General features: G+C 54.1%; 63 protein-coding genes (2 of these 63 running past the window's edge). 35 read left to right on the top strand and 28 right to left on the bottom strand.

Features of this window, described 5'->3' with window-relative positions:
• On the top strand, positions 1 to 923 hold the end of the coding sequence (locus tag Q8A57_RS04830) for an FdhF/YdeP family oxidoreductase (protein ID WP_305169854.1). 1,273 nt of this gene lie to the left of the window's left edge; only the last 923 of its 2,196 coding nucleotides appear in the window; the start codon falls outside the window, past its left edge; it ends in the stop codon at positions 921 to 923.
• Between the two features lie 46 nt (positions 924 to 969).
• On the opposite strand, the gene Q8A57_RS04825 is transcribed toward Q8A57_RS04830, so the two are convergent.
• Together Q8A57_RS04825 and Q8A57_RS04820 are read right to left on the bottom strand one after the other, a co-directional pair.
• Positions 970 to 1,305, bottom strand: coding sequence for an antibiotic biosynthesis monooxygenase family protein (locus Q8A57_RS04825; protein WP_305169853.1), 336 nt, complete (start codon positions 1,303 to 1,305; stop codon positions 970 to 972).
• 28 nt (positions 1,306 to 1,333) lie between these two features.
• Positions 1,334 to 2,233 carry a patatin-like phospholipase family protein gene (locus Q8A57_RS04820; RefSeq protein WP_305169852.1) on the bottom strand — a complete coding sequence of 300 codons (900 nt, stop codon included), beginning with the start codon at positions 2,231 to 2,233 and terminating at the stop codon, positions 1,334 to 1,336.
• A 303-nt stretch (positions 2,234 to 2,536) separates the two neighbouring features.
• Between Q8A57_RS04820 and Q8A57_RS04815 the strand changes: the two genes are divergently transcribed.
• The 4 genes from Q8A57_RS04815 (at position 2,537) to Q8A57_RS04800 (ending at position 4,894) form a co-directional block, all read left to right on the top strand.
• Entirely contained in the window at positions 2,537 to 2,716 is a 180-nt protein-coding gene (locus tag Q8A57_RS04815; protein ID WP_305169851.1) for a DUF6435 family protein, read from the top strand.
• Positions 2,717 to 2,966: 250 nt separating this feature from the next.
• The gene (locus Q8A57_RS04810) at positions 2,967 to 3,173 is read left to right on the top strand and encodes a DUF2905 domain-containing protein (RefSeq protein WP_305169850.1); all 207 of its coding nucleotides are present in this window, start codon (positions 2,967 to 2,969) and stop codon (positions 3,171 to 3,173) included.
• Positions 3,174 to 3,221: 48 nt separating this feature from the next.
• Complete coding sequence (locus tag Q8A57_RS04805; RefSeq protein ID WP_305169849.1) at positions 3,222 to 3,656, top strand: LexA family protein; 435 nt, start codon at positions 3,222 to 3,224, stop codon at positions 3,654 to 3,656.
• Positions 3,641 to 4,894, top strand: coding sequence for a Y-family DNA polymerase (locus Q8A57_RS04800; RefSeq protein WP_305169848.1), 1,254 nt, complete (start codon positions 3,641 to 3,643; stop codon positions 4,892 to 4,894). The genes Q8A57_RS04805 and Q8A57_RS04800 overlap by 16 nt, the downstream gene beginning before the upstream one ends.
• A gap of 1 nt (position 4,895) precedes the next feature.
• Here the strand turns inward: Q8A57_RS04800 and Q8A57_RS04795 are convergent, their stop codons facing one another.
• Positions 4,896 to 5,966: an MJ1255/VC2487 family glycosyltransferase gene (locus Q8A57_RS04795; RefSeq protein ID WP_305169847.1), complete on the bottom strand. Its 1,071-nt coding sequence runs from the start codon at positions 5,964 to 5,966 to the stop codon at positions 4,896 to 4,898.
• Positions 5,967 to 5,977: 11 nt separating this feature from the next.
• Positions 5,978 to 6,517 carry a phosphatase PAP2 family protein gene (locus Q8A57_RS04790; RefSeq protein ID WP_305169846.1) on the bottom strand — a complete coding sequence of 180 codons (540 nt, stop codon included), beginning with the start codon at positions 6,515 to 6,517 and terminating at the stop codon, positions 5,978 to 5,980.
• Positions 6,518 to 6,656: 139 nt separating this feature from the next.
• On the opposite strand from Q8A57_RS04790, the gene Q8A57_RS04785 reads away from it, so the two are divergent.
• Complete coding sequence (locus tag Q8A57_RS04785) at positions 6,657 to 7,169, top strand: DUF4124 domain-containing protein (RefSeq protein ID WP_305169845.1); 513 nt, start codon at positions 6,657 to 6,659, stop codon at positions 7,167 to 7,169.
• Between the two features lie 48 nt (positions 7,170 to 7,217).
• Complete coding sequence (locus tag Q8A57_RS04780; protein WP_305169844.1) at positions 7,218 to 7,811, top strand: LON peptidase substrate-binding domain-containing protein; 594 nt, start codon at positions 7,218 to 7,220, stop codon at positions 7,809 to 7,811.
• Position 7,812: 1 nt separating this feature from the next.
• Here the strand turns inward: Q8A57_RS04780 and Q8A57_RS04775 are convergent, their stop codons facing one another.
• Positions 7,813 to 8,652, bottom strand: a complete 840-nt coding sequence (locus Q8A57_RS04775; RefSeq protein ID WP_305169843.1) for an NAD-dependent protein deacetylase — start codon at positions 8,650 to 8,652, stop codon at positions 7,813 to 7,815.
• A gap of 159 nt (positions 8,653 to 8,811) precedes the next feature.
• Here Q8A57_RS04775 and Q8A57_RS04770 point away from each other — a divergent pair, with 159 nt between their 5' ends.
• From Q8A57_RS04770 to rlmH, 4 genes are read left to right on the top strand one after another with little or no spacing between them, the layout of a single operon-like run.
• Entirely contained in the window at positions 8,812 to 10,065 is a 1,254-nt protein-coding gene (locus Q8A57_RS04770) for a glutamate-5-semialdehyde dehydrogenase (protein WP_305170152.1), read from the top strand.
• Positions 10,066 to 10,077: 12 nt separating this feature from the next.
• A complete protein-coding gene (gene nadD / locus Q8A57_RS04765; protein ID WP_305169842.1) occupies positions 10,078 to 10,743 on the top strand; it encodes a nicotinate-nucleotide adenylyltransferase in 666 nt (221 codons plus the stop codon).
• Between the two features lie 7 nt (positions 10,744 to 10,750).
• Positions 10,751 to 11,104, top strand: coding sequence for a ribosome silencing factor (gene rsfS, locus Q8A57_RS04760; protein ID WP_305169841.1), 354 nt, complete (start codon positions 10,751 to 10,753; stop codon positions 11,102 to 11,104).
• Positions 11,105 to 11,111: 7 nt separating this feature from the next.
• Positions 11,112 to 11,579 carry a 23S rRNA (pseudouridine(1915)-N(3))-methyltransferase RlmH gene (gene rlmH / locus Q8A57_RS04755; protein WP_305169840.1) on the top strand — a complete coding sequence of 156 codons (468 nt, stop codon included), beginning with the start codon at positions 11,112 to 11,114 and terminating at the stop codon, positions 11,577 to 11,579.
• 15 nt (positions 11,580 to 11,594) lie between these two features.
• Here the strand turns inward: rlmH and Q8A57_RS04750 are convergent, their stop codons facing one another.
• The 9 genes from Q8A57_RS04750 to Q8A57_RS04710 all read right to left on the bottom strand — a co-directional run bounded on the left by Q8A57_RS04750 (position 11,595) and on the right by Q8A57_RS04710 (position 21,912).
• Positions 11,595 to 11,861, bottom strand: a complete 267-nt coding sequence (locus Q8A57_RS04750; protein ID WP_305169838.1) for a hypothetical protein — start codon at positions 11,859 to 11,861, stop codon at positions 11,595 to 11,597.
• A gap of 124 nt (positions 11,862 to 11,985) precedes the next feature.
• Positions 11,986 to 12,492, bottom strand: a complete 507-nt coding sequence (gene msrB / locus Q8A57_RS04745; protein WP_305169837.1) for a peptide-methionine (R)-S-oxide reductase MsrB — start codon at positions 12,490 to 12,492, stop codon at positions 11,986 to 11,988.
• Positions 12,493 to 12,508: 16 nt separating this feature from the next.
• Positions 12,509 to 13,351 carry a carbon-nitrogen hydrolase family protein gene (locus tag Q8A57_RS04740; protein WP_305169836.1) on the bottom strand — a complete coding sequence of 281 codons (843 nt, stop codon included), beginning with the start codon at positions 13,349 to 13,351 and terminating at the stop codon, positions 12,509 to 12,511.
• A gap of 1 nt (position 13,352) precedes the next feature.
• Positions 13,353 to 17,204 (bottom strand): YhdP family protein, encoded by a 3,852-nt coding sequence (locus tag Q8A57_RS04735; RefSeq protein WP_305169835.1) that lies wholly within the window; start codon positions 17,202 to 17,204, stop codon positions 13,353 to 13,355.
• A gap of 172 nt (positions 17,205 to 17,376) precedes the next feature.
• Positions 17,377 to 18,840, bottom strand: a complete 1,464-nt coding sequence (gene rng / locus Q8A57_RS04730; RefSeq protein ID WP_305169834.1) for a ribonuclease G — start codon at positions 18,838 to 18,840, stop codon at positions 17,377 to 17,379.
• On the bottom strand, positions 18,837 to 19,439 hold the full coding sequence (locus Q8A57_RS04725) for a Maf family protein (RefSeq protein WP_305169833.1): 603 nt from the start codon (positions 19,437 to 19,439) through the stop codon (positions 18,837 to 18,839). The genes rng and Q8A57_RS04725 overlap by 4 nt, the downstream gene beginning before the upstream one ends.
• A gap of 25 nt (positions 19,440 to 19,464) precedes the next feature.
• Complete coding sequence (gene mreD, locus Q8A57_RS04720) at positions 19,465 to 19,980, bottom strand: rod shape-determining protein MreD (protein WP_305169832.1); 516 nt, start codon at positions 19,978 to 19,980, stop codon at positions 19,465 to 19,467.
• Positions 19,961 to 20,806 (bottom strand): rod shape-determining protein MreC, encoded by an 846-nt coding sequence (mreC, locus tag Q8A57_RS04715; RefSeq protein ID WP_305170151.1) that lies wholly within the window; start codon positions 20,804 to 20,806, stop codon positions 19,961 to 19,963. Before mreC ends, mreD begins: the two co-directional genes overlap by 20 nt.
• 65 nt (positions 20,807 to 20,871) lie before the next feature.
• Positions 20,872 to 21,912: a rod shape-determining protein gene (locus Q8A57_RS04710; RefSeq protein WP_305169831.1), complete on the bottom strand. Its 1,041-nt coding sequence runs from the start codon at positions 21,910 to 21,912 to the stop codon at positions 20,872 to 20,874.
• A 245-nt stretch (positions 21,913 to 22,157) separates the two neighbouring features.
• On the opposite strand from Q8A57_RS04710, the gene gatC reads away from it, so the two are divergent.
• The 4 genes from gatC to Q8A57_RS04690 are packed head-to-tail and all read left to right on the top strand — an operon-like array spanning position 22,158 to position 25,686.
• Complete coding sequence (gene gatC, locus Q8A57_RS04705; protein ID WP_305169830.1) at positions 22,158 to 22,445, top strand: Asp-tRNA(Asn)/Glu-tRNA(Gln) amidotransferase subunit GatC; 288 nt, start codon at positions 22,158 to 22,160, stop codon at positions 22,443 to 22,445.
• Between the two features lie 15 nt (positions 22,446 to 22,460).
• Positions 22,461 to 23,915 carry an Asp-tRNA(Asn)/Glu-tRNA(Gln) amidotransferase subunit GatA gene (gene gatA / locus Q8A57_RS04700; RefSeq protein WP_305169829.1) on the top strand — a complete coding sequence of 485 codons (1,455 nt, stop codon included), beginning with the start codon at positions 22,461 to 22,463 and terminating at the stop codon, positions 23,913 to 23,915.
• Entirely contained in the window at positions 23,915 to 25,360 is a 1,446-nt protein-coding gene (gene gatB / locus Q8A57_RS04695; protein WP_305169828.1) for an Asp-tRNA(Asn)/Glu-tRNA(Gln) amidotransferase subunit GatB, read from the top strand. Before gatA ends, gatB begins: the two co-directional genes overlap by 1 nt.
• Positions 25,361 to 25,389: 29 nt before the next feature.
• Positions 25,390 to 25,686 carry a PA4642 family protein gene (locus tag Q8A57_RS04690; RefSeq protein WP_305169826.1) on the top strand — a complete coding sequence of 99 codons (297 nt, stop codon included), beginning with the start codon at positions 25,390 to 25,392 and terminating at the stop codon, positions 25,684 to 25,686.
• A gap of 31 nt (positions 25,687 to 25,717) precedes the next feature.
• Here Q8A57_RS04690 and Q8A57_RS04685 read toward each other — a convergent pair whose 3' ends face one another.
• Complete coding sequence (locus Q8A57_RS04685) at positions 25,718 to 25,984, bottom strand: tyrosine-type recombinase/integrase (protein WP_439651647.1); 267 nt, start codon at positions 25,982 to 25,984, stop codon at positions 25,718 to 25,720.
• Positions 25,985 to 26,198: 214 nt separating this feature from the next.
• Between Q8A57_RS04685 and Q8A57_RS04680 the strand changes: the two genes are divergently transcribed.
• Both Q8A57_RS04680 and Q8A57_RS04675 read left to right on the top strand, forming a co-directional pair.
• Entirely contained in the window at positions 26,199 to 26,687 is a 489-nt protein-coding gene (locus tag Q8A57_RS04680) for a L,D-transpeptidase family protein (protein ID WP_305169825.1), read from the top strand.
• Between the two features lie 29 nt (positions 26,688 to 26,716).
• Positions 26,717 to 27,718: a L,D-transpeptidase family protein gene (locus Q8A57_RS04675; protein WP_305169824.1), complete on the top strand. Its 1,002-nt coding sequence runs from the start codon at positions 26,717 to 26,719 to the stop codon at positions 27,716 to 27,718.
• Between the two features lie 5 nt (positions 27,719 to 27,723).
• On the opposite strand, the gene Q8A57_RS04670 is transcribed toward Q8A57_RS04675, so the two are convergent.
• Entirely contained in the window at positions 27,724 to 27,999 is a 276-nt protein-coding gene (locus tag Q8A57_RS04670; protein ID WP_305169823.1) for an Lpp/OprI family alanine-zipper lipoprotein, read from the bottom strand.
• Between the two features lie 349 nt (positions 28,000 to 28,348).
• Between Q8A57_RS04670 and Q8A57_RS04665 the strand changes: the two genes are divergently transcribed.
• The 4 genes from Q8A57_RS04665 (at position 28,349) to Q8A57_RS04650 (ending at position 30,098) form a co-directional block, all read left to right on the top strand.
• Positions 28,349 to 28,660, top strand: coding sequence for an EthD family reductase (locus tag Q8A57_RS04665; protein ID WP_305169822.1), 312 nt, complete (start codon positions 28,349 to 28,351; stop codon positions 28,658 to 28,660).
• Between the two features lie 63 nt (positions 28,661 to 28,723).
• Entirely contained in the window at positions 28,724 to 29,011 is a 288-nt protein-coding gene (locus tag Q8A57_RS04660; protein ID WP_305169821.1) for a hypothetical protein, read from the top strand.
• 121 nt (positions 29,012 to 29,132) lie between these two features.
• Positions 29,133 to 29,732: a 2-hydroxychromene-2-carboxylate isomerase gene (locus Q8A57_RS04655; RefSeq protein ID WP_305169820.1), complete on the top strand. Its 600-nt coding sequence runs from the start codon at positions 29,133 to 29,135 to the stop codon at positions 29,730 to 29,732.
• A 108-nt stretch (positions 29,733 to 29,840) separates the two neighbouring features.
• A complete protein-coding gene (locus Q8A57_RS04650; RefSeq protein WP_305169819.1) occupies positions 29,841 to 30,098 on the top strand; it encodes a TIGR02647 family protein in 258 nt (85 codons plus the stop codon).
• Positions 30,099 to 30,157: 59 nt separating this feature from the next.
• Here Q8A57_RS04650 and Q8A57_RS04645 read toward each other — a convergent pair whose 3' ends face one another.
• Positions 30,158 to 30,442, bottom strand: a complete 285-nt coding sequence (locus tag Q8A57_RS04645) for a hypothetical protein (protein WP_305169818.1) — start codon at positions 30,440 to 30,442, stop codon at positions 30,158 to 30,160.
• Positions 30,443 to 30,580: 138 nt separating this feature from the next.
• A complete protein-coding gene (locus Q8A57_RS04640; RefSeq protein ID WP_305169817.1) occupies positions 30,581 to 31,177 on the bottom strand; it encodes a hypothetical protein in 597 nt (198 codons plus the stop codon).
• Positions 31,178 to 32,114: 937 nt separating this feature from the next.
• On the opposite strand from Q8A57_RS04640, the gene Q8A57_RS04635 reads away from it, so the two are divergent.
• The 8 genes from Q8A57_RS04635 (at position 32,115) to Q8A57_RS04600 (ending at position 39,020) form a co-directional block, all read left to right on the top strand.
• The gene (locus Q8A57_RS04635; protein WP_305169816.1) at positions 32,115 to 32,444 is read left to right on the top strand and encodes a YegP family protein; all 330 of its coding nucleotides are present in this window, start codon (positions 32,115 to 32,117) and stop codon (positions 32,442 to 32,444) included.
• 261 nt (positions 32,445 to 32,705) lie between these two features.
• Positions 32,706 to 33,098, top strand: coding sequence for a hypothetical protein (locus Q8A57_RS04630; protein WP_305169815.1), 393 nt, complete (start codon positions 32,706 to 32,708; stop codon positions 33,096 to 33,098).
• A gap of 106 nt (positions 33,099 to 33,204) precedes the next feature.
• Positions 33,205 to 34,227: an NADP-dependent oxidoreductase gene (locus Q8A57_RS04625; protein WP_305169814.1), complete on the top strand. Its 1,023-nt coding sequence runs from the start codon at positions 33,205 to 33,207 to the stop codon at positions 34,225 to 34,227.
• 97 nt (positions 34,228 to 34,324) lie between these two features.
• Positions 34,325 to 35,599, top strand: coding sequence for an O-acetylhomoserine aminocarboxypropyltransferase/cysteine synthase family protein (locus Q8A57_RS04620; RefSeq protein WP_305170150.1), 1,275 nt, complete (start codon positions 34,325 to 34,327; stop codon positions 35,597 to 35,599).
• Between the two features lie 99 nt (positions 35,600 to 35,698).
• On the top strand, positions 35,699 to 37,411 hold the full coding sequence (locus tag Q8A57_RS04615) for a monovalent cation:proton antiporter-2 (CPA2) family protein (RefSeq protein WP_305169813.1): 1,713 nt from the start codon (positions 35,699 to 35,701) through the stop codon (positions 37,409 to 37,411).
• Between the two features lie 217 nt (positions 37,412 to 37,628).
• Positions 37,629 to 37,838 carry a cold-shock protein gene (locus Q8A57_RS04610; protein ID WP_305169812.1) on the top strand — a complete coding sequence of 70 codons (210 nt, stop codon included), beginning with the start codon at positions 37,629 to 37,631 and terminating at the stop codon, positions 37,836 to 37,838.
• Between the two features lie 117 nt (positions 37,839 to 37,955).
• On the top strand, positions 37,956 to 38,288 hold the full coding sequence (locus Q8A57_RS04605) for a cupin domain-containing protein (protein ID WP_305169811.1): 333 nt from the start codon (positions 37,956 to 37,958) through the stop codon (positions 38,286 to 38,288).
• Between the two features lie 81 nt (positions 38,289 to 38,369).
• The gene (locus tag Q8A57_RS04600) at positions 38,370 to 39,020 is read left to right on the top strand and encodes a class I SAM-dependent methyltransferase (RefSeq protein WP_305169810.1); all 651 of its coding nucleotides are present in this window, start codon (positions 38,370 to 38,372) and stop codon (positions 39,018 to 39,020) included.
• A 27-nt stretch (positions 39,021 to 39,047) separates the two neighbouring features.
• On the opposite strand, the gene Q8A57_RS04595 is transcribed toward Q8A57_RS04600, so the two are convergent.
• Genes Q8A57_RS04595 through Q8A57_RS04575 form a run of 5 tightly spaced genes read right to left on the bottom strand, consistent with a single transcriptional unit; the run spans position 39,048 to position 43,175 of the window.
• Complete coding sequence (locus Q8A57_RS04595; RefSeq protein WP_305169809.1) at positions 39,048 to 39,521, bottom strand: nuclear transport factor 2 family protein; 474 nt, start codon at positions 39,519 to 39,521, stop codon at positions 39,048 to 39,050.
• Positions 39,522 to 39,527: 6 nt separating this feature from the next.
• Complete coding sequence (gene cynS, locus Q8A57_RS04590) at positions 39,528 to 39,968, bottom strand: cyanase (RefSeq protein WP_305169808.1); 441 nt, start codon at positions 39,966 to 39,968, stop codon at positions 39,528 to 39,530.
• Between the two features lie 14 nt (positions 39,969 to 39,982).
• Complete coding sequence (locus tag Q8A57_RS04585) at positions 39,983 to 40,876, bottom strand: ABC transporter ATP-binding protein (protein ID WP_305169807.1); 894 nt, start codon at positions 40,874 to 40,876, stop codon at positions 39,983 to 39,985.
• A gap of 3 nt (positions 40,877 to 40,879) precedes the next feature.
• Positions 40,880 to 41,707, bottom strand: coding sequence for a nitrate ABC transporter permease (ntrB, locus tag Q8A57_RS04580; RefSeq protein ID WP_305169806.1), 828 nt, complete (start codon positions 41,705 to 41,707; stop codon positions 40,880 to 40,882).
• A gap of 4 nt (positions 41,708 to 41,711) precedes the next feature.
• On the bottom strand, positions 41,712 to 43,175 hold the full coding sequence (locus tag Q8A57_RS04575) for a CmpA/NrtA family ABC transporter substrate-binding protein (protein WP_305169805.1): 1,464 nt from the start codon (positions 43,173 to 43,175) through the stop codon (positions 41,712 to 41,714).
• A gap of 351 nt (positions 43,176 to 43,526) precedes the next feature.
• Between Q8A57_RS04575 and Q8A57_RS04570 the strand changes: the two genes are divergently transcribed.
• From Q8A57_RS04570 to acmB, 3 genes are all read left to right on the top strand, one after another.
• Complete coding sequence (locus Q8A57_RS04570; protein ID WP_305169804.1) at positions 43,527 to 45,404, top strand: sigma 54-interacting transcriptional regulator; 1,878 nt, start codon at positions 43,527 to 43,529, stop codon at positions 45,402 to 45,404.
• 79 nt (positions 45,405 to 45,483) lie between these two features.
• Positions 45,484 to 45,864 (top strand): GFA family protein, encoded by a 381-nt coding sequence (locus Q8A57_RS04565; RefSeq protein ID WP_305169803.1) that lies wholly within the window; start codon positions 45,484 to 45,486, stop codon positions 45,862 to 45,864.
• A 76-nt stretch (positions 45,865 to 45,940) separates the two neighbouring features.
• On the top strand, positions 45,941 to 47,119 hold the full coding sequence (gene acmB, locus Q8A57_RS04560) for a methyl acetate hydrolase AcmB (RefSeq protein WP_305169802.1): 1,179 nt from the start codon (positions 45,941 to 45,943) through the stop codon (positions 47,117 to 47,119).
• A 50-nt stretch (positions 47,120 to 47,169) separates the two neighbouring features.
• Here the strand turns inward: acmB and rhlE are convergent, their stop codons facing one another.
• Positions 47,170 to 48,708 (bottom strand): ATP-dependent RNA helicase RhlE, encoded by a 1,539-nt coding sequence (gene rhlE / locus Q8A57_RS04555; RefSeq protein ID WP_305169801.1) that lies wholly within the window; start codon positions 48,706 to 48,708, stop codon positions 47,170 to 47,172.
• Positions 48,709 to 49,015: 307 nt separating this feature from the next.
• On the opposite strand from rhlE, the gene Q8A57_RS04550 reads away from it, so the two are divergent.
• Positions 49,016 to 49,846, top strand: a complete 831-nt coding sequence (locus tag Q8A57_RS04550; RefSeq protein WP_305169800.1) for a hypothetical protein — start codon at positions 49,016 to 49,018, stop codon at positions 49,844 to 49,846.
• A gap of 21 nt (positions 49,847 to 49,867) precedes the next feature.
• The gene (locus Q8A57_RS04545; RefSeq protein ID WP_305169799.1) at positions 49,868 to 50,413 is read left to right on the top strand and encodes a GGDEF domain-containing protein; all 546 of its coding nucleotides are present in this window, start codon (positions 49,868 to 49,870) and stop codon (positions 50,411 to 50,413) included.
• Positions 50,414 to 50,538: 125 nt separating this feature from the next.
• On the opposite strand, the gene Q8A57_RS04540 is transcribed toward Q8A57_RS04545, so the two are convergent.
• Positions 50,539 to 51,288 (bottom strand): DUF748 domain-containing protein, encoded by a 750-nt coding sequence (locus Q8A57_RS04540; protein ID WP_305169798.1) that lies wholly within the window; start codon positions 51,286 to 51,288, stop codon positions 50,539 to 50,541.
• 62 nt (positions 51,289 to 51,350) lie between these two features.
• On the opposite strand from Q8A57_RS04540, the gene cysZ reads away from it, so the two are divergent.
• Positions 51,351 to 52,145 (top strand): sulfate transporter CysZ, encoded by a 795-nt coding sequence (cysZ, locus tag Q8A57_RS04535; protein WP_369427777.1) that lies wholly within the window; start codon positions 51,351 to 51,353, stop codon positions 52,143 to 52,145.
• Between the two features lie 3 nt (positions 52,146 to 52,148).
• Here cysZ and rhlB read toward each other — a convergent pair whose 3' ends face one another.
• From rhlB to amrS, 3 genes are all read right to left on the bottom strand, one after another.
• Positions 52,149 to 53,462 (bottom strand): ATP-dependent RNA helicase RhlB, encoded by a 1,314-nt coding sequence (gene rhlB / locus Q8A57_RS04530; protein ID WP_305169796.1) that lies wholly within the window; start codon positions 53,460 to 53,462, stop codon positions 52,149 to 52,151.
• Between the two features lie 101 nt (positions 53,463 to 53,563).
• Complete coding sequence (locus tag Q8A57_RS04525; protein ID WP_305169795.1) at positions 53,564 to 54,250, bottom strand: HvfX family Cu-binding RiPP maturation protein; 687 nt, start codon at positions 54,248 to 54,250, stop codon at positions 53,564 to 53,566.
• A gap of 81 nt (positions 54,251 to 54,331) precedes the next feature.
• Positions 54,332 to 55,228, bottom strand: the 3' portion of a protein-coding gene (gene amrS, locus Q8A57_RS04520) for an AmmeMemoRadiSam system radical SAM enzyme (RefSeq protein ID WP_305169794.1). Its footprint extends 198 nt past the window's final position; 897 of the gene's 1,095 nt are visible here — the last part of the coding sequence; its start codon lies off the right edge, out of view; its stop codon occupies positions 54,332 to 54,334.

Below are 55,228 nucleotides of genomic sequence, written 5' to 3'. Positions count from 1 at the left end.
CCAGCCTACCCACCGGGCCCGGCATGGATACCCTGGCCTGCATGAACGCCAGCTACCGCGGCGACATCGACGCAGCACTGATCATGGGCGGTAACCTGTACGGTGCCACTCCACACGCCAGCTGGGCTGCGGAGTCACTGGATCGCATCGGCTTCAAGCTGTTCCTCACCACCACCCTGAACCTGGGCCACATTCACGGCTGTGACCACAGCGAGAGCCTGATCCTGCCGGTCACCGCCCGGGATGAGGAATGGCAACCCACTACCCAGGAATCCATGTTCAACTTCGTGCGCCTTAGCGACGGCGGAATTAAACGACATGCTCACACCCGCCCGGAGGTGGAAATCCTGGTGGGGCTGGCGGAACGGCTACTGCCCAGCAGCCCGGTGGACTTTGAGCGCTTTCGCCAACACCGCACGGTGCGCGAAGCCATCGCCCGGGTAATTCCCGGCATGGAGGATCTGGCAGATATCGACGTGGCGCGCAAGGAATTCCATATTCGCGGACGGCTGAAACACCGCCCAGAGTTCTCCCGCCCCAACAGTCGCGCCCGCTTTGCGGTACATCCATTGCCCGGTGCCGTGGCAAATGAAGACTATCCGTTTACCCTGATGACAGTGCGCAGCGAGGGGCAGTTCAACACCATCGTCTACGAGGAACGGGACAGCTACCGGGATACCGATGACCGCTGGGCGGTGCTGATGCACCCAACCACCATCGAGCGCCTTGGCATTAACAATGTGGTGGATCTGGTGTCAGAGCATGGCCGTATGGACCGGGTACGGGTCTACCCCTTCGACCTGCCGGAAAATAACCTGATGGCGTACTTTCCCGAGGCCAATGTTCTGGTGGGTACCGACAGCGACCCACGCAGCAAGACCCCGGCCTTTAAATCAGTACCCGTGCGGGTTGAGCAGCCTTGAGGGTATAGAAAGCCTTGAGCGGCTATAAATAGCCCTGAGCGGATAACTAGATTACGGATTCAAAACCTTCAAACTGCGGCGGGCCAAGATAGATTCCCTTCCTGCTACCTCCAGCATTGGCATGGGCTTTCCGAAAGGATTCCGATTTGGTCCAGTCTTCAAATGCCTGGCGTGATTCCCAAACGGAGTGAGAAGCGAACAGCGTGTATTCTTCTGTGGTTGGCCCCTGTAGCAGATGGAATTCCTTAAAACCCGGCACTGTTTCCAGAAAGGTTTCCCGGTTCTTCCAGATACTGACAAATTCGTCCTCGCTTCCCAGGGCGATTTTAAAGCGGTTCATTGCGATAAACATGGATACCTCAATGGTTTTTAATGGCGTCACTGACTAAATGCCCTATAGACACCATGCTTCAGATTTCACCTATGATTTTACCCAGACTTTCCTCAGCGCTTTTGTATCCAAGCTCTATCATTTCAGCAGCACAATCAAAATCTATAATCCCACATGCATTTCTGGGTATCTCAATTAAATAATCAGCCGGGTAAGCCGCCAACTTCTGCCTCGCAATTGCACCTTGCATCGTATCAAAAGCCTGATTGGCGATATCATACGCACCCCAATCTTTGCCGACGTTGTTTACTGTCGAATCCTTAAAGCCTTTCACGAAAGAGGAAACCTTCTCTATCAGGGGAGACCTCTCTTGCTCTGACGAATCTTCACTTGCCGTTGGCTCGCTCTTTTTATCCACCCTGCCACCAAGATTCACGGCCACGGTTAAATCTGTTTGGTCATTAAAGGTAGGTGCTATCGGCACAGGGTTTAACACACCGCCATCAATGAGTTCGACTCCCTCATATCTGAACGGCGTAAAAAGAAGGGGCAATGAGATAGACGCCCGGATAGCATCAAACAGTTTTCCTGAATTCATCCAGACTTCTTTTTCTACTGACACATCGGTGGCCACAGCAGTATAGGAGATAGGCAAGTCCTCAATAGCCACATCGCCCACAAGGTCCCTCAACGTATCAAACAGTTTATCGCCTTTCACAAGACCACTTTTATCCCATGAAAGATCGAGCAACTTAAAAACATCAATCTTGGTTATTTGTCGTACCCAGCTCTCGAAATCATCCAACTTTCCAGCGGCGTAAATGCCACCCACAAGAGCACCTATTGAACAACCAGAAATAGATTCTATTTTGAAATCATTTTTTTCAAGCCAATCAATGACACCGATGTGAGCCAGGCCGCGAGCACCGCCACTCCCCAGAACTAGGGATACCGTTTTTTGGGACTTTTCCGATGTCATTTTTTATCGCCTTTCTACGATCAGTCAGCTCTCTCAGTATTCACACCCAAGAATGGATTCACAGGCACAATGGCAACAGCACAGCCATACCAATACCCGGCACTTTCTTTATCATCTTACAGAAGCCCTGACTGAAACTGCCAGCTCCTCCATTATCCACCCGTCAACCTCTCTACTCGACCCGGCAATCACATCCAGTCAACTTGCCCCAAGTTTTGATGTTTTTCTATGGCGTCATAAAAAAAAGAACTGGAAGCCACCGAGATACGTAGAGTAAAAACAACCCATTATGGATCAATGTCTATGTTTTCCCTCTTTAAAAAAGACCCCGCCAAAAAATTACAAAAAAGTTATGAAGCAAAGCTGGAGCAAGCCATGCACGCCCAAAGAAAAGGCGATATAGAATCCTATTCAATGATAACGGCTGAAGCCGAAGTCATCAGGCAAAAAATAAATGCGCTGGAAAATGCAAAAAAAGCCTAACGCCCAAAAAAGCTACCGCAATTCTTTCTTCCATAACACGTTAAAATCTCATTGACATGTATCGGACACCTCAGCGCCGACACTGCGAACAGTGCCGACACACTTCGACAATATACCCTCAGGCTGCGGCTGATTGTGCACCCACCCGCTCCGACACTGCCGGCACCGGGCTGACACCGAGCCAGTACCGGCGCATGTTCCAGCCGGTGCTAGAAGAGGCGGATACATCGCCGTTGCGGAGGAGGTAAGCGTGGCCAAGATACTGATGGTATTGGGGGCTGTCCTGCTGGCGCTGGGAACCCTTTGGCATTTTTTTCCCGGCGCGCTGAACTGGTTCGGCAAGCTGCCCGGCGATATCAATATCAAGACCGAGCACAGTCAGGTTTTTATTCCTATCACCTCGATGCTGATTGTCAGTGCCGTGCTGAGCCTGCTGATGTATTTTTTCCGGCGCTGATTTTTCTTTCCGCTTGAATACTGTTTATTTATACAGTATTTTGACTGCATGAAAACTGCCCCCCTGAAACCGGCCGCCGACGTGCCGCCCGACACCCTGCCGCTGTTCGCCACGGCAGTGCGCGCCGGCTTTCCCAGCCCGGCGGACGACTTCGTAGAAACCCCGCTGGATATTCACGACTATCTGGTGAAACACCCGGCAGCCACCTTCTTCGCCCGTGCCGAGGGGGATTCCATGACCGGCTTTGGAATTTTCAGCGGCGACCTGCTAATCGTCGACCGCGCCCTACAACCCCAGCACGGGGATGTAGTGATCGCCGCCATCGACGGCGAGCTAACCTGCAAGGTACTGGATCTGCACAACCGCCTGCTGCGGGCCGGCAACCGTCGCTATCCGCCCATCGAGCTGCACGACAACGCAGAATTGCTGATTGAAGGGGTGGTGATTCATTCGGTGCGCCATCACCGATGTTCGCGCTGGTAGACTGCAACAGCTGCTACGCCAGTTGTGAACAGATTTTCCGCCCCGACCTGCGCGACAAGCCGGTGGTGGTACTGAGCAACAACGATGGCTGCGTGATCGCCCGCTCGAAGGAAGCCAAGGCCCTAGGCATTCCCGACCTGCATGCCTATTTCAAGATTCGCCACCTGCTGGAACGCCACCGGGTAGCTGTATTCTCTGGCAACTTCCGGCTCTACGGCGATATTTCCCGGCGGGTGATGGATTGCCTGCGTCACTTCAGCCCGGATATTGAAATCTACAGTATCGATGAAATGTTCCTGTCGATGGATGGCATCTGCCAACCGCTGCAGGACTACGGCCAAACCATCAAGCAGAATGTCTGGCGACAGGTACGCATGCCGGTGAGTGTTGGTATTGCCCCCAGCAAAACCCTGGCAAAGCTGGCCAACTACGCCGCCAAGAATATCCCCAGCCAGCACGGTGTCTGCCTACTCGACGCCCCCCACAAATGGCAGTGGCTGCTGCGACGGGTACCAGCCACCAAAGTATGGGGCATCGGTCGCCGACTGGGGGCACGGTTGGCGGACATGGGAATCCACAGCGCCTGGGAACTGGCCAGCAGCGATCCGAAAACCATCCGCCGCCGCTTCAATGTCTGTGTAGAACGCACGCTGGAAGAACTGAACGGCAGCCCCTGTCTGGCACTGGAGGAGGTAACCCCGGATAAAAAACAGATTTACTGTACCCGTTCTTTCGGAGACAAACCCACTGAGCTGGACCCCCTACTGCGGGCCGTCGCACTCTACGCCAGCCGGGCGGCGGAAAAACTGCGCGCCCAGCAACACCTGGCGCTGACCCTGCACGTGTTCATTCACACCTCGCCCCATCGGCCCAACTACTACAGCAACAGCACCGTGGTGCAATTGCCCTACGCCACTGACGACAGCCGGGTGATCGCTGCCTGTGCACAGCAGGGCGTACGCCGTATCTTCCGACCGGGACATGCCTATCTGAAAGCAGGTGTGGGGTTAATCGAGCTGGTGTCGAAACGCTACCACCAGGAGGATATCTTCGAGGTGGGGCAGAGCCCTCGCGCGGATGCGCTGATGCAAACCCTGGACGGTATCAATCGCCGCTACGGCCGGGGCACCGCTGTCCTTGCCAGCGAAGGCAAAAAACGGGGTTGGCCGATGCGCCAGCAGTACTGTTCTCCGGCCTATACCACCCGATGGACAGACATCCCCATCATTAAAAGCTAAATCAGGCCACCTGCTGTCGTTGCAGTTGTGGCGGCGCGATATCGGACTCGGACCAGAGCTGATGACACAACATTTCGACGGGTTCGGCACAGCCTTCGCTGATCCAGCGCGCCAAAGCCTCCGCCACATTCGGGTAACAGGGTCGCGCCGCGTTCGGTTCGCAGTCAAACCAGAACTCCAGGGCACGCCGGTCGATGCGCTCCTCAATGGACGCGTATCCCAGCTGTTCCAGGGCAGCGGCGTTGGACAGCTGCTCCATCTGTCCACTCAGGGGTTTAGCCATAATGCGTTTTCCCAGCTGCAGAGCCTCACTGATCAGTTCAAAACCGGCATTGCAGACGACCCAATCGCTGTCTGCCAGATCGCGCCGGAATCCATCGCGGCTCAGGGGGCGGGTATGCAGATTGTCGTCGTCCCGCCACTCGTGGACAGAGGCATAGATATGGAATTGAAAGTCGGGGAACTGCCTGAACAACGCCAGCAACGGCGCCTGGTCTTCAAACGGCAGATATACAAGTACTTTGTTTTGCTCACAACCACCTGCTAAGTCACCGTGGTCGATATCGACAATAGGCGGCAAAATCGGCTTGTCAAAGTGGTGCCAGTGCAGGCCCACCGCAGTGGTCACTGGGGCAAACTGCTGCAAAATGGCACGTGTGAACGGGTTGCCACCGCGCTCGGGAACATCGTGACAGAAGGCATACTGATGGCCAATACCCACACAGGGCAGTTGCTGGCGACGTGCGGCCCTGGCGGTGATGGGTTCATAATCGCTGATCACCAGATCGTAACCGCTGAGATCCAGAGCTCGGATATCCCGGCGCAAGCCCAACAAATCGACATTGCGGAGGGTTTTCAGTGGTTGCACCCGTCCGGCTTCAGAGTGAAACGTGAGACCGGAGCGGCAATGGAAGTCACCGAAGAGCTCCATGTCAAAATAATGCTCCCGGGGCCGTCCGGAAAACAACCATTCGATTTCGATATCGGGATATTGTGAAAGTGCACCGGCCATGGCACGGGCACGGGACAGATGGCCATTGCCCGTCCCCTGAACTCCATAAAAAATTTTCAAATCGGATTCTCTTATAGGGTTATGAGTTGTACTGCCCACCAGCCAATACTGCTACCAAGCAGGGCTCCGGCTACGGTATCCAGGGGAAAATGAACCCCCAGAACCACACGGGACAATGCCACCAGAGAGGCCCAGACATAGAGGTAACCGGCAACGTTCAGCGGCAATAACAGCACCAACACCGTGGCAACCAGGAAGGCTGCAGAGGTGTGACCTGAGGGAAAGCTGAATTCATCCGATGCGGTAATTACGCTCTGAAAACCGGGAATCACATTGGGCGGACGGTTGCGCTTGAAGCTGTTTTTCAACAAGTAGTAGCTGAGTCGCTCAATCGCCAACCCCGTCACCAATGTCGCTGTCAGCGGCCATATAATCTCCGGCCACAACAGTCCCAGAAGCAGGGGAATCAACAGATAGAACCAGCCATCGGCGCTGGTGGATACCAGCCTGGCCATGCGACACAGACTACGGCGGGTATTCCACTGAACGATGCGAGTGAAGGTGGCAACATCCAGGGAATGTAGGGTTTGCAATGCTTTTATCGTTGTCATAATTGGCACAGTAGCGCTGCCCTGTGACAGCCCTGTGTACAAAATATGACCATTCTGTGACTTTTTCGTCGTACAACTTTATGGTGGCAAGAGTGTCAAACCCAATGAGAAGCAGGCGTAGAAGTCGCCGGGACGGGCAATGAAAAAAATAGGGCTAACACTGCTGATAATGGTGGCCACCGCTACACAGGGACAGACCATTTACAAAGCCATCGACGCCAATGGGAATATCGTCTACAGCGATACCCCGATGGAAAACACCCTATTGCTGGAAACCCTGTCACTGCAGACAGATGCCTCCAATAACAGCCCCGAGGAGCAATCCCAGGCCCGTATCGACCAGATGGCGGAGACCACCGAGCGCCTGAAAGGTGACCGGGAAGACCGTGAACAGTTGCGCCGGGAAGAGGAAGAGCAACTGCGCGCAAGACAGCGGGCGGCCACACCCCCTCAAATTTACCGGGAAGAGTATTACCACGACTATTATCCCTACAGAAGCTACTACCCATATACAGACCGCTACCCCTACCGGCACCCGCAGCACCCCAGGCGCCCCCAATATCCCCAGGAGATGGAAAGTGGCCGCTACCTGAACAATGATGCCATTCTGATCCCCCGCTCAAAATTACTGACACCCGGCACCCGTCGGTGAGACAATCTGTGCTTCACGGGGTGCTGTAACCCCCTTGCCGGACAGACCATGACCACCACCCAGATTCCACTGTTTCCCCTGTTACAACCGCTATTTCCCGGTACGCGCCTCAACCTGCAGATTTTTGAGCAGCGCTACCTGCGCATGATCACCCAGTGCCTGAAGACAGAAGGCACCTTCGGCGTGGTGCCTATTCTGGAAGGTGGCGAAGTTGGTGCCACACCTCAGGTGCACCCCTGGGGCGTCACCGCCAGCATCATCGACTGGAACCAGCTGAACAATGGTTTGCTGGGTATTGCCATTGAGGGCGATCGACGCTTTCAGCTGCTCAGCAGCAGTATCGAAAATGATGGTCTGGTGGTGGGGAAAGTCAGTTTCTGCCCCGAGGAAGTCAGCGTGCCGCTGGAAGAAGACAGTGAAGACCTGCAGGAATTGCTCACCGATCTGGCAAAAGAGTTTTATCCGGCAGATGCCCAATGGCAACCACCGGAGGACAGCAACGCCCTGGGTTGGCAGCTGGCACAACTACTGCCGGTGGAGCCAGTGCTGCCCATGAGCCTGCTGGAGGTCGACGACCCTCTGTTGCGCCTGGAACGTATCCGCGACTGGCTGGATACCGTCATTCAGAGCCAAATGAGCTGATTTAGCTCCCGCCTTTCAACGCCGCCACCAATGGCGGCAGCACTGCGTCACAGGGCATGTCCACCTTCAGTGACAGCATGTCATCTGCTCGAGTGGTTCCCTGGTTGATCGCCACTATCGGCTTTTGCTGATCTTCAGCCCAACGGCAGAAACGAAAACCGGAGTAGATCATCAGCGAGGAACCCACCACCAGCAGGGCATCGGACTGCTGCATCGCTGAAGCGGCCCTGGCCACCACCTCAGAAGGCACACTGCCCCCGAAAAACACCGCATTGGGTTTCAGAATCCCGCCGCACCGCTCACAATCACGCACCTGCAGACGGCTAAAATCCAGATCGTCCACATTGGCATCGCCATCCGGACCAATGCTCCCTGCCTGTTCTGCAAAACCCGGATTGTGTTGCTCCAGCCATTGCTGAATATCTTCCCGGTGGGTCTCCTCACCACACGTCTGGCAGCTGACCCGGTCAATGCGACCATGCAGATCAATCACCTCGCGACTTCCCGCACGCTGGTGCAATCCGTCCACATTCTGTGTCACCAGCGCCTGCACATAACCGAGGCTCTCCAGCTCTGCCAGGGCATAGTGGGATACACTGGGTCGGGCATCGCGCATAAAACGCCAGCCAACCATGTTGCGGGCCCAGAAGCGCTGCCGGGTCAGGAGGTCGGCTAGAAAATCCGCATGTTGTACAGGAGGTTTGCGCTGCCACTGACCATTGCTATCGCGGTAAGTGGGCACCCCCGCTGAGGCACTGATCCCCGCCCCGGTCAGCACCAGCAGGCGCGGGTGAGCAAGAACAAATTCCATCAATTGCCGATGTGCTTGATCATTATCCATGATGGGAGATTGTGCACCTGGGGGGCCGGAGCGGCAATGGCCACACAACGGCACTCAACCGGCTTCGGCACGATGAAAAATTGTCTATAAATAATCAGGACTTATCGATATTGCGGCGATATAATGCGCGGTCCTGAAATCACTACCTGTACAGAAAGCATGGATATCACGTCTTACATGACTGAGCTTGGCAAACAGGCCAGGGCCGCTGCCCGGCTGATTGCCACAGCCAACAGCGATACCAAAAATGCCGCACTGCTGGCCATTGCCCGCGCCATCGACAGTCATCGCAATGATTTACTGGCCGCCAATGCCAGCGATATGGAAAACGGTCGCGCCAATGGCCTGGATGCCGCACTGCTGGACCGCCTGGAGCTGAACGAGGCCCGTATCAATGCCATGATTGAGGGGCTGAAACAGGTAGCGGAGTTACCCGACCCAACGGGTGTCATCAGCGACCGTCAGGTACGCCCCAGCGGCATTGAGCTTGCCAAGATGCGCGTCCCCCTAGGCGTGGTGGGTATCATTTACGAATCCCGTCCCAACGTCACCGTGGACGCCGCCAGTCTGTGCCTGAAATCTGGTAATGCCACCATCCTTCGCGGCGGCAGCGAGGCTATTCACTCCAATCGCGCCATTGCCGAGTGCATTTCCCTCGGCCTGGCGGAAACCGGCCTGCCGGAAGCTGCGGTACAGGTGATCGAGACTACCGACCGCGCCGCTGTCGGCGAATTGATTACCATGACTGAGTATGTCGATGTCATCGTACCCCGCGGCGGCAAGAGCCTCATCGAGCGCATTAGCCGCGAGGCGCGCGTACCCGTGATTAAACACCTAGACGGCATCTGCCACGTCTATATCGACGACAAGGCCAACCTGGATATGGCCTTCAATATTGCATTGAACGCCAAAACCCATCGCTACGGTGTGTGTAATGCCATGGAAACCCTGCTGGTTGCCGAGGCCGTTGCCCCCGACATTCTGCCCCGGCTGGCAGATGCCTATCGAGCCAAAGGCGTAGAGTTGCGCGGCTGTGAGAAAACCCGGGCCATCATCGACTGCCTACCGGCAAGCGAAGAGGACTGGAGCACGGAATATCTGGCACCTATTCTTTCCATTAAGGTGGTGGCGAACATGGACGAGGCGATGGACCATATTGCCAATTATGGTTCCCATCACACGGAAGCCATTGTGACCAATGACGAAGCCCGCAGCAGCCGTTTTATCACAGAAGTGGATTCCAGTTCGGTGATGATCAACGCCTCAACCCGGTTTGCCGATGGTTTTGAGTATGGGCTGGGTGCCGAAATTGGCATCTCCACCGACAAAATTCATGCCCGCGGCCCTGTCGGGCTCGAAGGTCTCACCTCACAGAAGTGGGTCGTTTATGGCCACGGTGAAATTCGCCAGTAGCGAGAGAAATTCTTGAACGATCTATCACCAGAATTTCAGGATACTGGCATCGGTATCTTTGGCGGAACCTTTGACCCGGTACACATCGGTCATCTGCGTACGGCTTTGGAATTAAAGTACACGCTGGGACTGGCCGAAATGCGGATGATTCCCAGTGCCCGCCCCCCACACCGGGCTCAGCCACAAACCTCGGCGGACCATCGCCTAACCATGCTGAAGAGGGGCCTGGGTGATGAACCGGGCATGGTGGCCGACGACCGGGAGCTGCGCCGCGAGGGACCTTCCTTCACACTGGACACCCTGCTGGAAATCCGTTCAGAGGTAGGACCCGACACCCCCCTGTGCCTGTGTATCGGCATGGATGCCCTGGGTGAACTCAACACCTGGCATCGCTGGGAAGAATTTATGGGGCTGACCCACCTTGTGGTGGCCGCCCGCCCGGGCTGGCATCTGCCAACATCCGGAAAATTGGTGGATTTTGTGCATGAGCACCGGGTGCAGGATCACACATCGTGGAAAAACAGCCCCGCCGGCAAATTATTGATCGTTGAAATGACCCTGTTGCCCATTTCCGCCACCGGCATCCGCCAGGCGCGGGCACGAGGTGAATCCATCCGTTATCTGGTACCGGACAGCGTGATTGAGTACATTAACCAGAACCAGCTGTACAACACATAGGTATTGAATGAGTAATGAACTGATCGACATCGTGATAGACGCGCTGGAAGGCGTGAAAGGTAAGGATATTGTCACCCTGGATGTGAGCGAACTCACGGATGTCATGGACCATATTGTCGTCGCCAGCGGCACTTCCAACCGCCAGGTCAAGGCACTGGCCGACAACGTGGTGGAAGAAGGCAAAAAGGCCGGCTTCCGACCCATTGGTGTAGAGGGAATGGACACCGCCGAATGGGTGCTTGTGGATTATGGCGACCTGGTCGTGCATGTGATGCTGCCCACCACCCGCCAGTTTTACGACCTGGAAAAACTCTGGTCTGTCCGCCCGGCCGACCTCAAGGCCAGCGGCCACGAGGAATAATTACTCCATGCGGCTGAGAGTGCTTGCCGTGGGCACCAAAATGCCCGACTGGGTTTACACCGGCTGCAGGGAGTACCTCAAGCGACTGCCACCTGAACTAAACGTCGAATTCGTCGAGCTGCCCATGGGTCAGCGTGGCAAGGGCGCTGACATCCAACGCGCCATCACCCGCGAAGGCGAAGCCATGCTCAAGGCCATTGGCGATCACGACCAGGTCATTGCGTTGGATGTGAAGGGCAAGCCCTGGGGAACAGAGGATCTTGCGGATCGGTTGCAGCAATGGCAGCTATCCGGCGACAACTTCAGCCTGTTGATTGGTGGCCCCGACGGCCTCGCACCGGAATGCCTGGCCCGGGCAAACATACGCTGGTCACTGTCCGCCCTGACCCTGCCACACCCGCTGGTGCGCATTGTGCTCGCCGAACAACTGTACCGCGCCTGGAGTATCAACGCCGGGCATCCCTACCATCGCTAGCAGCGGTTTCTCGACCTATAACGAAGCCCATAACAACAACGTGGCAAACAGTGCCGCTACCGCCCAGAAAGCCACTGCTTTATCCAGACGCCGACTGGTACGCCAGGCGTTGATCAGCCCGATCAGACTGACTATGCCGAGCGCCATCCCCCCTATGCGGGAAACACCAGCGGCGATATCCGCACCACCAGCCATAGCGTAGTAACCCGCACAGGCAATCAGCGGGACCATCAGAATGACCGCTATTTTCAACAGGTTTTCCAGCCACACTGATCGGCTCACAACCATGCCTCAAGTGTTCGATGAACCATCAGAAAGCGGACCTCGACCGGGGCTGTACGGGTTATCGTAAAAGACATTAATGGACTCTCAGTCACGGCAAATACAGCAAACTTTGCTGCGCCAATCATTCCTCTTCATCGGGCACAAAAATCAGTGCATCGGAATTAATGCAATAACGCAGACCGGTGGGTGCCGGGCCATCATTGAAGACATGGCCAAGATGCTCACCACAGGCGGAAAGCACTTCGGTTCGCTTACCCAGCCATGACCAGTCATCCTCCAGCAGAATATTGTCCTTGTCGGACACTTCCCAGAAACTGGGCCAACCGGTGCCAGATTTGAATTTGTGTTCAGAGCGAAATACAGGGATACGGCAGCCAGCCGTCACATAGGTACCCTTGCGCTTGTTGTTAAGCAGCTCACCGGTGAAGGCCCGCTCGGTACCCTGGCGCCAGAGAATGTTGTATTGCTCCGGGGTCAACAGTTGTTTCCAGATGGCTTTGGGGATGGTGTCGAGATCACGACCAGTCTCAATCAGCTGTTTTGCCTGCGCAACCGTCATATCGGCGGCCTGGGAGGGTAAGGCGAAGAGGGACAGCATGGCAAACAGGGCAAAAATCAGATTCTTCATAATAACGCTCTACGGGTTAATCTGAAGTTTTGACCACACTGAAGCGGCGGTGTTCATGCACCGGCATTTTTTGTCTGAGCTTACGCAAATAATTGAGGTTAATATCCGCACTGACCACACCCGGGCCCTCCGCCATATCGGACAACACCACACCCCAGGGATCAATAATCGCTGAACCTCCCCAGGTGGGGCGTTTCTCGTGAAAACGGTCACCCATATTCGCCCCCACCACATAGCAGAGGTTTTCCACCGCCCGTGCCCGCAGTAATAGCTCCCAGTGCGATTCACCGGTGGCCGTGGTAAAGGCCGATGGCACTAAAAGAATCTCGGCACCCGCGCCCGCGAGATGGCGATACAGTTCAGGAAAGCGCAGGTCGTAACAAACCGTCAATCCCAGCTTGCCAAGCGGCGTATCAACCACCACCGCTTCACTGCCGTGACAGTAATCATCCGATTCCCGGTAACTACCCCTGGCATCATCCACATCGACATCAAACAGGTGGATCTTCTGGTAGCAGGCCACTTCCTCGCCCTGCGGATTGACCACAAAACAGCTGGCTGCTGCACGATTGTCCCCACCCGTTTCCGGATCAACAGCCACCGGAATCGTGCCGCCCACCAGCCACACGCTGTGCTGCCGGGCCATGCGTGCCAGAAATTGCCTTGCCGGGCCGGAGGCATCGCGCTCGTTCCTGGCAATCTCCGCTATGTCGCGGCAACCGTGGTAGGCAAAATACTCGGGAAGGACCAGCAGCTCTGAACCCTGCTCCACTGCCTGCGCAATTAATGCCGCCGCCTGCTGCAGGTTGCTGTCCAGGCTGCCGCCACTGGTCATCTGCACTGCGGCGATACGGCTCATATTATTTGCCTCCACCGTCACTGAAGATTTTTTCCACATCCACCTCTGGATCATCCCAGGGCCCGGTGATGTGATAGCTGATGCTCGACAATTTATCGACCTGCTTCTCAAAAATCTTACCGGTGATATAGACCCCGGCAGCAGCGGGCAAACCACCCACCAGCGCTGCCACCCAGGGCAGGTTGGTGCCCACCGGCAAAGTGGTCACCAGATTGGCATCTATGTCCTCGCGGATAAGATTGGCGGTGCCGTTCATCTTGAAACGGCCGGAGGGCATTTTTACCACCAGCGGTGGGTCAAAACTCATGTTGCCGGCGTCGAATACCAGACCACCCTTCATCTCATCAAAGCTCATACCTTTTTCAAACAGGTCGGAAAAATCCAGGCTCAGGCGGCGCAACCAGTTATCAAAATTAAACAGGCTGATCAGCCTGAGCAGGGCATTGGCAGCACCGGCGGGCGATTTGTAGAAGCGCCCTTTTTCAACCTGCAGGGACATAGCGCCATTGAGCTGAGAGGGCTTGATTTCCCAGGGTTTGCCGCTCCAGCCCAAGTCGGCAAAAAAGAGGGCATCTTTACTTTCCAACGCCGCGGGCGTGCCCCAGGCCTCCATAACCTCCCCCACATCCCCAGCCTGCAGCATACCGCTGAACTGACTATAGTGAACGCCCGCCTGACGCTCCCACAACAACGTGGTCTCGACCTCGTCACCGCCCAGACGCAGCCCTTTCAGGTTGGCATCAATCCCCGAAAACAGCACGCCGTGAGGAGTCGGTTCAGATCGAAATTTCGCATAACCTAGGCGGGAATCACCTACGGAAAAGTCCTGAATGGAGGCTTCCATTAACGGGAAGCTGGAGGGATCCAAATCCTGTGCTTCAGCCTCTCCTTCGGGGGGCGAAGGCAATACCAGTTTTTCGAGATCCAGCCTGATCGGTCGAGCGGTGTCTGTGGGTACCAAAGCCTGACCTGCCGTTTCATTGCTGGCCAACACCACCTGCCAGTCACCGTCCACATAGCGTCCACTGGCGACTGCCCCCGTGACTTCAAGGCCAGCCACTTCCAGACTGGCAATGCGCCCGTCGAACAATGTCTTAAGCGACTGTTCCGGGTTAGTTTTTTCGCCCACCAGTTCAGCAAAGTAGGGCATCCACTCTGTCAGGGAGAAATGCTCCATTTCACCAGTAATGCGGAATTGCCCCTCTCCCGGCAGTTCCGCATCCTCACTGTAAACAGCTAGCAGACTTCGTCGCAACGCACTACCACGCAATTGCAGATGAGCGCTGACACCACCTTCCGCTGTAATCTGGATATCCTGAAGATCACTGATGGCTACATCCACCTTGATATCCCTGGAAGCTGAAGCGACCTTGGCAAAGGGTGCAGGCAAGTCAATGGTTGCGCCTTGTAACTGGCTGTTGACCTGTAAGCCGATGGGCGCGCCAGCGTCTATCAAAGGCACATTGAGCCGAGCCTCCACATCCGTTTTACCCTGTAGAATGCGCTTGGAATCCAGCTTGATAAACTCACTCAGCGCTTGCATGTCCAGCTGCCCACGACCGCTCACTAGCAGGTTATCCTTGCCTGTGGCGATATCTGCCACCAACGGCTCACCCCAGAACTGCCCTTGCAACCCGTTGGCATACAACCCTTTCCCGTCGCGGTAGCTCAACCTGCCCCGTAGCTGGGAAAAGCGGATATCGGTATCCGGCAACCCCAGATAGGCGTCGCTCAAATCGGCATCGACTGCGTAGTCACCTTCCGTACCATCCCGTGATAGTGGAATACGCAGATCCAGATCAATTCTTGAGGGACCGGAAATATCCCAGTTGACCACACCCGCCACCCGGGAGCGCAGGGGCGACTTTGCCAACACGGCCACGGCTTCCCCGGCATCGGCATCGATATTCGCCCTGACAAAAAGCTGTTGCCCGGTGTCTCCCGGTGTTGAGCGCAACAGCACTTCCCCGCGTTTGACGCGGGTGTTGCCAAGGGTGCCACCGACAATATCTACATTGAGTTCACCGTTATCCAATGTCATGGCGCTACTGAGATGCTCCAGGGGCGGCCAGTCCGGTTGAAACTGCAACGTGCCATCGGCTACCCGCAGGTAGAGCTGGATGGATCGCATCCCTTTTTCGCCACCGATCAGGGGGCCGCGCCAGACAAACCCCACTTCCGGAACGGCCATCTCACCCAGCGCACCATCGAGCCAGTCCAACAGTCCCTGGTTGAGAGTGGCAGGCAGGTAGCGCTGACGGTAGCGGCTATGGGTATCTCGCACCCCCACCATCAGGTACATTTCCGGCTTCAGTTCAGGTCGGGCTATGGGAATATCCAGGTAGAGATGGGCGTTGCCTTCACCTTCTTCGCCACCCATGTCGATCCTGCCACTGGCAATTTTCAGCCGATGGTTTTCCCCATCCCAGAGCCAGCGCAATTGCCCCTTGAAGCTGCTGTGCTCCATGTAATCGTCAAAGGTTTTGGGGTAATACAGTGCCAATCCTTCGGGACTGTCCAGCTCCAGAAACCCGTTGGCATTATCCGTTTCAACATAACCATTCAGCTGGCGCGCCCCCGGCGCACCGCGCCAGGACTGGATAGCGACATTATCCAGGTTGGCCTTCACGCTCACCTCTGGATGTTCGCCGTCGAGATCGAGATCGAGATGCACTGCCCGCAAGATGCCAGAAGGCTGCAAATCCAGCAGCATCTGTTCCTGTTTTGGTGAGGCGAGTCCGGTTTGAACCATCAGGTCGTCGACCAGTGACAGGTTAATCTGGCTCAGCGCCATGGAGCCCTGCCCCCAGAGCGCGCCAACTTTCTGTTCATAGTTGACCGTTAAGGGCTCAATCGCCACATCGCCCCAGTCAAAATCCAGTCCCTGCAGGCGCAAACCCCAGCTCTCGCCCGGATCAAACCAGCCCGTGATATCCGTTTTGAACTGAGTCACTGGCGGCACATCTTCCAGCCAGTTAAGGGGAATTTCTGCGGCGGACAGGCGTCCCACCAGCTCCGCCTTGCCACCCTTCGTCAGATCAATCCAGATATCGCCTTCGATATCAGTTTCAATATCTCCAACCCGCTCCACCAGGTCGGGGAACCAGCTTTTGGCCAGGGCGCTAAACGAACCGCTGAGGTCCACGCGATTGATACTCAGGTAACCAGCCGCCTTGAGTTTATCCAACTTGGCCGGATTGCCCTCCGCCTCCACAATCAGGCTCGCTGCCTGCTCGTGACCGGTGAGGCTCAAGCCAGCCATTAACCGGTGAAAGTCGCCGCTGTTTTCCAGCAGAATATCGCGGCCTTCAAGGCTTGCGTGCGTGCCGGAATAAAAATTCAGGTGGGCGATAATCTTGTCCACTCCCAGCAAGTCACTATCAAACAGCATATTCAGGAGCGTACTGGGATCTTTCTCCGATTGTTTTTCCGGCAGGGTGAGATGGCTGATGGACCAGCCTCCAGTGGCATCCTCCTGCAGTGACAACTGCACGCCACCCACCCACAGTTCCCGCCACACTAGCTGCCTTGCCAGCACACTGCGCAGCAGGTCCACTTCCAGGGTAATGCGCTCCAGCTGAATGGCCGGTTCCGGTGCCCCCGGGGTACGTATTGACAGATCCAGTGCCGTCACCCTGGGTTTCAGGCGCCGCCACTCACCCAGCAACTGCTGGCTTTCCACCTGCAGACCCAGCTTTTCCGAGGCGAAGTAGTTGATTTCGGTACGATAATTATCGAGGCTGCCAATAGTTTCGCGCCCCAGTGACACGAGCACAGCTATGCCAATGACTGACAGGGCAGCCAACATCAACAAACGTCTGGTCAGGAATTTCAGAACCCGGCTGCCGTTCAAAACCAGCTCCGGGAAATGGCTTTAATATGGGTCAGTGTCATGCTGTCTGCCGGGTCCTTGGAAGCACACCTTTCAGGTGGTAGATAGTTACCATGGCACCCATGATACTCGAGCAGCATAAAAATAAAATAACAGGCATATGGCCTCAAAAAATCTGCTTCGAACCGTGGTTCTATATCGGAATAATGTCGTATTGGTCGCGGCTATACATAGACTCCACACGGAACTGAATAGTTCGGCCCACGAAGCCTTCCAGGTCCGCCACATAGGCTGAGTCCTCATCCAGCAGGCGATCAATCACCACCGGCGCGGCCAGCACCAGAAAACCCTCGCATTCAAAGGTCCGTGCTTCTCGCAGTAGCTCCCGGAGAATTTCATAACAGACGGTTTCCGCCGATTTCAGGCTACCCTTGCCATCGCACACCGGGCAGGCCTCGCACAGTAACTGGCCCAAGCTCTCACTGGTTCGCTTGCGGGTCATTTCCACCAGCCCCAACTCGGACACACTGACAACTGCCGTTTTGGCGCGATCCCGGGACAGGGCTTTTTCCAGTGCCCGCAGTACCTGGCGCCGGTGTTCCGGGTCCTGCATATCAATAAAGTCGATGATGATAATGCCACCCAGATTGCGCAGCCTCAGCTGCCGGGCAATGGTCGCTGTAGCCTCCAGGTTGGTCTTGAATATCGTCTCTTCCAGGTTGCGCTTACCAACGAATGCACCGGTATTGATGTCGATGGTGGTCATCGCCTCGGTCTGATCGATGACCAGATATCCCCCGGATTTCAGCGGCACCTTTTTCTCCAGGGCACGGCTGATTTCATCTTCCACCCCGTAGAGGTAAAACAGTGGTCGGTCCGCCGAGTAGCATTCAATCAGCCCCACCATGTCGGGGTTGAACTGCGCGGCGAAGTCGCACAGCTTGGCATAGGCTTCACCTGAATCCACCCGTACTTTTTCCAATAATGGCTGGGGCATGTCACGCATGGAACGCAGGTAAAGGGGTAGATCTTCATAGACAGTAGCTGGCGCCTGTACCTGCCCGGCTTTGTCGTGCACATGGGACCAAAGGCGATGCAGGTACTGAATATCCTTGCCCAGTTCCTCCACATCGACCCCTTCGGCAGCCGTACGGATAATGTAGCCACCCCTGGTTTCCATACCCGCCAACGCTTGCTCCATGCCGTTGATCAAGCGTTCACGCTCGGCTTCATCCTCAATGCGCTGGGAAATACCGAGGTGGTCGACTTCCGGCATATAGACGAGGTACCGGGAAGAGACTGTGAGACGGGTGGAAAGCCGCGCGCCCTTGGTACTGATGGGGTCCTTGATGACCTGGGCCACCACCGACTGACCTTCGCGAAGGCACTGCACGATGTCCCATGAAGCCCCGTTGTCTCCAGTGGCTGACGGTTTGTGAATATCATCCACGTGAATAAAGCCGGCTTTTTCCAGACCAATATCCACGAAAGCCGCTTGCATGCCCGGCAGCACGCGCACCACTTTTCCCTTGTAGATATTACCAACAATGCCACGGCTGGAGGTGCGCTCCACCATCACGTCCTGAAGCACGCCGTTTTCCACCAGCGCCACCCGGGTTTCCATGGGCGTGATATTAATGAGAATTTCCGAACTCATGCCGACTCCCACCAGGACAAACCAAACGCCGACAACAGGTCACAGGTCTCAGCCAGCGGCAGTCCCACAACCCCCGAATAACTGCCCTGAATCGACGTAATAAAGACCGCGCCATAACCCTGAATGCCATAGCCCCCGGCTTTGTCGGCGGGCTCGCCGGTATTCCAGTAACGCTGGCATTCCGCTTCGTCGATTACCCTGAATCGCACCTCCGTTTCCGACAGGCGGGATTCACAGCGGGACGCATCGCATAGTGCTACAGCTGACAGCACCTGGTGACTTCTGCCGGACAGCCGTCTCAGCATAACCAAGGCCTCATCCCGGTTAGCCGGTTTACCAAAGATTTCTCCCTCACATACCACCGTGGTATCGGCAGCCAATACCGGTTTGCCCTGCTCCCGACTGGCATTCCAGCCAGCCCTGGCTTTTTCCAGCGCCATTCTCACCACGTAGTGCTCCGGTAACTCTCCGAGCATGGGTGTTTCATCGAGATTCACCGGTGCGACCTGAAAGAGGCAACCAATCTGCTGCAGCAGCTCCCGGCGCCGGGGGGAAGCCGAAGCCAGAACAAACTCAGCGCTGGACCCTGTGCTTACCATGGCAAATTCTCTCCCGACACCCGGTTCAGGATGAGGAAATTTCTTCATCTTCGTAAGCTTCCGATGTACCAAATTTGGCTAACACCCAGGCCAGCAAGGGCCAGATAAGCAACGAAGAAACCGCAGGTGCCACCACCAGCTCACCCTGCCAGGTGGGTCTCAGCATTAACGTAGTGCTGTGTACCAGCAGTTGATGCAGCAACACCAGCGGAAACACCAGAAACAATTGATGAAAAATAGTCATGTACTGAAAGCGCTGCTGCAACAATCGAAGCAGATAGGCGCAGAGAGCAAAAGACATGGCATGCCGGCCAATCAGTTCACCCATCACCAGGTCCAACATCAGACCGCACATCCATGCGAAGGCAATACCGTGGAAGGACGGTACCCTGAACAGCCAGTAGATCGCCACCAGGAACACGAACTGGGGGCGCCAATGTGCCATCGCTACAGACAATGGCAGAATTTGCAGCATCAATGCCAGCACAAGACTGAGTGCGCTCCAGAAATAGATAGACGGATCAGTCTCTTCCAATTTCACCGTCTCCCAAGGTTTCCACTTCGGAAAACAACAGTAATAAATGACGGCTGCGATCAATGCGCGCAGAGGGCTTAAGCTTGACGGATAGGTAGGGCTCGCCGACAACGGTCTGCACTTCCGTGACCACACCCACCGGGTATCCCACAGGAAAGCGCCCACCCAGCCCGGAACTGACTAACCGGTCGCCCACCACAATATCCATGGTCGGAGGCACATAGCGCAGAGATAATTGGTTGTAATCGCCACTGCCTTCGGCGATGGAACGAGCGCCGTTGCGCAATGTCTGTACCGGCAGCGCGTGGGCCGTATCTGTCACCAGAAGCACCTTGCTGCTGCTGCGGTGTACTTCCACCACCTGCCCCATCAGGCCATCGGCATCAAGCAGTGCCTGACCAACATACACACCGTTTTCCTCACCACGGTTGATAAGGATGGTGTGCCGGGTCGGGTCCGGCGACACACCGATCAACTCCGCCACCAGCACCTGGTCTTTGAGCATTTCAGTGGCATTGAGCAAATTGCGCAGGCGCACGTTCTCGGCCACCACTTCCGTGGTGCGCTGCATGCGACCCTTGAGGATGAGCAGCTCGGTACGCAGCTGTTCGTTTTCCTCTTCGAGCTGCTGGCGACTGACCACTGACTCATCGCCGAACTCACTCAGGCGGGCGGGAATATTGGTGATCCAGTAGAGGGGCACTGTGGCCTCGGCCACCCACTTGCGGGCAGGCTTAAGCCAGGGCGTAAAACTGTCGATTGCCAGCAGCAGCAAGGACGCGGCTACCAGAAACAGCACCCTACGCCCCGAGGAAGCACCCTTGGAAAACAGGTTTTTAATAGTGACACCCCTTCATTATTGGAGATGTTCCCGGGGCCGGAACACAGACAGGCCGGTCAGTGTGAGGACGACATGACATCCATACGGCGTTTGTCCATGATTTCCAGCGCCTTACCGCCGCCACGGGCAACACAGGTCAGCGGATCTTCGGCCACAATCACCGGCAGGCCGGTTTCATGGGTCAGTAAGCGATCCAGGTCGCGCAGCAGTGCGCCACCACCTGTCAGCACCACACCGGTCTCGGCAATATCCGATGCCAATTCTGGCGGTGACTGTTCCAGCACCCGCTTGACCGCCTGAACGATGGCCGCCAGTGGTTCCTGCAACGCTTCCAGAATTTCATCACTGTTGAGCGTAAAGCTTTTCGGCACACCTTCGGCAAGATTGCGGCCACGCACGTCGATCTCGCGAACCTCACTGGCCGGGTAGGCACTGCCAATTTCCATCTTGATGCGCTCGGCGGTGGTATCGCCAATCACACTGCCATACTTGCGGCGCACGTAGTTGCTGATGGATTCATCAAAACGGTCGCCGCCGATGCGAACGGAATCGGAAAATACCACGCCGTTTAATGACAGAATGGCAATTTCGGTAGTACCGCCACCAATATCCACCACCATGGAACCGCAGGCTTCATCCACTGGCATCCCGGCACCAATTGCCGCAGCCATTGGCTCCTCGATCAGAAACACCTCGCGGGCACCGGCACTATAGGCGGATTCGCGGATGGCGCGTTTTTCCACTTCTGTCGCCATACAGGGCACACAGATCAGCACCCGGGGGCTGGGGGGAATCAGGCTGTGGGAATGCACTTTCTTGATAAAGTGCTGCAGCATTTTTTCTGTAACCTGGAAATCGGCGATCACACCGTCTTTCATGGGGCGAATCGCTGTAATGTTGCCAGGCGTCCGGCCCAGCATGCGCTTGGCTTCCACCCCAACGGCTTCCACCACTTTCTGACCATGATGGTGACGAATCGCTACCACTGATGGCTCGTTGAGAACAATGCCCTTATCGCGCACATAAATCAGAGTATTGGCGGTGCCCAAATCGATGGACAGGTCGTTGGAGAAAACACCGCGCAGTCTTTTCAGCATCTATCTTTTCCCTTGTTGGCACAGCACTGCTTCGCGTGCGGGCCGGTGGTTCCGAAAACTCGCGACTCTATCAATCGGAGCACTTGAGGGCAAGGTTTAAGTCCTTGATCCCGTAGAAAAATCAGTATCAAAATGCCGTTTCACAGTACCCCTGCCGAAACGGATGTGGTAACTTACGCCCCCTCATTTCGTCAGGCCGGAAAACCGGTACTGGCCGTCTCTGTCAACAGCGCAGAAACTATACCATGACTATCGAACGTGCAGACATCGAAAAGCTCGCAGAACTGGCGCGCATTGAACTGAATGAAGCGACTATCACCGAGACCACCCGCAGTATTGCCGACGTGCTTGCCCTGGTGGACCAGTTACAGGCTGCCGACACCGACGGTGTGGAGCCCATGGCTCACCCCACAGATGCCGTGCAGCGCCTGCGGCCCGACGAGGTCACAGAAACCAACCAGCGGGAGGCTTTCCAGGCCATCGCGCCCGCAACCGAAGAGGGCCTGTACCTGGTCCCTAAAGTGATCGAGTGAGGCAGCCGGTCCATCATGCATAACAAAACTCTTGCCGACATCATTGCCGGCCTGAACAACGGTGACTTTTCCAGCGTGGAAGTCACACAACATTTTCTTGGCCGTATCAAGGCAATGGACGGTCAGTACAATAGCTTTGTGACCGTCACCGAAGATGCAGCCCTGGCCAAAGCCGCCGCGGCAGACCAGCTGCGGGCTTCGGGCAATAGCACCGTCCTGTGCGGTGTACCCATTGCCCACAAGGACATCTTCTGTACCAACGGTGTGCGCACCAGTTGCGGCTCGAAAATGCTCGACAACTTTGTGCCGCCATACGATGCCACCGTGGTAGACAACTTTTCCCGCGCCGGTGCGATCGTGCTGGGCAAAACCAATATGGACGAGTTCGCCATGGGCTCCTCCAACGAAACCAGCTACTACGGGCCGGTAAAAAACCCCTGGGATACCAACTGCGTACCCGGCGGCTCCTCAGGCGGCTCTGCAGCCGCGGTGGCGGCACGACTGACGCCAGCGGCCACGGCCACTGACACTGGTGGATCCATTCGCCAACCCGCCGCCCTGTGCGGCATTACCGGCCTGAAGCCCACCTACGGGCGGGTATCGCGCTGGGGCATGATTGCCTTTGCCTCCAGCCTTGATCAAGGCGGCCCCATGGCACGCACTGCCGAAGACTGCGCCCTGATGCTTAACACCATGGCCAGTTTTGACCCCAGGGATTCCACCTCCATAGATCGCCCGGTACCGGATTACACCGCCGAGCTCCAGAACTCCTTACAGGGTTTGAAGATCGGCGTACCCAAAGAATACTTTAGTGAGGGGCTCGACAGCGGCACCGAACAGGCCGTGCGCGACGCCCTGGCAGAATACGAAAAACTTGGCGCGCAACTGCTGGAAATCAGCCTGCCCCACTCTCACCTCGCCGTACCTGCTTACTACGTGATTGCACCGGCGGAAGCCTCTGCCAACCTGTCGCGCTTCGACGGCGTACGTTACGGTTACCGCTGCGAAGACCCGAAAGATCTGCGTGACCTGTACATGCGCACCCGTGGCGAGGGTTTTGGCGACGAAGTAAAACGCCGCATTCTGGTGGGCGCATACTGCCTGTCCGCTGGATACTACGACGCCTACTACCGCAAGGCACAGCAGGTGCGCCGCCTGATCAAGCAGGACTTTGTCGACGCCTTCAAAGAAGTGGATGTGATCATGGGCCCCACCTCGCCATCCCCGGCATTTGCCTTTGGCGCTAAAGGCAACGATCCGGTGGCCATGTACCTCGAAGATATTTACACCATCGCCACTAACCTGGCGGGCCTGCCCGGCATGTCCGTGCCTTGCGGCTTGGTGGATAACAAGCCGGTGGGCCTGCAGATTATTGGCGACTACTTTGATGAAGGCCTGATGCTGAATGTGGCACATCAGTTCCAGCAGGCAACCGACTGGCACCAGCGCACACCGGAGGGCCTTGAATAATGCAATGGGAAACCGTTATCGGCCTTGAAGTGCACGTGCAGCTGGCCACCAAGTCGAAAATTTTTTCCGGGGCCAGTACCGCTTTTGGTGCGGAACCCAACACCCAGGCCTGCGCCATTGACCTCGCCATGCCCGGCACACTGCCGGTGCCCAACGAACAGGCGTTTCGCGATGCCATCATGTTCGGCCTGGCCATCGACGCGGACATCTCCCACACCTCGATGTTCGAACGCAAAAACTATTTCTACCCGGACCTGCCCAAGGCCTACCAGACTACCCAGCTGGAAAAACCCATCGTCGGCCGCGGCCACGTGGAGATAGAACTGGCAGACGGTAGTAAAAAATCTATCCGCATTCACCACGCGCACCTGGAAGAGGATGCGGGCAAGTCATTACACGAAGATTTTCATGGCATGTCCGGCATCGATCTCAACCGCGCCGGTACGCCGCTGATCGAAATTGTTTCCGAACCGGATTTGCGCAGCGCCGAGGAAGCTGTGGCGTTTGCCCGCAAGCTGCACAGCATTGTCACTTCGCTGGGCATCTGCGACGGCAATATGTCCCAGGGTTCCATGCGCTTTGATGTCAACATCTCCGTACGACCTGCTGGCAGCGATACTTTTGGTACCCGCACCGAGACCAAAAACCTCAATTCCTTTAAATTCATGGAAGATGCCATTGCCCTGGAAGTGGAACGGCAGATCGACCTCATTGAGGACGGCGGCAAGGTGATTCAGGAAACCCGCCTCTACAACGGCGACACCAAAAAAGCCCGCTCCATGCGCAGCAAGGAAGAAGCCAACGATTACCGCTACTTCCCCTGCCCGGATCTGTTGCCCATCGTATTCGACGACGACTACATAGAGCAGATTCGCCAGACCCTGCCGGAACTGCCGGACGCCCGCCGCGACCGCTTTATGGAGCAATACGGGCTATCTCACTACGACGCCAATATTATTAGCGGTGATGCCAACGTGGCGCGTTACTTCGAAACCGCCGCCGACAGCGATGCCAAACTGGCGGCCAACTGGATCATGGGCGAACTGTCCGCACGCCTTAATGCCGATGATATGTCCATTCAGGACAGCCCTGTCAGCGCCGAACAGCTCGCAGGTATGATTGCCCGCCTGAAAGACGGCACCATCTCCAGTAAAATGGCCAAGGAAGTGTTTGATGCCATGTGGGATGGCGAAGGCGACGCCGACAGCATTATTGAAGCCCGCGGCCTGAAACAGGTTTCCGACAGCGGCGCCATCGAAGCCATGGTGGACGACGTCATTGCCAACAGCCCGCAACAGGTTGAAAACTACCGCACCGCTGATGAAGCCAAGCGTCCGAAAATGCTCGGTTACTTTGTTGGACAGATCATGAAAGCGTCGAAGGGCCAGGCGAACCCTCAGCAGGTGAATGAAGTCCTGCTGAAGAAACTCAACGAACTTCTTTAATCCTCAACACCTATTTGCAGTAATTATTTATGGCACTGAAAAAAGATAAACAAAAAGTTCTCGGTGAAGTATTCGACGACGAGCGCATTAAAACCTTCCTGGATTTTGAAGCTCCCGAAGGCGTTAACCCCGATTTCCACCTGCTGGAAAAAGCCTATCGCGGCATGAAGGCAGAAAATTTTGAGACCTTCGTGAAATTCTTCCTGGAAGCGGGCCACGACATCAATGCCACCAACTCCGACGGCAAGACTCTACTCGCCATCGCCAGCCAGCACCGCCATGCGGAAGACTACGTCGCAGCACTCAAGTCTAACGGCGCGCAGTAAAGCCCCCCACCCTCATCTTTGCCGAAGCCCCCTACAGGAAACTGAGGGGGCTTTTTACTCCATGTGCACCCTGTTTCAGAACATGGATATAGATTTCAGTGGTTTTCACATCGGTATGCCCCAACTGCTCCTGCACCGTTCGAATATCAGCACCAGACTGTAGCAAGGGCGTCGCGAAGGAATGGCGTAACGTATGGCTGGTTATCTCTTTTCTGATCCCGGATTGTCTCGCGGCATTTCGAATAAAATGGTTCACCGAAGATTCATCGAAATGGTGCCGCTCAAGCCCCCCCGCCAGAAGTTATTTATAAATAGCAAGGACCCAAGCTTTTCCGCCTCTCTAGCCGTCACGATAAATACCGTTCCACAACGACCTTTTTCTTCTCTTTAACCATCACTCTCGTGATTCCCCTGTATGAGAAAAAACAGTTAGCCCCACCCTTTTTTGAATTAAGCTCTTGTTATGGTCAACTTCCCCTACATATTGGTAACCCGAAGCGAGCTAAACCTCTATGTATAAAGTTTTTTTAGTTATCGGCATACTGGTTTGTCAGCTTGCAGTGGCTGGCGAGCGGCTTGTCGCTGACAGCGTGCTGGTAGACAAATCAGAGAGGATGCTTTATCTGCTTCGGGACGGAGTTAAGTACCAAGCCTATCCCATCGCTTTAGGGCCAAGGCCGCGTGGCCACAAACAGCATGCGGGTGATGAGCGTACGCCAGAGGGGCGTTATATTCTGGATTTCAAGACGGAAAAGAGTGATTTTTACAAGGCCATCCATATTTCCTATCCTAATGAACAGGATATAAAACGGGCCCTGGAGAATGGTGCGAGCCCAGGAGGGTCGATCATGATTCACGGCATGCCCAGCAATACACCGTTACCCCCCGACCAGATGCAGATATTCAATTGGACGGATGGCTGCATTGGTGTGACCAATGAAGACATGGACCAAATCTGGTCGGCTATTAAGCCAGGGATTCCGATTGTTATTGTACCCTGATGGCCACCTGGAAACCTGTTCAGGACACAATGAATACATTTAGTGCTTCGGGCCTGTTGTTATTGACCCTTTTCTCCCTACCCTGCCTGGCCCAGAACCAGTTTGTCCTGTCTCCGGAAACAAACACTGATCTGGTTGGTAGCAACAGCCGCACCTACATTTCGCGGGAAGAGACGCTAATTGATGTCGCCGCACGATACCGAGTGGGATACAACATGATTCGCTCTGCAAACCCGGGTATTGATCCCTGGCTTCCCGATGACGGGAGCAAGGTCTTGCTGCCATTCAATGTGATTTTACCGGATGCGCCCCGGGCAGGCATGGTCATCAATACGGCGGAAATGCGTCTTTTTTTTTACAGTAAGGACGAGCAGGGCAAGGAGACAGTAGCGGTTTACCCCATCAGCGTCGGTCGCCGGGATTGGGCCACACCACTCACAGAAACCCGCGTGACCCTGCGGGTTGAACACCCGCCCTGGTATCCCCCGGAAAGTATTCGTGAGGAACACGCTTCCCGAGGTGACTTTCTGCCCAGAATCGTACCCGCTGGTCCAGATAACCCCTTGGGCGACTATTTACTAGGGTTGGCAATTCCCAGTTATTTTATTCACGGCACCAACAAGCGCTTTGGCATTGGCATGCAGGTCACCCATGGTTGTATTCGCATGTACCCCGAGCACATTGAAGAACTCTATAACCTCGTGCCAATTAACACTCCGGTCACTATCGTGAACCAGCCTTATAAAATCGGCTGGCAAGGCAAGATGCTGTTTCTGGAAGTGCATCAGCCTCTGGAGCTTGATGGCGTGGTACAGGAGGGAAACCGCTCGGGTGTTATAAAAAAGCTAACGTCGATGCAGCAGGCGCTGCCTGAAATCCTGATCAACTGGGGTAGGGTTGATATGATAGTCGCACAGGCCACGGGCATACCTGTACTCGTGGGAATAGAGCCTCACTCACTGACAGATTTTGAGTTTTACCAGAATCATATCCAGCCAGACCACTCAGACTGGCTGGATATCATTGAATAACTGCCCTACTTTTGCATGGCTTTTTTAAAGGCCCGGTCAATTTTCTCGTTGGCTTCGTTGGCTGAAGTTTGCGCCGCGTCAGCGGTACTTTGTGCATTGGCAGCAGCCTTGTTGGCAGCATCAGCAGTTCGCTGTGCCGCAGCGGCAGCACTTTTTGCTTCAGCAGCAGCGCGCTGCGCTTCCTCGGCCATAGCCCTGACCTCATCAACCGAAGAGTTGCTGGCACACCCGGCGACTGCCACAACAAACAGAACAGGTAATAACTTGACTAAAACTTTCATAAAGCTCCCCTTACTGAAAATATGAGTATTAAGACTTACAAATAAGATGACTGATTTTTTGAGTATGGATGCGAGTTACAGGACTTTCAAATCCATCGCCTACTCATGTGCTTTCGACCACTGACCAGAATACCCCTTCGATGAATGAAACAAAATATCCTCTTAGGGTGAACGCTCTCCAAATCGTAGTACCTTTAGCTGAGCGCTTCCTAGCAAATATACGCCTATGGTGGGATTGCATCTGCCGTTCGACCATCTAACCTGAACACTATGAAGTTCTCTACATAGATCAAGCTGTTCGTCAGCCCCTATTTTATCGAGTTATTTATTCATTCAGAGGAATACAACAATGATAAAAGTCAGTGTGATGTACCCCAACAGCGCAGAAGCGACCTTCGATATTGATTATTACTGCAATACTCACGTGCCACTGGTGGTATCTCTGCTGGGCGATGCCCTGAAAGCTGGCGCGGTTGATCATGGCATTGCCGGTGGTGCGCCAGGAGATGCCCCTGCGTTTATTGCCATGGGGCACCTGACCTTTGATTCCGTAGACGCATTCCAGCAATCATTTGGCCCTCACGCTGAAGAGATTCTGGGAGATCTTCCCAATTTCACTAACGTGCAGCCCACTATCCAGATCAGCGAAATCAAGATCTAATCCTGCGGCATGGGGCGGGATGTGTAAAATACACTGATCATCTCCCCTTAGGATCTCGCCCCCATGCACAACTGGTTTGTCATCCACTTGGGCGACGCCCTCTTAGCTGGTCCCGATTTTGATGACCTGCAACTTGAGCTGACAGAAATATATGAACAGGCAGGAAAACCGGCAGACATGGCTGCCTTCTATCGCCATGAAACGTCTGCCAGCCTGTTTTGCAGCGTATCTGTTTACCTCAGCCCCGCCTTTTCTGCGCATGCAGAAGCACTGTACGCCACCCCTTGCCCGAAACCGGAATCCTTCGGATTGACTTTTTTTGCCGGTTCCACTGACCTAGAGATCAACTAACCACCGACTTTCTTTCCCACAAGAAGTCATACTGTCCTGTATTACCCCATTGCAGATACGCTCGCTCAACGCGATAGTTAAACCATATCGCGACATAAACGAGTGAGTTTGAGGCTAAACCATGAAGATTGATGTCTGGTTCGACTTTGCGAGCACCTATTCATACCCGGCTGTGATGAGAATCGGGGAGCTGGCCACCAACCAAGGAATCGACATCAACTGGCGCGCCTTTCTGCTCGGCCCAATTTTTAACCAGCAGGGCTGGACCGACTCGCCTTTTAATATCTACCCCGCCAAGGGTGCCTATATGTGGCGCGACCTGGAACGCCTTTGTAGCGACTTACAGCTACCCTATCAAAAACCCACCGCTTTCCCCCGCAATGGGCTGTTAGCCGCCCGCATTACCTGTTTCTTTGCCGATGAGCCATGGATAGCCGACTTTGTCCGAGCAGTCTTTCGCGCCAATTTCGCCCGGGATGAAGATATTGCCTTGCCCGAAGTTATCTCCACCTGTCTGCTGGAAGCGGGCCAGGATGCCGAGAATATTCTAGTAGCTGCGAACTCACCGGAAGCCAAGCAGGCATTACGCGAGCAAACGGAAAGAGCCCGCCAAATGGGACTCTTTGGCGCGCCTTTTTTTGTTGTTGGTAACGAACAGTTCTGGGGGAATGACCGACTGGAGCGCGCTCTGGAATGGGCCCAGGGGCAGAGGATTAGCTAACGACACACGGTTTTTTGTTGACAGAACCAGCAAGGCTAGGTGTATATGTATGTGTAGCAGTTTGTCGTCGTATGACTGCCATAACCAACAACAATAAGAGGTACCACTATGCCCTTTTCCAGTGATCACCTGGATGAACTCAACCTGCTTAGCCTGTTTGATACTCACTCGCTACAGAACGGCATCAAGGTCCACAGCCACGAAGCCCCAACGTCAATGGTTGAGGCCGCCCGCAGACTTTATAAAAAGGGACTGATTACCCAGGTGGATGGTGGCTATCTCACCGATCTGGGTTTTGAGGCCATGGAACACGCCCTAAAGCTTCTGGGCATTCTTTCCACACAACCCACCATGGATATCCACTAGCATGTCTTTAGCCATGAACTGCTTTACTGATGTTTTTGAGCTTTAGAACAATCGCCTTCCTAGTTGGTCAAATATTTGATCGCCAACTGGGAGGCGGTAAAGCAGATCAGAAAAAAAATGATCATCGAAAGAATGCCGGCCGCAATAACGGACTTGGGATTGCTTTCCAACAAATCTGTGGCTCTTTTCAACCCTTTACCGCGCTGTAGCTGAAAGACCAGGCAGAAGGCTTGGGCAATGATCTCAAAAAAGCCAAGATTTTTGTTGTTGGTCTCTTCCGGAACGGTTTTGAAAACGGGATGCGCATCGTAGTCGAGCTTTTCAGGTTCAGGTTTTTCTACCATGAAGGCTTTTCTCCAAAAAAATAAACACCCTTATTCTTCACTCAGAGCTCATTGATTCGAACTCGTCTTCTGACAAGGGGGCGAAGGAATAGTTTAAATTTTAACCAATAAAATCGAATCTTATTAGAAAGTAAGTACTCACATTCCAGCACCGCTCTGGACGGCACTACCAATGGAGTCTTGAATCGGCCCCAATGGATTTTTACGTGTTTCGAACTCATCAATAATCGGCATACCGCTCCAGATCTTGTACACCACAATATCGTGGTCTATGACCACCAGTGCATTGAAGTTCCAGCCCGTACGGATGCGCTCGCGCTTGAATTTCAGCAAATCCAGAAACACATTACCCACGCGCTTACTGGAGCTCACCTGCGGTGTAGCCTGATAAGCCAGGCATTCTTCGCGGGCCTTGATACAGTCCCGCACACTGGGAGGCAGATCATCAGGTTTTACGGAGTCGTTGGGGCTGAACACCTGGATGATGTCGAGGTAGGACAAAATCCTCACATTAGGCGCGCTGTAGGGGTCAAATCCCAGCTGCTGGAGATCCAGTGTGGTGGTCTCATGAAGGGTAATACTGTCGTAGGCAGCCTTTGCCTCTTCAAAGGTGTTCCACTGGGACTGGGTTTTGGCTTCACCTTTGGGAAGAGAGCTCCCACAGCCAACCAATATCAGTGGCAACGTGCATATCAAACCCAGGCTCAGATGACGAAAAAACTTGATTCTTATCATGAACTTCCAACCATAGATACAGGGCTCATCATTACATCAAAGCAAATCCCCCGTCCAGTACGAACATTTCAAAACCCCTGTTATTTCGCACTGTAAGGCCCACAAAGATCAATCAGCCAGTAGTAATACAACTTCAGCACAGATATGAGCCCGATCGGTTATCAAGCCCAACTCCCGCAGCCAGAGCCAACATGTACTCACAGCATCCCCAGAAAGAGATTCTATGAATCCAGAAAAGGTCAAGTGAAAAATCTCTGAAGACACCCCAGGTTCAGCCCCCATCGACCAATTAGTCGCAAAAAAATATAAGCAAAGATGCATGGCATTAACATGCAGTTATATTAGAATATTTTTATATCATATTTAGGATTTATTTAATACATTTTAAAAATAATAAAAAATATATTAGCAACTACATTTTTATCATAATAAGTTATTTGTTATTAACCCCTACCAACTCGGAGTGAAAGTAGATTTTACATACCACAGAGAGCACCAGCATTAATCCATATAAAACAAAACGATAGGCAAGAAAATGGCGTTATTTTTTGGCCTTAAAATTGCCCTTTTTTTACCCCATAAAAAGGGCTGTAAATTACATATAAATCAAACATCTAAGATAAATTTTAAAAAGGTTATTTGGACAAAAATCATTAATCTGGTCAAAAAAATCACCACAAATAATATTGAATAAATATTTATCTTGGATTGATACTCTGAGCCCTAACGCTGGCTTATCAGGTTGTTTGTGAAGTTAAAGGGTCTGCTGGCAGTCAGTTCACGCAAGTGTCTGATGAGGACGACGCGATACCCACCATCAAGGGTCATCGCAAGGCAGCCCTAAAACAGCGTCAAGCTGCCTGTTAAAAAAGCTGTTAGAGATAAAAAAACTAAGAGTGAGCAATCTCTCAAGATCGATATAAGCAAGGAGACGGGTATGTCTAGATTTGAACTAAACAAAAGCGACGACGGTAAATTTAACTTTTCTTTGAAAGGCGATAACGGAGAAACCTTGCTAGTAAACAGCAAGCCATACTTCTCCAAGGGTTCTGCGATGAGTGACATCAGCAGTATTCGCAACAATTGCGAATACGAAGATCGTTACGAGCGGAAAGAAGCCAATGGCAAGTACTTCTTTAATCTTCAAGCAGCAAATCATGCTGTACTTGGGGTAAGTGAAGAATACCCCAATGAACAGATGCTGGAAGATGCCATTGCTCTAGCCAAGTCGCAAGGCACCACAGGCGATATTCAGGCATCCGCCTGATATCCCTGACAGAGGTCCAAGGCCCGGGGATGTCCCGGGTCCAGGGGCTTCTGGTCGCATGACTTTGTAGAAGGCACTTTCCTGCCATTTTTTTACTTCCCTGCAAAAGGGGCTGTGTTTGTTTGTCTCATCCAAACCGCTGCACCGAACCACGTCCTACTTTCTACACTTTGAGCCTCGTGCTTAAACCATCCACAGAACTCTGATCCGGTACTTGCTGTATCTGGTATACACTGATGGAAATTCAATGGGATACCTGGCATGAAAAAGCTGCTTCTGATGTTTGCTGCGGGCTGCATAGGTGGATTTGCTAACAGCCTTACCGTCTGGCTGTTTGGTGATATTGGAATTTCCCAGCTTATGGGTGTTGCTATCGCCCCCGGCCTTTCTCCGCAATGGCTCTACCCCCGGATTGTCTGGGGTGGACTGTGGGGCCTTCTGTTCGTCATGCCCTTCATGTCCTCTAAGATCTTCTGGAAAGGGTCACTTCTTAGCCTGGCACCCACTGCCGTTCAGCTGTTCATCGTGTTTCCCTTAAAAGCCCACAAGGGTATAGCAGGCCTTGAACTCGGTCTGCTTACGCCATTACTGGTGGTCTTTTTTAACTGGATCTGGGGCGTGGCCACCGCAGCAACACTCAAGCTTGCAAAATAATTTTCGTCTACAGTCAAATTACAGAATAATAAGCTGGCTGAAATTGACCCCGGAATAAAGATATGGGGGTTTGCCAAGACACACCACGCCATTTTCGAGGTGCACCATGCAGGACAAGATTAATCGCCAGGTCATTTTGACCAGCCGACCCAGCGATATACCCCAAGCCGATAATTTTTCCATCGACACATCTGATATACCAACCATTACTGAAGGGGAGGTCCTGGTTCGCAACATCTACCTCTCTGTGGAACCGGCCATGCGTGGCTGGGTAAGTGCAGTGGCCAATTATTCGGAACCGGTGCCACTGGGCGGGGTGATGCGCGCCCTGACAGTGGGAAAGGTTATTGAGTCCCGCCACCCGGATTATGGTGTTGGAGATATCGTTACCGGCATGTTTGGCTGGCAGGATTATGCTGCAGTAGACGGTGACAAGGTGCAGCGCAGGGTGGAAACCAACGGTTTGCCGATCTCAACGGCATTGGGAATACTGGGCATCAATGGTGTGACAGCCTATTTTGGCCTGATGGATATCGGGCAACCAAAACAGGGAGAGACCGTGGTTGTTTCCACGGCTGCGGGGGCCGTCGGCTCCTGTGTTGGGCAGCTGGCCAAACTGCAGGGCTGCCAAACCGTGGGCATAACTGGCGGACCGGAAAAAGTTGCACTGTGTCACGAGGCTTTTCAGTACGATCATGCCATCGACTACCGCAGCGAAGATGTGGATGCGGCGCTGACCACCGCCTGCCCCAACGGTGTTGATGTCTATTTTGATAATACCTGCGGCCCGATCAGCGATGCTGTGATGAAGCATATTAATGTAGGTGCACGCATTGTGCTGTGTGGCACGGCCTCTATAACCAATTGGGACCCAATCCCAATGGGCCCCCGCGTCCAACGCCAGCTACTGGTCAAACGGGCGCGCATGCAGGGATTTCTTGTGTTCGACTATAACGACCGCTACGGCGAAGCCATCTCCGCCCTGACGCCACTGATCAAGGCCGACAAGCTACGCTATCGCGAGGACGTTCTGGAAGGTATCGACCAAGCACCAGATGCTATCGCCAGCCTCTACCGTGGAGATAATCTGGGCAAGCGGCTGATTCGCATCGCCAACGAATCGGAATAAGCTGCGCGGACCCATTACTTTTCTGCAACCTGTGAACGACGTTATAGTGGCCGCTCTGAGGCCACCTACACAATAATTCCAATACAGGGAAGACATGATGAAACTCGAATCACTGGCACTGCACTGCGGCTATGAGTCTGAACCGACAACAAAAGCGGCCGCCGTTCCCATTTATCAGACCACCTCTTATACCTTTGACGATACCCAGCACGGTGCGGATCTGTTCGACTTGAAGGTCCAAGGTAATATTTATACCCGAATCATGAACCCCACCACCGCGGTGCTGGAGCAACGCATGGCAGCCATGGAAGGGGGCATTGGTGCCCTAGCCGTGGCATCCGGAATGGCCGCCATCACCTACAGTATTCAGTGCCTCTGTACTGTGGGGGACAATATCGTCAGCACCAGCCAGCTCTATGGCGGCACCTATAATCTGTTCGCCCACAGCTTGCCTAACCAGGGAATTGAAGCGCGCATGGTTGCCCACGACGATTTCTCCGGCTTTGAACAGGCCATTGATGACCGCACCAAAGCCATTTTCTGTGAATCCATTGGCAACCCTGCAGGCAACATCGTCGACATTGAGAAACTGGCAGAAATTGCCCATCGCGCAGGCATCCCCCTGATTGTCGACAACACCGTGGCAACCCCTTTTCTGTGCCGACCCTTTGAGCTCGGTGCTGACATCGTGGTGCACTCCCTGACCAAGTACATCGGTGGTCACGGGACCTCCATTGGCGGCATTATCATCGACTCCGGAAAATTCGACTGGGCCGCCCACAAGGAACGCTTTCCTATTTTCAGCCAGCCCGACCCCTCCTACCACGGCGTGGTCTATACCGATGCATTGGGTCCGGCAGCATATATCGGCCGCTGTCGGGTGGTCCCGCTGCGCAATACCGGCGCAGCGCTGTCTCCGATGAACACCTTCCTGATTCTGCAGGGCCTGGAAACACTTGGCCTGCGCATGGAACGTCATTGTGCGAATGCAGAGCAGGTCGCCCGCTATCTCAAAGCTCATCCGAAAGTCAGCTGGGTAAACTATGCCGCCCTGGAAGACAGCCCCTATCAGGCAACCTGTCAGAAGATTACCGGCGGCAAGGCATCGGGCATTCTCAGCTTCGGCATTGTTGGCGGTCGTGAGGCAGGTGCCCAGTTTATTGATGCACTACAGATGATTCTGAGACTGGTTAATATCGGTGACGCCAAATCGCTGGCCTGCCACCCTGCCACCACCACTCATCGGCAGCTCAATGAGGAAGAGCTGAAAAAGGCTGGTGTCAGTAGCGACCTGGTACGAATTTCTGTGGGCATTGAAAATATAGAAGACATCATTAGTGATATCTCACAGGCCCTTGATGCTGTCAAGTAGCGGTTTTTCCTAGTAAAAAATGCCCTGGCGATTGGCGGGCGGACGCCTGTAGGGTATCGTAGGGCTATACCCTACCGACTATTTGGATAAGCACTAAATATGCCCGCCTCCTACCTAACGGACATCATTGCCCTTTTGGTTGCCGCCGTTATTGCCGTACCTCTTGCCCAAACCCTGAGACTGGGTGCTGTCCCCGGTTTCCTGCTGGCCGGGGTCATCGTAGGCCCCTCCGGTTTTGGACTAATCAGCAACATCAGTGACATCAGCCACTTGTCAGAAATCGGGGTGGTGTTCTTGCTCTTTGTGATCGGCATCGAACTCAAACCTTCTCTGCTATGGAAGATGCGACGACTGGTGTTTGGGCTGGGCTCTCTTCAGATTTTGATCACCGGACTGATCTTCACTGCACTGGCGTATTTCCTGTTCGATGTCAGCGCCAATGCCGCCATTCTGATAGGCCCAACCCTGGCGTTATCCTCCACAGCTTTTGTTATTCAACTGCTGGTAAGCCAGAAAATGGTGACATCTACCTATGGCCGATCCTCCCTCGCAGTATTGCTGATGCAGGATCTGGCAGTCGTGCCATTACTGGCACTGGTGCCCCTGCTGTCAGCCCCTGAGCTGACCATCGACAACAGTATCTGGCTGACGCTGATCGAATCCGTTTCCATTGTGGTTATGGTGGTCTTCCTGGGGCGATTTTTCCTGCACCCGATTCTCCATCGCGTGGCGCTTTCAGGTAGCCCGGAAGTTTTTACCGCATCGGCCGTGCTGATTGTCATGGGCACGGCACTGGCCACCGAGCACGCCGGCCTCTCCATGGCCATGGGTGCTTTCCTGGCAGGTATGCTGATTTCCGATTCGTTTTATCGCCACCAGGTCATTGCCGAAATACAGCCTTTCCGCGGACTGCTGCTGGGCTTGTTCTTTATGTCCATGGGCATGTCACTGAACCTCCAGCTGCTAATCGATAAGCCACTACTCACCTTTGCCCTGTTGGCCCTACTGATTGCCATCAAGGTTATCGCTCTGTTCCCCATCAACTATTTCTTCGGACTGAAAACCAAAAATAGCCTGGCGGTGGCACTGCTCCTGGCTCAGAGCGGTGAATTTTCTCTGGTACTGTTCTCCTTGGCTAACCAGTCCAACCTCATACCAACCCCACTCTTCCAGCAACTATTGCTAGTGGTTCTACTTAGCATGCTCGTCACACCGCTGCTGGCCAGATGGGCAGAGTCGCTGGCCAGAAAACCGGAACAGGAAGTGGATACCACATCCCAGGACATCACCGAAGCCCCTATAGTGCTGGCGGGGTACGGCCGGGTCGGGCATACCATTGGAGAAATCCTCACCCTGTCGGACAAACCTTTTGTGGCACTGGATGGCGACGCAGCCATCGTGGGGCGAGAGCGCGCCAACGGTCACCCTGTGTATTTTGGCGATGTGCGCAAACCGGAAGTGTTGAAATCAGCGGGGGCCAGTGATGCCAAGGTGATCATTGTTACTATCAATGACCCAGAAGCAACGGAAGAAATCATTACCTCCCTGCGCAAGACCTACCCGGACAAGCAGGTCTATGCCCGCGGCCATAACCTGTCCCAGTGTCAGGTTCTTAGCCAGCTGGGGGCCACTGGCGTGGTATCAGAAAATATTGAAGCCAGCCTGGAGTTGGCCCGAATGGCACTGAGCGGACTGGGCGAGAAGGAGGAAGATCTGACACGAACCATTGAAGACTTCCGCCACACTTGCCATAGGCGTATTGCCAACGCCAGCCCCATGGAATCCGAGGATGAAACCAAAGTTTCAGGATGATAAGACCCTATCAGCGGCAGGGTCACGGGAAATCATTGCTTTCTGGCAAAAAAGGTCTATAGTTCCCACTGCTTGAAAGTAAGCTCTATCTTTATGTACCACTTCGACGCGCCTTTCAGATCGTCGTCCTGTTTTTCATAATTACCAGCAATACTTCCAGCACCACCGCCCTTGACCGGGCATATCTTTATTTATTAAGAATTTACAGGATTACATTATGTCTACAGTAACTGGCACCGTTAAGTGGTTTAACGAATCTAAAGGCTTTGGCTTCATTCAACGTGAGTCTGGCCCCGATGTTTTTGCACACTACAGCGCAATCTCCAGCTCCGGGTTTCGCACCCTGAACGAAGGTCAACGCGTTGAATTTACCGTCACCCAAGGCCAAAAAGGCCCTCAGGCGGAAAACATCGTCGTTATCGACTAATATTTGCTGCCGCTCAGGCGGACTGCAAATACATAAAAGGGCAAGGTATCACTACCTTGCCCTTTTTATTTATGCTTCTATGCTTGTGATACCAACAGATTCCACTAGGAGATAATAATGAGCGATACACTCAACTTTGACGGTGTGAAAAAAGTTAACTGGAAAGATGTTGAGCCTGTGGAGCTACTCCCTGGCATCACGGAAAGAATGCTCTGGGAAGGCGAAAACGGTAAACGTGCCGCCGTCTATGAGTTTGCACCCGGCGCGGAATTTCCTGGCATAGATCTACATGAAAGCGGACCCGAACAGATCTTCGTGATTTCCGGCGTATTTGAAGGCGGCAAGGAAGACTACCGGGAAGGCGACTTTATTCACCAACCCAAAAATTCCTCCCACGCTCCGAAATCTCATACCGGGTGCACCCTGCTGGTCATGTACCCTGAGGGATAACCTCAACACACCTCCCTCTCGTAGCGATTGGCCGAATCAACGCCATACTGCGGGACAACCTGTCCCACACATGGAGTTTTTATGTCATCGCTACGCGTACGCTATCAAACCATTGAATTTGGCAAGGTGGACATTCACCTGCGAACCCTGAGAGACAATCAGGAATTCCAGGACAAAGATGGCGAGGCCGAAAAGCTGGGGATTTCTTCCGCCAGCTGGCCACTGTTTGGGGTTGTCTGGGATGCCGGCAAAGTGCTGGCTCACCACATGTGTGATTACGACATCACGGGCAAGCGGATTCTCGAAGTGGGTTGTGGGATTGGGCTGACCAGCCTGCTGTTGAATCACCGCCTGGCAGATATTACCGCCACCGATTACCACCCGGAAGCTGGCAACTTTCTTAAGGAGAATGTCGACCTCAACAATGGTTCAGACATCCCTTTCGAGCGGACCGGTTGGGCTGATACTGATGATGGCCTGGGATTATTTGACCTGATTATCGGGAGCGACCTTCTGTATGAACGTGAACATGTCGCACTGCTGTCTGAGTTCATCCACCAGCACGCTCAACCCAGCTGCCAGGTGGTTATTGTTGACCCAGGCCGGGGACACCATGCGCCTTTCAGCAAAAAAATGGCAACCTTCGGTTTTGATCACCAACAACATCAACCGCCTGAGACAGATTACCTATCACAGCCGTTTCGCGGCCAGATCATTGAATACCATCGCTGACACGCTGCTCTTGCTGCTGCCCTTGAACTACAAATCCAGTTCCGAGAGTCCTGGATGGTTAACAGGCCTCGGGCCCTGCGGCCATTTAAACTTTCTGTCCTCCTCCGCAATCGGTACGTCATTAATGCTGGCATGACGAGCCATCATTAAACCGTTTTCGTCAAACGCCCAGTTTTCATTCCCGTAGGAGCGAAACCAGTTACCTACCTCATCATGCCACTCATAGGCAAAACGCACGGCGATATGATTACCATCGTAGGCCCAAATTTCCTTGATCAGCCGGTAATCCATCTCCTTCTGCCACTTGCGCTCAAGGAAACTGACAATGTCGGCCCGCCCGGTAATAAACTCTGAGCGATTACGCCAGCGGGAGTCTTCTGTATACGCCAAAGAAACCGCTTCAGGGTTTTTACTGTTCCAGGCATCCTCCGCCTTGCGCACCTTCAGCACAGCATCGTCATAGCTGAAGGGCGGTAACGGTGGACGAACAGATTCAGACACCTCTGGCTACCAGCTTTTGTAAGGCAGAAATTTGCCATTCATGGTGAGCAACACCCGATCCCCCTTGGGGTCTTCAATCTTGTCCACCTCCATGGAAAAGTCGATGGCGCTCATAATGCCATCACCAAATTTTTCCTGGATCACTTCTTTCAGGGTATCGCCGTAGACTCCGACAATTTCATACAGTCGATAGATAAGAGGGTCTGTAGGAACAGCCTGCTCCCAAACTTTGGTGGGGAAGGCCTCCAGTGCCTTGGCCACATCCGGGCCAAGCCCGAGATATTCCGCAATCGCAGCGGCTTTGTCCGGGGGCGCGCTGTTCATCCCGAGGCAGGCGGAAGTCAGCCATACCGGGGACATGCCCAGATCACTGGCCATGCTTTCCCAGCTCAGATCCTTGGCCAGTTTCACGCCTACAATGGTTTCGGTCATGGTTAGTTTGTCCATGGGAACTCCTGTTATTAAATGGCGGCCCGATAGGCCGCAGGCTGTGGTTGTTCATCGGAAGAATTGCCCTCGTTGGCCGGATCGACCTGGCGTGTGCTACCACCGCCCCCACCATTGGAGCCGGAAAGTTCACCAGAACGTTTAACCAGGAAATTCACCAGATAATTGCGAATCTTGTAATAGCCGGGATCATCGATAATGGTGCCCCGATCCCGCGGCCTCGGCAGGCTGATCTTGACGGACTCCGCCACGTGGGCACTCGGACCGTTCGTCATCAGTAACACCCTGTCAGCAAGCAGTATGGCCTCGTCCACATCGTGGGTGATCATGAACACCGTCTGTTGGGTCTCACTCCAGATCTTGATCAGTTCATCCTGAATCATGCCCCGTGTCAGAGCATCCAGAGCCCCAAAGGGTTCGTCGAGCAATAACAGCTTGGGGCTGGTGGCAAAGGCGCGGGCGATGCTGACCCGCTGACGCATACCCCCGGAGAGCTCTGAAGGTTTTTGGTGCAGCGACTTGGACAATCCCACCATGGACAGAAACCGGCTGCTGTGGGCTTCCACTTCACTGCGACTCCATTGTGGCCAGCGGGCTTTCACCCCGAAGCTCACATTTTGCAAAGCGGTCAACCAGGGCAGCAGGCTGTAATTCTGAAACACGACACCACGGTCCAGGCTGGGGCCGGTGGCTTCTTTGCCGTCCATAATCACAGTTCCGGAAGACGGTATTTCCAACCCGGCCATGACGTTCAGAATGGTCGACTTACCACAACCGGAATGGCCGATAATGCAGACAAACTCACCCTTGTCGATTCCGATATTGACGTCTTCAAAGACAATCAGGTCCCTGGCTTTTGAGGGATATACCTTGGAAAGCCCTTCAACACTGACAAAATGGCTGCTCATGTTCTACTCCTCGTATTGCACAAGTTTCGCCACGGCAGCCAGTGACATATCCAGCAACATACCGACGACACCGATCATCAGGATGGAAAAAATCACGCTGTTGAGATCGAGGTTATTCCACTCGTTCCAGACGTAATATCCGATCCCGGTACCACCCACAAGCATCTCTGCAGCCACGATCACCAGCCAGGCAATACCGATGGAAATACGCATCCCCGTCAGGATGGTGGGTGCTGCCGCTGGCAGAATTACCAGAAAGGCTGTCTTTATCTGGCTCAGCTCATGGGTTCTGGCCACCTTGATCCAGTCGTTTCTGACATTGGCCACACCAAAGGCGGTGTTGATCAGCATCGGCCAGATGGAACAGATAAAGATTACAAAGATCGCTGAGCGCTCGGAGTCCTTGATAATAAACAGTGCCAGGGGCATCCAGGCCAACGGCGAAATGGGCCGGAGCACCTGGATAAAAGGATTAAGGGCCTTGTACATCAACGGGGACATGCCAATCACAAACCCCAGAGGAATGGCGACAAGCGCTGCCATCAGGTAACCGGTCAACACCCGAAATATCGAGTAGGCCAACTGGATACCAATGCCCTTGTCATTGGGCCCCGCATCGTAGAAGGGATTGCTCAACTCGTTCCAGGCATGGCCCAGAACCTGTGAAGGCGGCGGCACCCGCGCCTCCTGATCGGCACCGCCCATTAACAGCTCATATTCCGACATCGCCTCCGTGGCCTTGGGGGGCTGGTTGAGTACTTCCCAAACCCCCAGCAAAAGAGCCAGCAGCACCACCGACAACAGCATTGCTCTCACATTGAGTGAAGCCATGTCACTACCTCTTGATGGGGAAGCTGTTGATGTATTCTTCGGGCTTGGTGTAGTCGAACGTCTTACCCATGATGGTGTAATTTTCATAGGTTTTTGAGGGCGGGGTGTAACCCAGCTCTTTCATTACCTTGCCCGTTTCCGAGGCCACATACACCTGCTCGGCAATGCCGTTGTAATCGATATCACCACTGATATAACCCCAGCGTTTCATCTGCGTAAGAATCCACACAGCCATGGAGTGCCAGGGGAAGGGGTCGAAGTCGATGCGGTCGGGCACATCAAAGACCTTCTTCTCAATGCCATCCACATAACGACCGGTGAGTACCTGCTTAACCACAATCTCCGGCTGGTTGAGGTAGTTTTTTGGGGAGATCGCCTTGGCAATTTCTTCCCGGTTTTCCGCTTTGGCTGAATAGTGCGTAGCGTCAACGATGGCCTTGAACAGCGCCGCGTAGGTATTTGGCATTTCCGTGGCGAACTTCTGGCTGCAGGCGAAGGCACAACAGGGGTGACCTTCCCAGATATCCTTGGTGAGAATATGCAGGAAGCCAACTTTTTCAAAAACTGCCCGCTGGTTGAATGGGTCCGGTGACAGGTAGCCATCAAGATTACCCGCTTTCAGGTTCGCCACCATTTCTGGCGGTGGTACCACACGAATCTGGATATCCTTGTCCGGGTCGAGACCATGCTCTGCCACGTAATAGCGCAATAGGAAGTTGTGCATGGAGTAATCAAACGGAACACCAAATTTGAAGCCCTTCCAGTCTTTGGGGTCGCGCTTGTCGATGTGCTTGTTGTGTAAAACAATCGCCTGACCATTAATATTTTCAACGGCGGGCATAATGTAAGGGGTCGCTGTCGATCCGGCACCAATGGACATTGCCAATGGCATGGGCGTCAGCATATGGGACGCGTCATATTCACCATTGAGTGATTTATCCCTGGCAACCGCCCAGCCTGCGGTCTTGATCACATCCACGTCCAGGCCGTACTTGGCATAAAAACCCATGGGCTGGGCCATGATGATCGGGGTGGCACAGGTAATGGGAACAAAACCCACTTTCAGCTTGGTTTTTTCCAGCGGCCCCATGGACTCCTTCACAGCGGCCTTCACCTGATCCATGGGGATCAGGCTACCCAGTGCAGCGGCCAGCGTACCGCCGCCAACCATTCGAATGAAATTGCGCCGGCTGGTATCGTTGTGACCAAACACCCCCCGCACGATGGCACTTTCGATAACGCGATCCATCAGGTCTTCAGAGCTATTAAATGTCTCCTGCCCAACAGCTGCCCGGGGAGCGTGAGATTCACCCGCCTCTGCCTGCTGTTCCAGCAGTGCCTGGCGCTGATAATCTGTCAGCCCATTCGGCGAGGACACCTCGGCCTTACAGACCGAACAAGAACAATCACTGGTATGGACCAGGCTATTGCCGCCGTCATAGGGATTACCCAAACTTTTGCTGCTCATGATTCACTATCCTCTTGGCTCTGCTTGATGTTGCACACTGCTGGTGCAGGCTTGACGTAAATAAAGCCCCGTCCCTATCCGCTCTCTTTGCTGTCCTCACTCCATTGGGGGCTTTCAGCGCGGCACTCAGCAATCTGGAGAAAACACTTATTAGCTATCGCAACTTTGGTGCCAACTCAGGCGACAGCAATCAACCTACTGATTTTTGGTGAAAAATCAGTCGATTTGCCTAAGGATAAAAATAACGAAAAAGCGTTATTTACGATTTTTCATACTAATGAAAACGAATATTCGTAATAACTGGCTTGAAACTTGAATACTAGAAGCAACACCTGTGCTCAAGTGCCCGCTATGTATTCAGATCGTTTTTTCAATGATTCCGCCACCGCACAATTGGTGATCGACCCCTATGGAGACCAGATCGTTTGCGCCAACCTCGAGGCCTGCCGATTACTGCGTATGGATATGCTGGAAATCCAGAGCACTCGTCCCAGCCAACTGTTTTCACCCAATCTGCCGGGGCTGATGGTATTCACCCAGGAACTCCTGGAAAAACACCGCGGCTGGAGCGACCTCCTGCTTATACAGACGATATCGGGAGAGGCGCGACTGGAAGTCAGCGCACGCTGCTCCAACGCATCGGGGACCACCTTGCTCTATTTCAGCCTGTTGAATTCGGAGGAAATGGACCAACTGCGTGAACGCTCCAGCGCCGAACGCCACTACCTTTCCGGCATTGGTCACTGGAACAGGGTGTCTCAGGTCTTTCAGGAATTTGAGCGTGAAAATCAGCTGCTACTCGATGCAGCAGGTGACGGCATTTACGGTGTCGATGCCCACGGCAGTACCACCTTCGTGAACCCGGCCGCCGAGCGCATTCTCGGCTACACCGCGGACGAGTTGGCCGGACGCAATATGCACAGTATGGTGCACCACTCACATCTAGACGGCAGTCATTTCAAAGTGGATGAATGCCCCATATTTGAAGCCTTCCGCGACGGCGCAGTCCACCAGGTGGAAAATGATGTGTTCTGGAGCAAGTCGGGAAAGCCCATCGACGTGGAGTACACCAGCACTCCCATCCAGGACAACGGCTTTACGGTCGGTGCCGTGGTCATTTTCCGGGATATTTCACAGAAAAAAGCCGACAAGAAACGTCTGCTGGAAGCCCTGGCGGAAGTGGAAACCCTGAAAAACCAGCTGGAACTGGAAAACGCCTACCTTCAGGAAGAAATTAACTCGGAATTCAACCACCACCAGATTATCGGCAAAAGCGCCGCCATTCAGCACATTCTTCAGAAAATCGAACTGGTTGCCCCCACTGACTCCACCGTACTGATCAGTGGCGAATCCGGCACCGGCAAAGAGTTGATTGCCCGCGCCATTCACGAAATCAGCCAGCGCTCAAACCGTTCGCTGATCCGTGTGAATTGTGCTGCAATCCCCGAGGACCTGTTCGAAAGCGAGTTTTTCGGTCATACCAAGGGGGCATTTACCGGGGCAACCAGCGACAGACCCGGTCGCTTTGAACTGGCCAATGGCGGCACCCTGTTTCTCGATGAAGTCGGCGAAATCCCCCTGCATCTGCAGGGAAAGTTGTTGAGGGTGCTCCAGGAACAACAGTTTGAACGGGTCGGCGAATCCCGCACCCGTCACGTGGATGTGCGCATCATTACGGCGACCAATCGCAACCTGAAGGAGCTGGTGCAACAGGGACAGTTTCGGGAAGACCTGTACTTCCGTCTTAATGTTTTCCCCATTGAGTCGGTTCCCCTTCGGGAACGTCGGGATGATATCCCCATGCTCACACAGCACTTCTTGCAGAAAAGCTGCACCCGGGCCAACAAACCCGGGCTGAAAATCCCCCTGAGCGAATTGGAAAAACTCAAACACTACCTCTGGCCGGGGAATATTCGCGAACTGGAAAATGTCATTGAACGGCAGGTGATTCTGGCTCAGGGAGCAGCTCTTAAGTTCGACGGACTGGCCGGGACTGAGTCAGCCCATAGCGACAGAATAGCTGGCACATCACCGTCCGACATTCTCACACACCGGGACCTTCGGCAGCAGGATCGTCGCAACCTGTTGATGGCCCTGGAGCGCTGCCACGGCAAGGTCTCAGGCAGTGGCGGCGCCGCTGAACTCCTTGGCATAAAACCCACCACACTGGCCTCCCGTATCAAGAAATATCGCATCGACCCAAGACAGTTCAAACCCCAGCGACTGTGAACAGATCAAAGAGCAACATTGCCATCAATCGCCTGCCTACCTGACAATGGGCCACTGATGTTCTGCAAAGGTGCTTATCATGATTTACCGGGGAAGCTGTCATTGCGGTGCCGTGTCGTTTGAGGCTGAAGCGCCGGACTCGGTGGAAGTGGAGGACTGCAACTGCTCTATTTGCAGCAAATCCGGGTATCTGCACCTGATCGTGCCAAAGAAAAATTTCCGGCTTCTAAGCGGCGAGGAGCAGTTACAGACATACACGTTTAACAGCGGTGTCGCCAAACACACCTTCTGCCGGATCTGCGGCATCAAACCGTTTTATATACCCCGCTCCAACCCGGACGGCGTGGACATCAATCTGCGCTGCTTGAATGAGCAGCCAAAATCCATAACCATAGTCGAGTTTGATGGGCAGAACTGGGAACAGAATGCTCACACACTGGCTCACAAAAGCCGGGAATAATAATAAATACGCCACAGTCGATGATGGCCCATATAACGACAACAGGGGTCTGAAGCGGCATGCCAGAGGGAAACACATGAACGATTCACTGCGTAGTGCCGCGGATTCTGTGCTGCATAAAACGGTCACTCAGGCGGGCGGCGCTCCCGGCGTGGTGGCCATGGCGACCGACAGACATGGCAACTTCTACGAAGGTGCTGCCGGGTTGCGGGAAATGGGCAAAGAACAACCCATGACCACCGACTCCGTATTTGCCATTTTCTCCTGTACCAAAGCACTAACAGGCACCGCACTGATGCAACTGGTGGAGGAAGGACTGGTTAGTCTGGACGACCCGGCCAAGGACTACGTACCGGAAATTGCTGAGATTCAGGTGTTGGAAGGCTTCGACAGTGACGGACAGCCGAAACTGCGCCCGCCAAAATCCGACATCACCCTCAACCAGCTGATGCTGCATACCGCTGGTTTCTCCTACGAATTTTTCAGCCATGATGATCTGGCCTTTCGCACCGCCATGGAAACCCCAACCGTGGTTTCAAGCACCTTTGACGGCATCAGGACCGTATTGCTGTTCGACCCGGGTGAGCAATGGGCCTACGGGGTTAATATCGACTGGATCGGGAAGGTAGTAGAAGCAGTGCGCGGCAAGCGCCTTGGCCAGGTCATGCAAGAGCGCATCTTTGCACCACTGGAGATGCACGACAGTGCCTTTGAAATCACTCCCGCCATGCAATCGCGACTGACCAGCCTGCACACCCGCGCAGAAGATGGCCAGCTGGCACCCTGGGATCTGGTGCTGCCACAACCCCCGGAAATGGACATGGGCGGTCACGGCCTCTACGCCACCGTGGGCGACTACATGAAATTTATCCGCATGCTGCTGAATGACGGCGAGGGCACCAATGGCAGGGTATTAAAACCGGAGACTGTGGCAAAGATGGCGCAAAATGGCCTCGAGGGCCTGCAGAGTGGCGGCTGGACCAGTTCCATACCAGCACTCTCCAATGACGGTGAGTTCTTTCCCGGCCTGAAAAAATCCTGGGCCTATACCTTCCAGGTCAATGAGGAGGCGACACCCTCCGGGCGACCGGCGGGTCAATTGATGTGGGCAGGGCTAGCCAATCTGTTCTACTGGATTGACCGACAAAATGGCATTGGTGGCATGTGGGCCTCGCAAATACTGCCATTTCAGGATATCGCCTCATACCCGGGGTTTGTGGATTTCGAGTCAGCAGTCTATCGCCACCTGAAATAGTCACCCGCAACCATAAAAAAATGCCCGGACATTTGTCCGGGCATTTTTGCTTAGGCCATGGTGCCCCAACTGGAGCGGGATGAATTACTGCGGGCTTTCTGACCGCCAGCCCGTCGCTGTGCACCCTGTGACCGGTTATCCCGGTTGCCACTTGGGCGACTGTCTCTATTACCGCTGGGGCGGCTGTCCCGATTCGCACCTGGACGACCATCCCTGTTACCGCTGGGACGGCTATCCCTATTGCCACTGGCACGGTTACCTTCTCTGCCACCGGGGCGGCTGTCGCGACGTTCTCCAGATGCGCCCTCACGGCTGCCGCCGGGACGGGCCGTTCTGTTGGCGCCTGGGCGACGATTTTGAGAGCTGGCATTGCGGCGCTGACCAGAAGCATTTCCTGTACGACGGCCATTGCCACCGCCGCGACCGTTCTGAATGGGCTCTGCCCTGATACTCGGATCCGGCTCAAAACCATTGATTGCCACTTTGGGCACATCACGTTTCAGCAAATGCTCAATATCCCGCAACAGCTTATGTTCATCCACACATACCAGCGAGACGGCTTCGCCTTCATTGCCAGCGCGGCCGGTGCGGCCAATGCGGTGCACATAATCCTCAGGAACATTGGGAAGTTCAAAGTTCACAACGTGGGGCAACTGGTCGATATCCAGACCGCGGGCGGCAATATCCGTGGCCACCAACACGCGAACAGCACCTTTCTTGAAGTCTGCCAGTGCCTTGGTTCGGGCGCCCTGGCTCTTGTTACCGTGAATCGCCGCCGCGGTGAGGCCGTCCATCTCCAGCTGCTGTGCCAACCTGTTGGCACCGTGCTTGGTACGGGTAAAAACCAGCACCTGACGCCAGTTGCCTGAACCGATCAGATAAGACAACAGCTCGCGCTTGCGGTTTTTATCCACCAGGTGAACTACCTGTTCCACGCGCTCGGAAGCCGTATTGCGGCGAGCCACCTCAATCAGTGTGGGCGTATTCAGCAGGCCATCGGCCAGCTGTTTAATTTCATTGGAAAACGTGGCCGAAAACAGCAGGTTCTGGCGTTGCTTGGGCAACAGGGCCAACACCTTGCGAATATCATGAATAAAGCCCATATCGAGCATGCGATCCGCTTCATCCAGCACTAGGATTTCCACCTGGGACAGGTCCAGGGTACGTTGCTGAACGTGGTCCAGCAAACGGCCAGGGGTAGCAACCAGGATATCAACGCCTTTACGCAGCATGGAAATTTGCGGGTTGATATTCACGCCACCAAAAATAATGCCGGACTTGATCGGCAGGTGCTTGCCATACGTATTTACACTCTCACCCACCTGAGCTGCCAGCTCACGGGTAGGGGTCAACACCAGCGCTCGCACCGGGCGGCGATCGCCAGCAGGTTTGTGAGCGCTCAGGCGCTGCAACAACGGCAGGGTAAAACCGGCTGTTTTACCGGTGCCAGTCTGGGCACCGGCGAGCACGTCTTTTCCTTCCAGAACAACGGGAATGGCCTGCGCCTGAATGGGGGTGGGTTGGCTGTAGCCCTGTTCGGACACAGCACGCAACAATTCGGCCGACAGGCCGAGTTCAGAAAATAACATATAAATTTTAACTCCGGGACCAGCCTATCCATGCAGTGCAGGGAAACGGTCTTAGGCGGGAAACATTTTGCTAAGGGGTGTCGGAGGGAGAACCAAAGAGGAAAAACCGGGGGACACATCTGGTACCGACCGATGGGTACCATGAGGCGGGGACTATAACAGTAGACCCAAAGCAAGTCTAATACTAAGACCCAGCCCACAACCGGGAAGCGTATAAAAGCGTTGATCACAACCGGGGTTGTATGTCACCCTGAAACGATTATTACAATATGCGGCCTTTTACCGCAAAAGATGCAGTATTGACCGAATGACAGAGACCGCCAACTACCCAAATCCAAAACTGCTTGATCGATTAAAACGGCTACAGCTTGGGCTGATGTGGCTGGCTGCACTCATCGCTCTGACTGTGCTGCTGGGCTGGCTCAGCAGCAATGTGCAAATACTGCTGCCCGAAGGCTGGAATCTCATGAAAGCCAATACCGCCGCCTGTGTTCTACTCAGTGTGTGCGCCATGGCTCTCAGCTATTACCAGACCGACCCCGTTCGCATACTAGCCGCCCGGGTTCTAGGAGCCGTAGTGATCGCCATCGCCGGCATGGCCCTGCTCGGTCACGCTGTTGGAGAAGCTTTTTTTCTGGAAACACTGCTCGCCAGCGACAGTGAATCTATCATGCCTGGCCGCATGTCCATTCAGACCGCCGTGTTTTTTGTAATCCTGGGTTTTTCCTGCATCTGTGAGGGAAGAGATAACCCTTACTGCAGGGTCGTACGCGAACTTGTCTGCGCTCTGCTGGTTACCTTGGTACTGGCAGTGGTTGCTGGCTATTTGTTTGGTGCCACCAGCCTGTTTCAGCAGAATGCGGATATTCTCACATCCCCACAAACTCTCGCCTGCATGGTATTACTGGCAACTAGCCTACTGATTACTCGCATGCACCAGGGATACTTTTCCATTCTGGCCGGCATCGGCATAGGCAGCAAAATCTCACGGGTGACACTGCCTCTGATGATTTCACTGCCTTTCCTGATTATTAGCTGCTCTGTATGGCTGCCGCAAAGCCAAGGTATATCCCCTGCCCTTGCCTCTGCAGTTACCTCCGCGGTTAGTGCCGGCTGCCTGTTTGTCTTGCTGATCTGACTATCCCAGAAAATCAACACCATGGAAGTGGATTTGCGCAATGTTTCGATGGTGGATGATCTGACCAAAATCTACAACCGCCGCGGTTTTTATATGCTCGGAGAACACATGCTCTACGAAGCCCGGCGCGAGAGCAAAATGGTCACAGTGTTATTTTTCGACTTGGATGACCTAAAAGTCATCAATGACTCGCTGGGACATGATATTGGCTCTGACCTGCTGAAACACTTCGCCTCTCTCTTGCAGGAACATTTTCGAAAAAGTGACGTGGTGGCGAGGGTCGGGGGAGATGAATTTGCCGTCGTATCCAACAGCGGTGATAGCCAGATTGCTCTGAAGCGGCTGGAGCGGATTGTCAGCGCCATCAACAAGGCGGGTAAACGCCCCTACAATCTCAGCTATTCCGTAGGGGATGCCACCTTCACCGCAAACGATAACATCACCGGTTTTTCCGATCTGGTGTCCATGGCAGATACCCGGATGTACACACGCAAGCACGCAAAAAAATGTCACCCGCAAAACGCTCATCAGCCATCCTCGATGGATATCACCTCACAGGCACTTTAAGCCCCTAGGCGGATTGCGCCGACCTTCTTTCTAAAAGCTCTGAACATAGGTAGTAGAATACATATCCCAAAATGCAAACAGCCCGGGGACCCGGGCTGTTTTTCTTATGGGCATCAATAGCGGTATTAGTCTTTATTCAGCAGGCTTTTAAAGCCGCCAAGCTTTTCCTCGACCTGTTGCTTCAACTGATTGCCAGCATCTTTCAAGGCCCCGGAATTGGCCACCGCGCCTGCAGCACTCTTGTTGATGGCGGCCAACACCTGCTTCACCACCTCTGCAGTACTGGCGCCATTGGATTTTTCACCTATACCTGTCAGGCGGATATCCGGCAACGTTAATGCCAGGGGTTTATCACCCAGCAACGGATTGCTGTAGCTGACTTTGCCTGCATTGATCTGTAGGTCGCGAATAATCATCTTCTTTTCGGCGCCGCCATCAGAGGAGCCCGCTTCAGAGGAAGTTGAGCCAGAGCTGGCACCGGTTGCCTGCTCCACATTTTTCTGCAGTTGCGCCAGGTTAGTGGTGCCATTGGCAGACTCGTAGGTAATTTCCGGTGCCACAATGCGGATACTGTTCACCACAATGGTGTCTGTGGTGAGCGATTCCGGATCTACCGCAAGGAAAATTTCCCCAAGAGAGAAAGCGCTGGGCGTTTTGAATCCCGCCGGATTACCAACCAGCAATCCGTGGAGGCTACCCTCACCGGTGGCCAGAGATAATTCCACATCATCAAGGGTGACACTGGACTGGGTCAGTTTCGGCCCGACCGTCTCCACTGCCGCTTTGATACCTTTATCCAGGTTGAGGATGGCAAATACCACCACCAGCAACAACACCACCAGTAAACCGGCAACAATTTTGAGAAGGGTTTTCATCACTATTCTCCTTATTCTGATTTCCCTGCCTGTCGATACTGCCACTTAAATCTTACAATAACATGATCAGGCTCAAACCATCACAAGGATACCCAATGCCTCGCCACCTTCACAGCGGACCCGGCTACCTACTGCAGGGACTACAACTGATGACACACCCCAGGCTGCGCTGGTTTGTGCTCGGCCCGCTGCTGATCAACCTGTTACTGTTTATTGGACTGAGCTGGCTGGCTGTCACCCAGTTCGGGCAACTGCTCGATAGTCTCATGGCGAGAATACCCGAGGCCCTGAGATTCCTGGCCTGGATCTTCTGGATTTTGTTTGCTGCATTTTTATTGCTCGTCTATGGCTACAGCTTTGCTATTGTCGGCAACCTGCTGGCCTCGCCTTTCTATGGTCCCCTGGCAGAACGGGCGGAGGAAGTGCTGAGCGGACGAGTAAACGATACGTCCATGACGACGCAGCAGCTGCTGGCACTAGCGGGCAGGGCCATGCAACGGGAGCTGATCAAGATGGGATATTTCCTGCCACGGATTGTAGGGGTATTACTACTGACGCTTGTGCTGTCCCTGATACCGGTCGTGAATCTGATCGGACCGGCGATTGCCTTTTTGTGGGGTGCCTGGTCCCTGGCTTTGCAGTACCTGGATTACCCGGCAGACAACCACCAGATGGACTTTAGGAATCTGCGGGAGACAATGGCAAAAAGGCGGTTGGTTTCGCTCAGCTTTGGTGGCTCTGTACTGATTGCCACCACTATCCCGCTATTCAACCTATTTGCGATGCCAGCATCGGTGATCGGTGCCAGCAGTTTCTGGCTGGAGCGCATCGACAAGCCTGCACCCCAGTCAAACTAGTTTTCAGGACTTGCCGAGCAGGGCCTCGTCGGGCTGCACACAGTCCAGCTTTCTGCCCAGTAACTTCTGGATGGGCTCCAGCAGGAAGGCATCATCCTCACAGGCGAAACTGATGGAGGTGCCCAGCTTACCAGCACGGCCTGTACGACCAATGCGGTGAACATAATCTTCCGACTCCTCCGGCAGGGTGTAATTCACCACATGACTGATACCATCAATGTGGATACCCCGGCCAGCCACATCCGTAGCCACCAGCACCTTCAGTTTTCCGGATTTGAAGTCATCCAGAGTTCTCACACGCTTGTTCTGGGGCACATCCCCCGACAACAGGCCTACGCTAAACCCCTTGTTCTGGAGCTTTTCCTGCAACCTGCGACATTGGTCACGACGGTTGGCAAATACAATTACGCTCTCTACTTCGTCCTGGCGAATAATGTTGTAAAGCAGGCGGAATTTTTCTTCGGCAGAGGTGATAAAAACCTTTTGATCAACCGTATCTGTAGCAACATTTTCCGGCTCGATCTCGACGTGGATAGGGTCCACCGTCCACTGATCGGCCAGACTGATCACCTCTGGGGTAAAAGTCGCCGAGAAAAACAGTGTCTGGCGATTTTCCCGGTAGGGAGTTAAACGCACGATGCGCCTCACCTGGGGGATAAAGCCCATATCCAGCATGCGGTCCGCTTCATCCAGAACCAGAATTTCCACACGGTCCAGGTAGACATCGCGACTGCTGGCAAAATCCAGCAAACGTCCCGGTGTCGCCACCAGGATATCGCATTGACTCTCACTCAGGTGACGCTTCTGCTTGTCGTAATCCATGCCTCCCACCAGGGTGTGGACATGAAGTTCAGTGTGTTTACACAGCGCACGCGCATCATCGGCAATTTGCATGACCAGCTCACGGGTAGGAGCAATGATCAACGCCCTCGCCTCACCGGCATAATGCTCATCCTCAACAACCGGATGATTGAGCAGCTCCGTGATAATGGTCACCAGGAAGGCCGCGGTTTTACCGGTACCGGTCTGTGCCTTGCCGACCACATCGTGGGCGCGCAGACTGAAAGGTAATGAACGGGCCTGAATGGGCGAGCAGTATTTAAAGCCGAGATCAGCGATGCCGCGCATCAGAGGCAGAGGCAAACCCAGGTCATGGAAACGCAGCTTGCCCTCTTCTGGTGCCACCTCAAACTGGGAAAGATCCCAGTTGGAGTTAGTGTCGGGCTTTCTGCTCCGACCACCGCGACGTCGACGACCCCGACGTCCCGATTGCTTGGATTGCTGATCACCGGAAGGGGAATTTTTTTGCTCACTCATAGTTACTGCCAATAGATAAAGTGCCGCGTGCGGCCTTGTGCTTGAAAGGGGCGGCAGTATACCACGGTCGGGGGATTCTCGCCCGACCTGACATTTTTCTCCTAAGCGGTGGTCAGTGTGTTTTCTGACACCGTCGAGACAATTCTTCGATGCAGCCAGTCATCGACACTGGTATAGCGCCCACCGCCCATGAAAAACAACGTCAGCAACATCAGGAAATAGGTTGCGGAATACTCGATGCCATTTTTAAGGACTGTTATCGACCCAGCTGCGCTTAGATAGTCGTAATTGCCATGTTCCTGGAGAATGGCAACAGCGCGGCTTTTTCGCTCCAAGCCCTCATCAATCAGGTCTGCCCGCCACTCCCAGGGGACCGTCAATTTGGTTTCCGGCAGCGCGTGCCAGCCGTTGTCCCAGTGTGCCGTCACAGCGGCAACCACCATGGTAATCATCAACGGCACTGCCACCAGGCGTGTCATCAATCCCAGCAACAACAGCCAGCCACCCAGAAATTCGGTCCAGCCCGCCAGAAAGGCCAGCACTTCTGGCGCCGGCAACCCCAGGCCCCAGTCGGCATTGCCAAACCAGGACACCACATTCGGGTCGGCCAACAGACGCTCATGGAAAGCCACCGACGTATCACCCAGCTGCAATTTTCCATACCCGGCCTTAATCAGAATCGGCGCCAGGAATATGCGCAACAATAACGGGGCCAGACCTTCAACATGGCTTAACTTTCCGAGGACAGTGATATAAATGCGATGACAGGAGGCTGTAAAACGACTCATGGGAAATCCTTGTGATACGAACACAGATAGTGGACCAATTGGTCCACAACTGGAAAGTTAGACCCATAATTCGCAAAAGATTCACTGCAGCAGACGAATCGGTACTCGCTTTGATCCCCAGCCGCCCGGCTGAGCCTCAAACACACCGGCAATAACGGCCTGGCAGGCCCGACAGCACCCACCGGTATCAAGCCCCCAGTAACCCAGCTCGTACCAGTCCCGCTCGATCAGCACTTCATGGCAGGAAGGACAAAAGGTACTGCCGCCGGTCTTGTCGTGCACGTTGCCGGTATAGGCATAATTGACGCCATTGGACAGGGCAATCTGTCTCGCCCGGGTCAGTGTTTCAGATGGGGTAGGCGGAATATCCTGCATTTTCCAATCGGGATGAAATGCGGTGAAATGCATCGGCACATTCGGCCCCAGTTGCTCCACCACCCAGCGAGTCATTTCATCCAGCTCCCGATCGGAGTCGTTCTCACCGGGGATCAACAGCGTGGTCAGTTCCAACCAAACATCGGTGTGATGGACGATGTACTTCAGGGTGTCGAGAACATTCTGTAAATGCCCACCGCAGATCTTGTGGTAAAAACTCTCGGTAAAGGCCTTCAAGTCAATATTGGCGGCATCCATGTAGGAGAAGAACTCCCGCCGTGGGGCATCGTCCATATACCCGGCACTGACTGCCACGGTTTTCACCCCCACTTCCCGGCACGCCCTGGCAACATCAATGGCGTACTCCATAAAAATAACCGGATCATTGTAGGTAAAGGCAATGCTACGACAGCCCATTTCCACAGCGGTTTGCGCCAGTCGATCCGGCATGGCGGCATCTGCCAGGGTGTCCATTTCCCGGGATTTGCTCATGTCCCAATTCTGGCAGAACTTGCAGGCCAAATTGCAGCCGGCAGTGCCAAAAGACAGTACCGCCGAACCGGGCAGGAAATGGTTGAGTGGCTTTTTTTCAATGGGATCGAT

It is taken from the genome of Porticoccus litoralis, from assembly GCF_030676955.1.
GTDB classification, from domain to species: Bacteria; Pseudomonadota; Gammaproteobacteria; order Pseudomonadales; family Porticoccaceae; genus Porticoccus; species Porticoccus litoralis.
This window is presented reverse-complemented; position numbering and strand designations above follow the sequence as displayed.

Excerpts from the sequence above, each read along its gene's own strand:
- Q8A57_RS04820 (WP_305169852.1), bottom strand. The coding sequence starts at position 2,233 with ATGACATCGGAAAAGTCCCAAAAAACGGTATCCCTAGTTCTGGGGAGT.
- Q8A57_RS04815 (WP_305169851.1), top strand. The coding sequence starts at position 2,537 with ATGTTTTCCCTCTTTAAAAAAGACCCCGCCAAAAAATTACAAAAAAGT.
- Q8A57_RS04805 (WP_305169849.1), top strand. The coding sequence starts at position 3,222 with ATGAAAACTGCCCCCCTGAAACCGGCCGCCGACGTGCCGCCCGACACC.
- Q8A57_RS04800 (WP_305169848.1), top strand. The coding sequence starts at position 3,641 with ATGTTCGCGCTGGTAGACTGCAACAGCTGCTACGCCAGTTGTGAACAG.
- Q8A57_RS04790 (WP_305169846.1), bottom strand. The coding sequence starts at position 6,517 with ATGACAACGATAAAAGCATTGCAAACCCTACATTCCCTGGATGTTGCC.
- Q8A57_RS04785 (WP_305169845.1), top strand. The coding sequence starts at position 6,657 with ATGAAAAAAATAGGGCTAACACTGCTGATAATGGTGGCCACCGCTACA.
- Q8A57_RS04780 (WP_305169844.1), top strand. The coding sequence starts at position 7,218 with ATGACCACCACCCAGATTCCACTGTTTCCCCTGTTACAACCGCTATTT.
- Q8A57_RS04775 (WP_305169843.1), bottom strand. The coding sequence starts at position 8,652 with ATGGATAATGATCAAGCACATCGGCAATTGATGGAATTTGTTCTTGCT.
- Q8A57_RS04770 (WP_305170152.1), top strand. The coding sequence starts at position 8,812 with ATGGATATCACGTCTTACATGACTGAGCTTGGCAAACAGGCCAGGGCC.
- rsfS (WP_305169841.1), top strand. The coding sequence starts at position 10,751 with ATGAGTAATGAACTGATCGACATCGTGATAGACGCGCTGGAAGGCGTG.
- rlmH (WP_305169840.1), top strand. The coding sequence starts at position 11,112 with ATGCGGCTGAGAGTGCTTGCCGTGGGCACCAAAATGCCCGACTGGGTT.
- msrB (WP_305169837.1), bottom strand. The coding sequence starts at position 12,492 with ATGAAGAATCTGATTTTTGCCCTGTTTGCCATGCTGTCCCTCTTCGCC.
- Q8A57_RS04740 (WP_305169836.1), bottom strand. The coding sequence starts at position 13,351 with ATGAGCCGTATCGCCGCAGTGCAGATGACCAGTGGCGGCAGCCTGGAC.
- rng (WP_305169834.1), bottom strand. The coding sequence starts at position 18,840 with ATGAGTTCGGAAATTCTCATTAATATCACGCCCATGGAAACCCGGGTG.
- Q8A57_RS04725 (WP_305169833.1), bottom strand. The coding sequence starts at position 19,439 with ATGGTAAGCACAGGGTCCAGCGCTGAGTTTGTTCTGGCTTCGGCTTCC.
- Q8A57_RS04710 (WP_305169831.1), bottom strand. The coding sequence starts at position 21,912 with ATGCTGAAAAGACTGCGCGGTGTTTTCTCCAACGACCTGTCCATCGAT.
- gatC (WP_305169830.1), top strand. The coding sequence starts at position 22,158 with ATGACTATCGAACGTGCAGACATCGAAAAGCTCGCAGAACTGGCGCGC.
- gatA (WP_305169829.1), top strand. The coding sequence starts at position 22,461 with ATGCATAACAAAACTCTTGCCGACATCATTGCCGGCCTGAACAACGGT.
- gatB (WP_305169828.1), top strand. The coding sequence starts at position 23,915 with ATGCAATGGGAAACCGTTATCGGCCTTGAAGTGCACGTGCAGCTGGCC.
- Q8A57_RS04690 (WP_305169826.1), top strand. The coding sequence starts at position 25,390 with ATGGCACTGAAAAAAGATAAACAAAAAGTTCTCGGTGAAGTATTCGAC.
- Q8A57_RS04680 (WP_305169825.1), top strand. The coding sequence starts at position 26,199 with ATGTATAAAGTTTTTTTAGTTATCGGCATACTGGTTTGTCAGCTTGCA.
- Q8A57_RS04675 (WP_305169824.1), top strand. The coding sequence starts at position 26,717 with ATGAATACATTTAGTGCTTCGGGCCTGTTGTTATTGACCCTTTTCTCC.
- Q8A57_RS04670 (WP_305169823.1), bottom strand. The coding sequence starts at position 27,999 with ATGAAAGTTTTAGTCAAGTTATTACCTGTTCTGTTTGTTGTGGCAGTC.
- Q8A57_RS04665 (WP_305169822.1), top strand. The coding sequence starts at position 28,349 with ATGATAAAAGTCAGTGTGATGTACCCCAACAGCGCAGAAGCGACCTTC.
- Q8A57_RS04660 (WP_305169821.1), top strand. The coding sequence starts at position 28,724 with ATGCACAACTGGTTTGTCATCCACTTGGGCGACGCCCTCTTAGCTGGT.
- Q8A57_RS04655 (WP_305169820.1), top strand. The coding sequence starts at position 29,133 with ATGAAGATTGATGTCTGGTTCGACTTTGCGAGCACCTATTCATACCCG.
- Q8A57_RS04650 (WP_305169819.1), top strand. The coding sequence starts at position 29,841 with ATGCCCTTTTCCAGTGATCACCTGGATGAACTCAACCTGCTTAGCCTG.
- Q8A57_RS04645 (WP_305169818.1), bottom strand. The coding sequence starts at position 30,442 with ATGGTAGAAAAACCTGAACCTGAAAAGCTCGACTACGATGCGCATCCC.
- Q8A57_RS04640 (WP_305169817.1), bottom strand. The coding sequence starts at position 31,177 with ATGATAAGAATCAAGTTTTTTCGTCATCTGAGCCTGGGTTTGATATGC.
- Q8A57_RS04635 (WP_305169816.1), top strand. The coding sequence starts at position 32,115 with ATGTCTAGATTTGAACTAAACAAAAGCGACGACGGTAAATTTAACTTT.
- Q8A57_RS04630 (WP_305169815.1), top strand. The coding sequence starts at position 32,706 with ATGAAAAAGCTGCTTCTGATGTTTGCTGCGGGCTGCATAGGTGGATTT.
- Q8A57_RS04625 (WP_305169814.1), top strand. The coding sequence starts at position 33,205 with ATGCAGGACAAGATTAATCGCCAGGTCATTTTGACCAGCCGACCCAGC.
- Q8A57_RS04620 (WP_305170150.1), top strand. The coding sequence starts at position 34,325 with ATGAAACTCGAATCACTGGCACTGCACTGCGGCTATGAGTCTGAACCG.
- Q8A57_RS04615 (WP_305169813.1), top strand. The coding sequence starts at position 35,699 with ATGCCCGCCTCCTACCTAACGGACATCATTGCCCTTTTGGTTGCCGCC.
- Q8A57_RS04610 (WP_305169812.1), top strand. The coding sequence starts at position 37,629 with ATGTCTACAGTAACTGGCACCGTTAAGTGGTTTAACGAATCTAAAGGC.
- Q8A57_RS04605 (WP_305169811.1), top strand. The coding sequence starts at position 37,956 with ATGAGCGATACACTCAACTTTGACGGTGTGAAAAAAGTTAACTGGAAA.
- Q8A57_RS04600 (WP_305169810.1), top strand. The coding sequence starts at position 38,370 with ATGTCATCGCTACGCGTACGCTATCAAACCATTGAATTTGGCAAGGTG.
- cynS (WP_305169808.1), bottom strand. The coding sequence starts at position 39,968 with ATGGACAAACTAACCATGACCGAAACCATTGTAGGCGTGAAACTGGCC.
- Q8A57_RS04585 (WP_305169807.1), bottom strand. The coding sequence starts at position 40,876 with ATGAGCAGCCATTTTGTCAGTGTTGAAGGGCTTTCCAAGGTATATCCC.
- ntrB (WP_305169806.1), bottom strand. The coding sequence starts at position 41,707 with ATGGCTTCACTCAATGTGAGAGCAATGCTGTTGTCGGTGGTGCTGCTG.
- Q8A57_RS04575 (WP_305169805.1), bottom strand. The coding sequence starts at position 43,175 with ATGAGCAGCAAAAGTTTGGGTAATCCCTATGACGGCGGCAATAGCCTG.
- Q8A57_RS04570 (WP_305169804.1), top strand. The coding sequence starts at position 43,527 with ATGTATTCAGATCGTTTTTTCAATGATTCCGCCACCGCACAATTGGTG.
- Q8A57_RS04565 (WP_305169803.1), top strand. The coding sequence starts at position 45,484 with ATGATTTACCGGGGAAGCTGTCATTGCGGTGCCGTGTCGTTTGAGGCT.
- acmB (WP_305169802.1), top strand. The coding sequence starts at position 45,941 with ATGAACGATTCACTGCGTAGTGCCGCGGATTCTGTGCTGCATAAAACG.
- rhlE (WP_305169801.1), bottom strand. The coding sequence starts at position 48,708 with ATGTTATTTTCTGAACTCGGCCTGTCGGCCGAATTGTTGCGTGCTGTG.
- Q8A57_RS04550 (WP_305169800.1), top strand. The coding sequence starts at position 49,016 with ATGACAGAGACCGCCAACTACCCAAATCCAAAACTGCTTGATCGATTA.
- Q8A57_RS04545 (WP_305169799.1), top strand. The coding sequence starts at position 49,868 with ATGGAAGTGGATTTGCGCAATGTTTCGATGGTGGATGATCTGACCAAA.
- Q8A57_RS04540 (WP_305169798.1), bottom strand. The coding sequence starts at position 51,288 with ATGAAAACCCTTCTCAAAATTGTTGCCGGTTTACTGGTGGTGTTGTTG.
- cysZ (WP_369427777.1), top strand. The coding sequence starts at position 51,351 with ATGATCAGGCTCAAACCATCACAAGGATACCCAATGCCTCGCCACCTT.
- rhlB (WP_305169796.1), bottom strand. The coding sequence starts at position 53,462 with ATGAGTGAGCAAAAAAATTCCCCTTCCGGTGATCAGCAATCCAAGCAA.
- Q8A57_RS04525 (WP_305169795.1), bottom strand. The coding sequence starts at position 54,250 with ATGAGTCGTTTTACAGCCTCCTGTCATCGCATTTATATCACTGTCCTC.